Raw genomic sequence first — 56,189 nt, 5'->3', positions numbered from 1 at the left:
GCCGGTGTGCTCGACGAGCGCGAGCGCCTGGCCCGCGAGATCCACGACACGCTCGCGCAGGGCCTGTCCAGCATCGTCCTGCTGCTGCGCGCCGCCGAGAACGCCCTGCCCGAGGCGCCCGACCTGGCGACGGAGCGGATCACGGAGGCCCGCGAGAGCGCCTCGGCCAACCTCGCCGAGGCGCGGCGGTTCGTCCGCGACCTGGCCCCGCCGTCCCTCGCGGGCGGCGACCTGCCCGAGGCCCTGCGCCGCCTGTGCGACCGGGTCGGCCGGGCCGAGGGGATCGACTGCCGCCTCCGCCTGGACGGGACGCCGACCGCCCTGCCGTCCGGCTACGAGGTGGCGCTGCTGCGCGCGGCGCAGGCCAGCCTGGCCAACGTCGCCGCGCACGCCCGTGCGCGGACGGCCGTGGTCACGCTCGGCTACCTGGAGGGGGAGGTCACCCTGGACGTGTTCGACGACGGGGTCGGGTTCGACCCGGACTCCACACCGGGCAGGCGCGACGGTACGGGGTTCGGCCTCGTGGGGCTGCGGGAGCGGGTCGCGCTGCTCGGCGGGCGGCTCGACGTGGAGTCCGCCCCCGGCCAGGGGACCGCGGTCGCCGTCCGTCTGCCGCTGACCCGGGAGGAGTCCCCGTGACCGAGAGCCCGCTGCGCATCCTGCTCGTGGACGACCACCCGGTCGTGCGGCACGGGCTCACGGCGATGTTCGCCGACCGGCCCGACATGGAGGTGGTGGCCGAGGCCGCCGACGGGCGGGAGGCACTGGAGGCGCTGGCCGCCGGGACCGGCGTGGACGTGGTCCTCATGGACCTGCGGATGGGAGCGGGCATGGACGGGGTGACCGCGATCCGCCGGATCACCGCACTCGACGCTCCACCGCCCGTGCTCGTGCTGACCACCTACGACACCGACGCCGACATCCTGGCGGCGGTCGAGGCCGGGGCGACCGGGTACATGCTCAAGGACGCCCCGCCCGACCAGCTGTGCGACGCCGTGCACGCGGCGGCGCGCGGACAGACGGCGCTGGCGCCCGACGTCGCCAACCGGCTCATGGCCCGGCTGCGCTCGCCGAGTCCGGCGCTGAGCGCGCGCGAGCTGGAGATCCTGGGGCTGCTCGCGCGGGGGCTGTCCAACCGGGCGATATCGCGGGAGCTGTTCATCAGCGAGGCGACGGTCAAGACCCACCTGGTCCACGTGTTCGACAAGCTCGGGGTGGACAACCGGACCGCCGCGATCACCACCGCGATCCAGCGCGGACTGATCCGTGTGGAGTGATCCGCTCCGGTAGGGGCCCTCCTTCGTTACGATGGGTGACATGTCCATTGCGAATCGGTTCGGCGGCGGTGGGGACCGCAAGCGCGGTCTGCTCTCGCTGGCGGTGTTCGTCGGCGCGTCCTACCTGGTGGCGGTGGTCGGGTCCGCCGCCGCGTCGGGCTCCGGCGCGTTGTACGCCTCACTGGAACGGCCGCCGTGGGCCCCGCCGTCGTGGGTGTTCGGCCCGGTGTGGACGGTTCTCTACGGGCTGATCGGTGTTTCCGCCTGGCTGGTCTGGCGACGGGCGGGCTGGGACGCGCGCACCGCGCTGCTGTGGTGGTGGGTGCAACTGGCCCTGAACGCCGTGTGGACCCCGTTGTTCTTCGGCGCCCGGCAGTACGGCCTGGCCTTCCTCGACATCTGCCTGCTGCTCGTCGCCGCGGTGGCCACGATGGTCGCCTTCTGGCGTCTGCGCGGTTCGGCGGCCCTGCTGCTGGTCCCCTACGTCCTCTGGGTGGCGTTCGCCTCGGCGCTCAACCTGAACATCTGGCTGAACAACGCCTGAGTTTTTGCCCGGCCCGGTCGGCGATTCCGGAAAATGCCGGTCGAATTGCCGGTGACGTCGGAAATGGCGGTCATTCTTCCGATCCCTTTTCCCCGGCCATTGCCCTAGGGTGGATCCGATCGCCGAGGGCGGTCGTGACGGTGGAGCGTCGAACACGGGGGAGACGGCGATGAGGGTCCTGGTCACGGGAGGCGCCGGATACGTCGGCAGTGTCGTCACGGCTCGGCTCGTCGAGGCGGGCCACCGCGTCACCGTGCTCGACGACCTGTCGACCGGGCACGCCGACGCCGTCCACCCCGGGGCGCGCTTCGTGCGCGGTACCGTGCGCGACCGCGCGGCCGAGGTCCTCGCCGAGGGCCACGACGCGGTCCTGCACTTCGCGGCGCGCTCGATCGTCTCCGAGTCGGTCGCCCGCCCCGACCGCTACTGGAACGGCAACGTGGGCACCTCGTTCGCACTGCTGGAGGCGATGCGCGCGACCGGCACCGGACGTCTGGTGTTCTCCTCGACCGCCGCCGTCTACGGCGAACCGGAGACGACCCCGATCACCGAGGACGCTCCGGTCCGGCCCACCAACCCGTACGGCGCCACCAAGGCCGCCGTCGACGCCGCCCTGACCGAGCACGCCCGCCTGCACGGGACCGCGGCGGTGAGCCTGCGGTACTTCAACGTCGCGGGGGCCGACCGGGGGCGGGGCGAACGGCACGCGGTCGAGACCCACCTGATCCCGAACGTGCTGTCCGTGGCCTCGGGCGGGCGGGCCTCGGTGTCGGTGTTCGGCGACGACTACCCCACCCCCGACGGCACCTGCGTGCGCGACTACATCCACGTCGCCGACCTGGCGCGGGCGCACCTGCTGGCCCTGGAGCACGCCCGCCCGGGCGAGCACGAGGTCCTCAACCTGGGCAACGGCGCGGGCTTCTCCGTCCAGCGGGTGCTCGACGTCTGCCGCGAGGTCACCGGCCACCCGATCCCGGCCGTGCCCGCCGCCCGCCGCCCCGGCGACCCCGCGGTCCTGGTGGCCTCGGCCGAGCGGGCCGCGCGCGTGCTCGGCTGGCGCCCCGAACGCCCCGACCTGCGCGACATCGTCGCCGACGCCTGGGCCTTCGCCCGGACGGCCGCGCCCACCGCCGTCTGAGGGCCGCCCGCCCCGGTCAGGGGTGCCGGTCGAGGAACGCGCGTACGGCGGCGCGCCAGGCGTCGGGCGCCTCGACGGCCACCAGGTGGCCGGACTCGACCTCCGCGAACTCGGCTCCGGGGATCCCCTCGGCCAGTTCACGCGACAGCGCGGGAGGGGCGAGCCGGTCCAGGGTGGCGGCCACGACCAGGGTCGGCACCGCGATCCCGGCGAGGAGGGCGGTGTTGTCGGTCCGCTCGACCAGGTCGACGTGCTCGGGGGTGCCCTCGGGGATGGACCCGGCCAGGCCGGACACCGCCTGCTCCAGTTCCTCCGAGCTCAGCGCCTCCAGCGCGTGGTCGCCCGTCGCCACGAAGGTGAGGAACCGGGCGAGCAGGTCGCGGTCGCCCCTGAGCAGCTCCCGCCACACCTGGACGGCCAGCCGCACCCGGTGGTCGGGCCGGGCGAAACCTGCGGTGAGGATCAGCCCCGTGACCCGTTCGGGGTGCCGGGCGGCGGCCCGGACGGCGACCGCGGCCCCCATCGAGTAGCCGAGGACGGTGAACCGCTCGACCCCGGCCGCGACGGCGGTCGCCACCAGGGCGTCGGCCACGGAGTCCAGGTCCAGGCGGGTCGCGGAGCGCGGGGTGCCGCCGGTACCGGGCATGTCGGGGGCGACCACGGTGTGCGTGCTGGTGAGGTCGTCGAGGAGGGGGCCGAAGTTGGCCTCGATCCCGCCCCCGCCGCCGTGCGCGAGGACGAGACCGGGACCGGAGCCCTTGACCGTGTGGGCGAAATGTTCGATCATGCGGCGAGGTTAGGCACTGACACCGGTGTGAAGGTCAAGTGTGAGGCGGGGCACGGCGTGCTGATCGGGGAGTTGTCGGAGCGGACCGGGGTGAGCCGCCGCCTGTTGCGGTACTACGAGGAGCAGGGGCTGCTCGACTCCACGCGCTCACCGAACGGGTACCGGGTCTACGGTCCCGACGCCGTGCGCGTCGTCCACCACATCCGGGCGCTGCTGGACATGGGGCTGGGCACCGGGGTCATCGCCTCCGTCCTGCCGTGCGCCCGGGGCGGGGCGGACGGGCCGCTGGACCTGGAGATGTGCCCGGACCTGCTGGCCACCATCCGCCGCGAACTGGCCGAGCTGGACGCCCGGATCGAGCGCCTCCGGAGCCACCGCTGCGCCCTGGCCTCGCACGTGGCCTGACGCCAGGTCGCGCGCGGCACGCTCACCCGCCCGGGGGCGCGGGCCGCACCCGCACCAGCTGACTCAGCGCCGCCAGCACCGGCAGCTCCACCAGGGGCCCGGCCACCAGGGCGACCGCGATGAGCGGCCGGTCGGGGAAGGCGGCCACGGCCACCGCCAGGGCGACCGGCGAGTTCCGGGCGACCGTCGTCATGGTGAGCGTGACCCGCTGGTCGGCGGGCAGCCGGAGGGCGCGGGAGGCCGACAGCGCGGCCAGGGGAGCGACCGTGAAGAACACCGCCAGCGGGGGCAGCAGGGCGGCCAGCTCCCCGGCGTGTCCGACGACCGTGCGCGCCTGCCACGCGAACATCGCCAGCACCGCGGTGTACAGCAGCGGTAGGACCGAGCGGTTCGCCCAGCCCATGAGCACCCGGTCCCGCCAGAGCGGGCCCTTCGACCACCGCGCCGTCCGGCGCAGGAGCACCGCCGCGACCAGGGGGAGCAGCAGGACCAGGAGCACCGCCTCGACCAGGGTGCGGGTTTCCACCATCGCGGCCTCGCCGCCCAGCAGCACCACGTACACCGGCAGCAGGACGAGCTGGAGCACCAGGTTCACCGGCAGCAGCGCCGTGGCCGCCCCCATGTGCCCCCGGGCCAGGCCGGTGAACACCAGGTACCAGTCCGTGCAGGGCGTGACCAGCAGCAACAGCAGTCCGATCCGCAGGTCGGGATCGTCACCGAGCAGCCCGGCCCCCAGCGCCCACGCCAGGAGCGGGGTGAACACGAAGTTGAGCACCAGACTCGCCGCGACCACCCGCCCGGTCTCCCGGGCGGCACGGACCTGCCCCGCGTCCACCTGGGTGAACACCGCCACCAGCAGGAGGATCAGCGCGGGCAGGACCACGTGCCCCGCGGCGGCGCCGACGGGCCAGAGGGATCCGATCACCAGTCCGGCGAGCGCGGCGACGGCCACGAACAGGGACTGGAACCTCTCGGACGCGGACACGGGCCCCCAACTGCGCGGTCGGGCGGATGGTGTCCCCACGTTAGGCCACGTCATGACCGGTGCGCCGCCGGGCCTGACCGCGCACGCCCGGCCGGAACCCGGCCGGGCGTGCGCGGACGGGGCGTCAGGCCCAGATCCCGGTGCGCGCGGTACGGCGGGCGTAGTCGGCGAAGTCGCCCGCCGGACGGCCGAGCACCTGGCGCACGTCGTCGGTCGGTCGCGTGTTCCGGCCGTCCAGGATCTCCTGGAAGAGCTCCGCCAGCCCCCGGGCGAGCTCGGCCGGGACGCCGTCCGCCACCGCGCCCTCGACGTACTCCTCAGGCGTGACCGTCAGGTGTTCCACCGCCCGCCCGGACGCCTCGGACAGGACCGCGGCGGCCTCCGCGAAGGTCAGCGACCGGGGCCCGGTCAGGTCGTAGGTCCGCCCGGCGTGCCCGTCCTGGGTCAGCGCCGTCACGGCGACCTCGGCGAGGTCGTCCAGGTCGACGAACGGCTCGGCCGCGTCCGGGACCGGCAGGAGCGTGACCCCGGCGCGGACCTGGTCGGTGAAGAAGGACTCGGAGTAGTTCTGCGCGAACATCGAGCAGCGCGTCAGGGTCGCGGCCGGGAACACCTCGCGGACCGCCCGCTCGGCGGCCAGCGCGCCGTCCTCGCCGCGCCCGGAGAGCAGGACCGCCCTGCCCACGCCGTGCTCGGCGGCCCGGGCCGCGAAGGCGGCGACGGTCTCGGCCGCGCCGGGGAAGGCGAGGTCGGGGTGGTAGCAGAGGTAGACGCCCGTGACCCCCTCCAGCACCGCGTCCCAGGTGCCGGTGTCGTGCCACTCGAAGGGCGGGGTGCCCGACCGCGACCCGACGCGCGTGTCCACGCCGCGCCGTGTGAGGAGGTCGGTGACGCGGCGGCCGGTCATGCCGGTGCCGCCGGTGACAAGGATGCGTTCGTGTGTCGTCATGGATTCAGTACAGCAGCGCCAGTCCAGACGGAACATGGTTCAGATGCTGGATCACATAAGAGATCGTCTGATGCGGCGTAGGGTGGAGGCATGGATCCCCTCACACACCTCCTGGACGGACCCCGAGCACGGGGCGCCTGCACGCTGCGCACGGTGATGAGCCCGCCCTGGGCGATCGAGGTCCGCGACCGCGCCGCCCTGACCCTCGTGGTGGTGACCTCGGGCCGGGCGCGTGTGGCCGGTACCCACGGGCAGGCCGCACTGGTCCCCGGTGACGTGGTCCTGATGCGCGGGCCCGACCCGTACGTCGTCTCCGACTCCTCCGGCCGCTCCTCCGCGCCCGCCATCACCATCCTCCCCGGCCAGCGCTGCGTGTCCGCCGAGGGGGAGGAGGTCCACCTGACCATGAGCCACGGCATCGGCACCTGGGGCAACGACCCCGACGGCGAGGACACGATGGTCGTGGGCGCCTACGAGGACGACAGCGAGGTCGGCCGACTCGCCCTGACCGCGCTGCCGCCCATGACCGTCCTGCCGGGCGGCCGCGTCGACCCGGCGCTCGTGGACCTGTTGAGCCGTGAGATCACCTCCGGGCGGGTGGCCCAGGCCAGCCTCACCGACCGCCTCCTGGACTCGCTGCTCGTCATGGCCGTGCGCGCGTGGCTGGAGGAGGACCGCGACCGCCGCCCCACCTGGCTCCGGGGCGGGAGCGATCCGGTGGTCGCCCGGGCCCTCGAACTGATCCACGAACGCGCGGCCCAACCCTGGACCCTGGAGGGGCTCGCCCGGGCCTGCTCCGTCTCCCGCGCCACCCTGGCCGCGCGCTTCCAGCGGGCCGTGGGCACCCCGCCCATGACCTACCTGCGTACCTGGCGGCTGACCACCGCGTCCGACCTGCTCACCGCCGAACCGGGCCTGGGCCTGGAGTCGGTCGCGGCGCGGGTCGGCTACGGCAGCGCGTTCGCGTTCAGCACGGCCTTTCGCAGGCACACCGGGGTCAGTCCGTCCCGGTACCGGTCGCGGGCCGAGCCGGTGGCGCACTGAACCGCGACCGCAGGCGCCGCAGCATCCGGGCGTCCTGGAAACCGACCGCCCGCGCCGCCGCCTCCAGGGTCTCCCCGGTGCCGATCAGGTGTTCCGCGTGCTCCAGCCGCAGCGCCTGCTGGTACCGCAGCGGCGTGAGCCCGGTCGCCGACGTGAACGCGCGGGTCAGGGTGCGCTCGCTCACCCCCGCCCCCGCGGCCAGCTCCGTCAGCCGGAGCGGCGACCGGTAGCGCGCGTCGATGGCGTCCTGGACCCGGTGCACCACGTCCACCACATGCCCCCGGTGCCGCATCATGGCGCTGGCCTGCGGTTCGTCACCGTTGCGGCGCGCGTAGACCACCATCTGCCGCGCCACCGAGGCCGCCGCCGAGGGGCCGTGCCGCACGGTGACCAGGTGCAGCGCGAGGTCGATACCGCTGGCGATCCCCGCCGAGGTGACCACACCGCCGTCCGCCACGTACAGCACGTCGGGCACCACCCGCGCCCGGCGGTGGCGGCGGGCCAGCTCTTCCTGGAGCGTGTGGTGGGTGGTGCAGCGCCGACCGTCGAGCAGCCCCGCCTCGGCCAGGGCGAAGGCCCCCGAGCAGACACTCGCCACGGTGCCGCCCGCCGCGTGGTGGGCGGTCAGGGCCCCCGCCTGGTCGTCGGTGAGCACACGGCGCACGGCGGCGTCGCCGGTGCGCCAGCCCGGGACCAGCACGAGGTCGCGCGCTCCCAGTTCGGGCCAGGAGGTCTCGGCGCGCAGGGTCACGCCCTGGGCCGTGGGGACGTCCGGGTGTTCGGCCACGTACCGGGTCCGGTACGCCAGCCCCAGCAGGGACTCGGCGGTGGAGAACACCTGCGCCGGGCCCGCGAGGTCGAGCAGGTGCAGGCCCGGCGTGAGGAGGAAGACGACTGTGGTCACGATCCGGTCAGTGTAGCCTCCGCGGTGATCTCGGCGACCGTGCGCACCCTGGCGAACCGGCCCGAGAGCGCGTACACGGTCCGCTGGACGATGGCGTCGGGCAGCAGGGTGGCCGGGTCGGCGAGGATCTCCTCCAGGGGGCGGCCGGCGGGGGCGCCGGGCGCCTCGATCGGTTCGGTGGCGGTGGCGTCCACCGCGAACGTCACCCGGTAGCCGAGGTCGGAGGCGACCCTGGCGGTGGTCTCGCAGCACTGTTCGGTGCGCACGCCGCAGACGGTGACCTCGTCCACACCGCGTTCGGTCAGGTATCCGTGCAGGTCGGCACCGGTGATGGCGTTGTGCACGGTCTTGGTGCGCACCGGTTCGCCCTCGCGCGGGACGAGCCCGTCCATGAGCTCGACGAACCCGCGCCCGGGGTCGAAGACGGTGCCGCTGCCGGGTTCGGTGTGCAGGACCCAGATGACGAGGTCGCCCCGTCGGCGGGCGTGGTCGACCAGGGGGGCGATCCGGTCGGCGACGTCGGGGGCGGAGGACGCCGACCAGCTCTCGCGCTGGAGGAAGGACTTCTGGGCGTCGATGACGAGGAGTGCGTGTGCCATGCGTCGATCCTGGCAGTGCGGACCCGGGCCGGGACAGACACGATCGCGCCGATGGCCGGACCGATCCGGTCACCCGCGGTCGAGCCGGTCAGGCCAGGCGCTTCTTGAAGCCCACGTGCGAGGGCAGGTAGCCCAGCCGCTCGTAGAAGCGGTGCGCGTCCCCGCGCGTCGCGTCCGAGGTCAGCTGGAGCAGCGCGCACCCGCGTCGGCGCGCCTCCGCCTCGGCCCAGGCCATGAGGTCGGAGCCGACCCCGTTGCCGCGTTCGTCGGCGTGCACCCGCACCGCCTCGATCTGGGCGCGGCTCGCCCCGCCCCGGGACAGGCCGGGGATGAAGGAGAGCTGGAACGTGGCGACCACCCGGCCGCCGCGGCGGCCGACCACGAGCAGCTCGCTCGGATCCCCGTCGACGGCCTCGAACGCGGCGAGGTAGGGGGTGGGGTCGTCCGTGTTCTCGCGGTTCGCCCCCAGTTGGTCGTCGGCGATCAGCGCGACGATCGCCGGGACGTCCTCGGCGCGGGCGGGGGTGAAGGTGACGGGCTCGGTCACAGGATCTCCTCGGCTCGGATGCGGCAAACGTAGCGAACCATCCGCAACCACGCGGGCTGGGGGTGTCGGCGCCGCACCACGCGCCGGGGCCGTCCCCCGGCCGCGGCCCGCACCGGTGAGCATCCGGTCAGAGCAGCAGGTCGGCCACCTCGCGGAGGTCGGCGGCCACCGCGGTCGCCTCCGCCAGCTCCTCGGGTGTGTGGGTGGAGGCCACGGCGATGACCGGCATTCCCGCGCTCCGCCCCGCCCGCACACCCGCGGGCGAGTCCTCCACCACCACGCACCGCTCGGGCGCGGCCCCCATCCGCTCGGCCCCCAGCAGGTACGGAGCCGGGTGCGGCTTGCCCTGCGCCACGTGGTCGGCGGTCACCAGGACGTTGGGGAACGGCAGGCCCGCCGCCTCCAGGCGCGCGTGCGCGATCAGGTCGCCGCCGGAGGTCACGATCGCCCAGGGGCGGTGCCGCCCGTCGAGCGCGGCGATCAGCTCGCGGGCGTGCGGCATCGCCCTGACGTCCTCCGCCCGCGCCACCTCGTGTGCCTGGATCCGGTGCGCCTCCGCCTCCGGGTCCAGGTGCGGGGCGACCAGGCGGACGAGACCGAGGTCGGTGCGCCCCGCGTGGTACCGCAGCACCTCGTCCGCGTCCAGACCGCGCTCCCCGGCCCAGGCGGTGAGGCCCCGGGCGATGCTCTCCCCGGAGTCGACCAGGACGCCGTCCAGGTCGAACAGGACGGTCGCCTCGGTGTGGTCGCCCACGCGTGCCTCCGATCGGTCGGTGTGTTCCCGCCGCACGCTACCGCGCCGTGGGCAGCGTCACCTCGGTGAGGACGCCCCGGTGGTCCGTGCCGCCCACGTCGGGCACCTCGTACTCCCTGACCCCGACCTCCCCGGACCGCACCAGCACGTGGTCGATGGCCACCCGCGGCAGCGACCCGTCGGCGGGCCAGGTCCCGGTCAGTCCGTCTCCGTGGACCCGCCCTGCGCTGACGTAGCCCGAGTCCAGGACCGCGCGCATCGCGGCGTGGTCGAGGGTGGCGTTGAAGTCCCCGGCCAGGATCCCGAACCCGTCGATCTCGTCCGTGGCCGGGAGCGCGGCCAGGCCGGCCCGCCAGACGGGGAGGCTCTCCGCCGAGTACGGAGCCACCGGGTGCACCGACACCACCTCCAGCGCCTCCTCGGGGAACCCGCCCCCCTCCCTCCCCCCGGTCGCCGCGTAGCCGGGCACCTCGATCCCCGCGTGGGCCATGTGGAGCGCGCCGATCTCCCGGCCCGGGCCACCCCGGTCGGTCAGGGGGAAGACCGAGTGGACGCTGCTGCCGTACACGCCCGGGGCGGAGTGGTCGACCGTGTGCGGCAGCCACGTGCCCAGGCCCGCCGCCTCCAGGTCGTCCACCAGCTCGGGGGTGACCTCCTGGAGGGCCAGGACGTCCACCTCGCGGTCGCGGACGAGTTCCACCACGTCGGCCGCCGCCACGCCGCCGGCCAGCGTGTTGAGGCTCAGGAGCCGTACCGTCGTGTGACCCGACGAGGTGATCCCGAAGTCGACCGCGCGCGGCAGTACCGACACCGCCAGTACGAGCACGGCCGCGGCCAGCACCGCCAGCGGGGCCCACCGCCGGAGCAGGCCGACCGCGAGCCCGGCCGCGGTTCCGGCCGCCAGCGCGTACGGTGTGAGTGCCATCAGGGGGACCAACGGGTAACCGCGTTCCCAGCCGAACGCCCTGACGAGGGCGAACACGGCGAAGGCGACCGCCACCGCCCAGACGAGGACGGTCACGCCCGGACTCCGCCGCCGCCCCGTGCGCTCCTGCGCGCGGTACGGCTCCGCCCTCCGTACGACCACCGGCCCGACCCCCTCCGCGTCCCCGGAACGTTCTTTCGCCCATGGGACCACGGGGGCGGCCGACGGTGCGCGGTCACGCCGCGACGGCCCGCGCGGTGGCTCCCGTCACGTGGGCCGCGCCACGCGGCGGCCGTGTGCGCACGGTGGGCGCGGATCCCGTTCCCCGACCGACGCTCCCATAGAAAAATCTATGCTGACCTCAGGCATTTCTATTGGTAAAGCGATCAGCGCCAGGTCTACTGTGTGCGGGTGCGCGCGCCTGACCGCGCGCCACACACCACCCGGCCACAGGTAAGAGGAAGCACCATGTCCGTCACCAGCAGGGAAGTCCACCTCGTCGCCCGTCCGGTCGGCGAGCCCAAGCCCGGGGACTTCGCCCTGGTCGAGACCTCCGTCGCCGAGCCCGGCCCCGGACAGGTCCTCGTCCGCAACGACTGGATGTCCGTCGACCCGTACATGCGCGGCCGGATGAACGACACCGAGTCCTACGTGCCCCCGTTCCGCCTCGGCGAGGTGATGGAGGGCGGCGCCGTGGGCACCGTGACCGCCTCGGGCAGCGACGCCGTCCCGGTCGGCGCCACCGTCCTGCACATGGGGGGTTGGCGCGAGTACGCCCTACTGGACGCGGACACGGTACGCGTGGTCGACACCGACCAGGCACCCGCCGACGCCTACCTGGGTGTCCTGGGTATGGTCGGGCTCACCGCCTACGCGGGTCTGACCCGGATCGCCCCGGTCAAGGAGGGCGACGTCGTGTTCGTCTCGGGCGCGGCGGGCGCCGTCGGCAGCCTCGCCGGGCAGATCGCGCGCCAGCTCGGCGCCTCCCGCGTGATCGGATCGGCGGGCGGCCCGGAGAAGAAGCGCCGCCTGCTGGAGGAGTTCGGCTACGACGCGGCGATCGACTACCGTGAGGGCGACCTGGAGGGCCAGCTCGCCGAGGCCGCCCCGGACGGGGTCGACGTGTACTTCGACAACGTCGGCGGGGACCACCTGCGCGCGGCGATCGGCGCCATGCGCACCCACGGGCGGCTCGCGCTGTGCGGGGCCATCTCCATGTACAACGCGACCGAGCCGGTGCCCGGCCCGGACAACCTCTTCCTCGCGGTGGGCAAGCGCCTCACCCTGCGCGGGTTCATCGTCGGCGACCACTTCGACCTGTTCGGGGAGTACGCCCAGCGCGCCGGGGGCTGGCTGGCCGAGGGCTCGCTGAAGGCGGAGCGCACCGTCGTCGACGGCATCGACCACGCGGTCGACGGCTTCCTCGACATGATGCGCGGAGCCAACACCGGCAAGATGCTGGTGCGCCTGGGCGCCTGAGCGCCCGGCCGGGGCCCGCGCCGCCGGAGTCCCCGGCGCGCGGGCCCGTTCCCGTGTCCGCGCCCGGCCGCCCCGCCCTCCGGTTCCGGGGCCGGATCCAGACCGTCGTCCTCGTCCTGGCCGAACAGCCCGGGCGCCGTCAGCGCGCACGTACCCGATCCGACGCACCTGTTCCGGTCCGCCGTGATCCTCATGCCGCGCCCTTCCGGGAGACCGGGAGGGCGCGCACGCCGTACAGCGCGCCCCCGTCGGTGAAGGGAAGTCCGCGACGTCGGTGGATGCGGTGTCGTGGGTCATGGCTGTGTCCCCCGCGCCCGGTTCGGTCGTGGCCCCCGACGACATCATGGCGGGCGGGGCCGGTGCAGGGGCGGCCGTGCGGAACCCGGGGAAGGGCGCGAAGAACATCGCGCCGCCTATGGCATGAGATGTCACGAGATTTCATCTCAGAAAAGTGTGGCTGATCCTGAAAAATCCCCCCTGGGAACATCGGCGGAGATTCCACCGTGTGTCTTTCGGGGATTTCGGGGAGAAAGCACGAGACGCCCGGGGGTGATCGGGGCGGTGCCCTTCTCCCCGCCCCCGTCCGTTGTATCGTGCGAGGCCGGAGCGGGTATCAGAGGCCGCCCCGGCGCGGTGGAGCGGGCCACGGATACCAGAAAGCACACGGAATGCTCGACAGAATCACGCAGTGGCTGGGGCTCCGGACGGATCCGGTCATCTTCTTCGTCGCCGCGGCGCTGGCCGTCGCCTTCGTGGTGAGCGCGATCGTCTTCACCGAGGCCGTCGACGCCGCTTTCGGCGCGGTGTCCGGGTGGATTCTCACCCACCTCGGATGGCTCTACATCCTTGGTGTCACCACGTTCCTCGTCTTTCTCATCGGAATCGCCTTCAGCAGGTACGGCCACGTCCGCCTCGGCCCCCAGGACGGCAGACCGGAGTACAACGACTTCATCTGGTTCTGCATGCTGTTCGCGGCGGGGATCGGCAGCATCCTCATGTTCTGGGGGGTGGCCGAGCCGATCAGCCACTACGCGGACCCGCCCCGGGCGGACGTGGAGCCGGAGTCGGTGGACGCGGCCCGGCAGGCCATGGGGTTCACGCTCTACCACTTCGGCCTGCACACCTGGACGATCTTCTGCCTGCCCGCGCTCGCCTTCGCCTACTTCGTGTACCGCAGGGGGCTGCCGTTCCGGGTCAGCTCCGTCCTCCACCCCTTCATCGGCGACAGGATCAGCGGCCCCATCGGGCGGAGCGTCGACATCGTCGCCGTCCTGGGCACCCTGTTCGGGGTGGCGGTCACCATCGGCCTGGGCACGATGCAGATCAACAGCGGCCTCAACGAACTGTTCGGGGTCTCCGAGAACCGGGTGACCCAGCTCGCGCTCATCGCCATCGTCACCTGCATCGCGGTGGCCTCGGTCGCCTCCGGGCTGGACGTCGGCATCAAGTGGCTGTCGACCATCAACATCGTCATGGCCGTGGGCCTGCTCGCCTACGTGTTCGTGCTGGGCTCGCCGGTCTTCCTCGCCCGCGGGGTCATCGAGACCACGGGCGTGTACCTGGAGGCGCTCGTCCCGCTGTCGTTCTGGAACGACACCTTCGGCGACACCGGCTGGCAGGGCTCGTGGACCGTCTTCTACTGGGCCTGGACGATCACGTGGTCGCCGTTCGTGGGCATCTTCATCGCCCGCGTCTCCAAGGGGCGCACCATCCGCGAGTTCGTGGTCGGGGTCCTGTTCATCCCGACGGCGTTCAGCATCGTGTGGTTCAGCGTGTTCGGGCTGTCGGCCTTCGACATCGAGATGTACGGCGGGGGAGGACTCGTCGAGGCGGTCGTGGTGGAGCAGGACCTGCCCGGCGCGCTCTTCTCGTTCCTGGAGCACTATCCGCTGACGACCCTCGTGTCGGGGCTCTCGATCCTCATCGTCGTCATCTTCTTCACCACCTCCTCGGACTCGGCGTCCCTGGTGGTGGACATGCTGTGTTCGGGTGAGGCCAGGAACCCCACGCGGCAGCGCGTCTTCTGGGGCGTGGCCGAGGGGGCGGTCGCCGCCACCGTGCTCACCGCCTCCGGCGTCGGCGGGCTGGACGCCCTCCAACAGACGATCATCGTCTTCGGCCTGCCGTTCTTCGCCATCGCCTTCGTCATGATGGCGGCCCTCCTGCGCTCCCTGAGGCGGGAGACGGTGGCCGAACCGGCCCGCGTGCGCCCGTTGTCGGTGCGGCGGCGGGGAGGCTCCGAGGGCAGGGGCAGGTAGCCGTCGGCGTCCGAGGACGTGCGGTCGCCCTGCGCCCCGAACACGTGGGCGGACCAGCGGACCGAGGGGCGGGCAGCGGGTGGCGGCCGGGAGAGGGTCGCTGCAACCGATCGCGGCGGGTGCGTGGGTAACAAACACCCGCAACCGTTCGGGGTGCCCGCGGTGACCAGGTGCGGGTACGGGGCCCACCCCCGCCCACCGATGGGCAGCGGTGGGCCATGATGGCCCCATGACCACCGACACCACCGACGAACGCTTCCTGTCCTCGGTCGCCGACCGGCTCGCCGCCCTCCCCGCCGTCAGCGCGGTGAGCCTCGGCGGGGCCCGGGACCTGGCGGTCTACCACCGGGGCGCCTTCGGCCCCGGGGCCCTGCGCGACGCCGGGTGGGAGGGCGAGGCGTCCGAGAGCGGCGGCCGGGGAGGCGGTGCGTTCGACGGCGGCACCCGGTTGCGGATCGACGGGCGCCGCGTGGACGTGCACCACCGGGACCTGGCCGACGTGGAGTATTGGTGGGCCGAGGCGCGGGAGGGGCGGTTCGGGATCGAGCCCCACGTGTTCCACCTCGCCGGGAGCCCGACCTACCTGGTCGTGGCCGAGCTCGCCCTCGGCCGGGTCCTGGCCGGCGACCTGCCCCGCCCCGACTACCCCGAGGCGCTGCGGGTGGGCGCGCCCCCGGTGTGGCGGGGCCTGGCCGCCGCGACGCTCTCCCACGCCGAGCACGTCCACGCGCCGCACGGCCGGGTGGCGCAGTGCGCCGGGCTCGTCGCCCGGGCCGCGTCGCAGGCCGCGCACGCCGTTCTCGCCGTCCGGGGCGAGTGGGTCGCCGACGACAGGACGCTCCTGCCCCGGGCGGGTCTGGAGGAGGTCGACCTCGTCGTCGCCGGGATGACCGCCGACCCCCAGGACCTGACGGCCGCGGTGGCCGAGGTCGGTCGGATCATCGCGACCGCCTGACGTTCGGCCCTGGCGGACGCGACCGGGGTGACGGGCGGTACCTGACCGGGCCGCTGACCTCGCGTCACGCGGCGGGGCGGTTTATCCGGCGCGTATCGCTGGAATGAAGCGAACGTGAGGGTAACTCGGTTCGATTCATGAACCTGGAGGTCGCCATGATGCTCATGCGTACGGACCCGTTCCAGGAGTTCGAGCGGATCACCCAGCGGCTCCTCGGCGACGCGACCCACCCGGTCGTCATGCCGATCGACGCCTACCGCGAGGGTGACGAGTTCGTCGTGCAGTTCGACCTGCCCGGGGTCCGGGCCGACTCCATCGACCTGGAGATCGAGCGGAACGTTCTCACCTGCAGGGCGGAGCGCCGGCTGACCGTTCCCGAGGGGAGCGACGCGGTCGTGGCCGAGCGGCCCTCGGGGAGGTTCTCCCGGCAGCTGTACCTGGGGGAGGAGTTGGACACCGACCACCTGTCCGCCGAGTACGCCGACGGCGTGCTCACGGTGACCATCCCCGTGGCCGAGAGGGCCAAGCCGCGCAGGATCAGCATCACCGGCGGAGGAGGCCGCAAGCAGGAGATCAAGGGCTGAGCACCGGCCCGTCCGGGGCCGGACCCGACCGGGGTCCGGCCCCGGACACGTGCCGGAGCCCCGTGTCACGCCCCGCCGGAGACCCGCTGGACCACCTCGAAGCCCCACAGCTCACTGCCGGTCGCGGCGGGCTTGGCCCCCTCCGCGCCGCCGTGCCCGTGCCCGTGGCCGTGCCCGTGCCCGGTCTGTCCGGACTCCTGCGCGGCCTGGGCGTGCCCGTGCCTGAACTCCTGGCTGTTCACCCAGTTCTGGAAGTCCTCCTCCGACCGCCACCGGGTGTAGACCAGGTACCGGTCGGTGCCCTCGACCGGACGGAGCAGCTGGAACTCCTCGAACCCCGGCTGGTTCTCCACCAGCCCCGCCCGCTTGGCGAAGCGCTCCTCCAGGGTGGCTCCCGCGCCCTCAGGGACGGTCAGGACGTTGAACTTGACGACGCTCATACGCATCCTCCACGTTGTTCGGTACGGCCCCCAACCTAGGACAGTCCACCGGCGGACGCCCTCGTACCCCCGCCCGGGTCAGCCGAAGACCACGTCGCCGTTCTCGTCGATGCGCCACCCCGGGTTGTGCGCGATCTCCCACACCACCCCGTTCGGATCCTTGACGTGGGCGTGGAAGATCCCGCCGAACTCGCCCGGCTGCGGGCGCTTGAGCACCGACCCGCCCGCCGCGACCATCAGCGCCACCGTCTCCTCGACCTCCTCGGGGCTGTCGACGTTGTGCGCCAGCGTCACCCCGGACGCGCCGGTCGTGCCGATGACGCCCGCCGCGCCACCGAGGTCGCGGTCGAACTTCTCGGCGTCGAACAACCCCAGGACCACGCCCGGAGCGACCTGGAAGAAGACGATCTCGCCGGGCACGTCCAGCAGCCGCTGCCAGCCGAGCCCGTCGCAGTAGAAGGAACGGGCGGCGGCGAGGTCGGCGGTGGCGAGGGTGATGAAGTGGACCTGCTGCTTCACGGTGGACTCCCCGGGTCGGTGTGGGTCGGCCACCACATCCTGCCGGAGGGCGCCGGCACCGCCGCGCACCCCCGACGCCGTGTCACAGCCCGTGTCTGCGCGAGACCAGCCGCAGCACGACCGAACGCGGGAACAGCCGCCGCAGGGCGAACACCAGCGGCGCGTTGCTGCCCACCGCGTACAGCGGGCGCGGCCGGTCCGCCTCGATCGCGCGCACGATGGTCCGCGCCACCGCGTCCGCGGAGATCCCCCGCGCCTCGTTGGCGTTGAGCGCGCTCAGCATCCTCCGGTACTCGTCGGCGAACGGCGAGTCCACCGCCAGGTACTGTGTGCGCCGCTCGCTGATACCCGTGTTGATCGACCCCGGCTCCACCGTCGCCACGCCGATCCCGTACGGCGACACCTCGCGGCGCAGCGCGTCGGCGAACCCCTTGAGCGCCGCCTTGGACGCCACGTACGACGACCGGAAGGCCAGCGGGAAGCTCGCCAGCATCGACCCCACCATCACCACGCGCCCGCGGCGCCGCTCCCGCATCCCCGGCAGCACGAGCTGGGTCAGGCGCACCGCCCCGAACACGTTGATCCGGAACAACCGCTCCAGTGCGTCGGCCGGCAACTCCTCCAGGGGGCCGTTCTGGCTCTCCCCGGCATTGTTGACCAGCACGTCCACCGGGCCCGCAGCGGCGGCACACGCCTCGATCGACGCGTGGTCGGTCAGGTCCAGGGCCAGGTACTCCACCCCCGGGACCGGATCGGTGACCGCCTCGGGCCTGCGGCTGGTGCCGTACACGCGGTAGCCGCGCCCGACCAGGGCGGCGGCGACGGCCGCGCCGATACCGGAGGACGCTCCCGTCACGAGCGCGGTGGGGGTGGTGGTCATGGGGAGTCTCCTCGGGGAAGGACCAGGTGCGGACAGCCTCCATTCCTACCGCCCGGTAGGTGTGCCGCGGCACCCGGGAGGGCCGTTTCCCGTCCGCCCGGGAGGGCACGGCAACACCACGGACCTTCATCACCGAGAGGAGTCGGGTCATGACCGAAGGTGCGAGCGTGCTCGTCGTCGGCGCGGGCGTCGCCGGACTCAACGTCGCCCACCAGCTGCGCCGACGGGGGGTCGACGTCGCCGTCGTGGAGTCCCGCCACCCGGGCGCGGGCGCCTCCCACGGCAACGCGGGCTGGGTCAACCCGGCCCAGGCCGGGCCGGTTCCCGACCCCGTCCTGCTCGGGGACGCCCTCCGCGCCTTCCGCGACCCCGACGCCCCGCTGCGGATCGCCCCCGACGCCCTGCCCCTGCTCACCCCCTGGTTCCTGCGGTTCCTGCGCAACTGCACCCCCGCCCGCCACGCGCGCGGGGCCCGCGCGCTCGCCGCGCTGGGTACCCGCACCTTCCCCCTCATGGACCAGCTCGCCGAGGACGGGGTCGAGTTCACCCGCACCCGGACCGACTTCCTCGCCGTCGCCCGGGAGCCGGACGCGGTCGAGGCCTACCTCGGCTCGCTCCGTCCCCTGCGCGAGGCGGGCTTCGACCTGCCCACCACCGCCCTGGACGGGGACGGGCTGCGCGAGATCGAACCGGCGCTGTCCGACCGCGTGCGTGCGGGCGCCCTCCTGCGCGACCACGTCCAGACCGAACCGGACAGCCTCGTCGCCGGGCTGACCGCGCACCTGCGGGCGGGCGGCGTCCCGGTCGAGGAGGGTGTGGCCGTGACCGACGTCAGGGCGCGCGGCGGGGTGGTCGACGCGGTGCGCACGACGGCGGGGGAGCGCCCGGTGGGCGCGCTCGTGATCGCGACCGGGGCCAAGGCCGCCGCGCTCACCACCCGGTTGGGGCGGCGCGTCCCGGTCGTCGGCGGCCGGGGGTACAGCTTCGACGTGCCCGTCGAGCGGCTGCCCCGGGCGTCCACCCTGCTGCTCGACGCGCACGTGGCGTGCGCTCCCATGGGCGGACGGCTGCGCGTGTCGGGCGGCATGGACTTCGGCCGCGGACCCACCCGGCCCGACCCCGTCCGGATCGACGCCATCACGCGCGGAGCGGCGCCGATGATCGTCGGCGCGGACTGGACGGACCGGAGGCACCCCTGGGCGGGGGAGCGCCCCCTCACACCCGACGGCCTGCCCGTCGTCGACCGGCTCCCCAGGTACGCCAACGCCTACGTGGCCACCGGGTACTCCATGCTCGGGCTGACCCTGTCCGCTCCGGCGGCCGAGGCGCTGGCCGCCTTCCTGGTCGAGGGGGTCCGCCCCGGTGTCCTGGAGCCCTTCCGCGCCGACCGGTTCGGCCTGCGGCGGCACTGACGGGGCGCGCCGGTCAGTCGCCGATGTAGCGCAGCACGGCGAGGACCCGGCGGCCCAGGAACACGGGACGGGCCGCCCGGGGGAGTCCCCCGGGCGGCCCGCGGTCGTACACGGTGCGGCCGGTCAGTGCCCGCCGCTGAGTGTGCCGGTCAGCTCGGTGTGCAGCCGCTCGCTGGGCTGGTTCAGGCCGGTGATCTCGACCTCGACGCCGTGCCTGCGGAAGTGCTCGGCCACGTGGTCCAGCGCCGCGACGGCCGAGGAGTCCCACACGTGGGCCTCGGACATGTCCACGACCACCTTGGTCAGGTCCTTCTCCTGGTAGTCGAAGTGGCCCACCAGCTGGTTGGTCGAGGCGAAGAACAGCTCGCCGTGCACGGTGTACACGCGTGTGCCGCCCTCGGGGTCCAGCACGCTGGTCACGTCGGCCTGGGTGGCGGCCTTCTGGGCGAAGAGCACCATGGACACGATCACCCCGATGATCACCCCGAGTGCGAGGTTGTGGGTGTAGACCACCACGGCGACGGTGACGACCATGACCAGGGTCTCGGTCCAGGGCATGCGCCGGATCGTCCTGGGGGCGATGCTGTGCCAGTCGAAGGTGACGATCGACACGAAGACCATCACGGCGACCAGGGCGGCCATCGGGATCATGCCGACGACGTCGCCGAGCCCCACGCACAGGATGAGCAGGAAGAGCCCGGCCAGGAAGGTGGAGATGCGGGTGCGGGCGCCGGAGGAGACGTTGATCATCGTCTGTCCGATCATCGCGCATCCGGCCATGCCGCCGAAGAACCCGACGATGACGTTGGCGATGCCCTGCCCGCGGGCCTCGCGCGCGTGGTTGGACGTGGTCTCGGTCTGCTCGTCGACGACCTTGGCGGTCATGAGCGACTCCATCAGTCCCACCAGCGCCAGGGTCAGGGCGTAGGGGGCGATCAGCGTGAGGGTGTCCAGTGTGAGGGGCACGTCGGGCAGGAAGGGGACCGGGACGCTGTCGGGCAGCTCGCCCATGTCGCCGACGGTCCGGGCGTTCACGCCCAGCGCGATCGAGGCGACGGTCAACACCACGATCGCCACCAGCGGAGCGGGTACCGCCCTGGTCAGGTACGGCAGGCCGAAGATGATGGCCAGCCCGACGGCGACCATGGCGTAGATCGGCACCCCGACCCCGACCAGGTGCGGCATCTGGGCCAGGAAGATGAGGATGGCCAGGGCGTTGATGAACCCGGTCATCACGCTGGGCGGGACGAACCGCATCAGCTTGGCCACGCCGCACAGGCCCAGCACGACCTGGAACAGGCCGGCCAGGATCGTGGCGGCCAGCAGGTAGTCGACCCCGTACTCCTTGGACAGGGGGGCGGCGACCAGGGCCATGGCGCCGGTGGCCGCCGAGATCATGGCGGGGCGTCCGCCCAGGAACGCGATGGACACGGCCATGACGAAGGACGCGTACAGCCCGACGCGGGGGTCGACCCCGGCGATGATGGAGAACGCGATGGCCTCGGGGATCAGGGCCAACGCCACGACCAGCCCGGCGAGCACGTCCGCGCGGATCTGGGCCGCGGCGGGGATACGGGACTTCCACGTCCGTGGGGAGGTCTTCAGCGGCAGATTCATGGAACCCATCTGGGGTCGGGCAGCCCGGCGGGTGGGGCCGCGGTGTGCGGTCTGGTGGTCGGCGACGGCGCGCGGCGGCCCGCACCGTGCGGGGTGTGGGGTGGCGCCTGGGTTTCCGGTGCGGCACCGCGGGTGCCCCGGAGCGCGGCCGCGTCGCCGCGCGCCCGGCCGCGCCGACGGGGACGTGTCGCCCCGCGGGACGCGCCGGGAAGAAGAGGAGGGTGGGACGGGGGCCACGGAGAGTGGGCCCGACCGGACAGACCCTACCGTTACGTGAGGGTTGGTGTCACTGTGTGCGACTGAGACAACTCTCACAGGGGGTGGTCGCCGGCGCCGTTCCGCCTGACGACGGCCGCGAACGCGGACCACTCCCGCACCTGGCCCCGATGACCCTGCGTGATGATCGGTGAGGCGACCCCGGGGTGTGCACATCTTCCGGTCACCCGCGCGGAGGGGCGGCAGGGCGCGGGCGGCGTCAGGCGGACGTGGTGCGACCGCCCCGCTGCCGGCGCAGGCGCTCGGCGAACTCCTCGGCCATCTCCAGCTGCCGCCGCAGGGTGAGGCAGCGGTCGGCGATGGCCGCCTCGAAGGAGTCGAGCCGCTCGGCCAGAGCGGCGCGCTCGTCCTCGTCGGTCTCGTCCGAGCCGAGCCCGTCGACGGCGGTCAGGAGCTCACGGGTCTCCTCCAGGCTGAACCCGAGCGGTTTCATCCGCTTGATCAGCTGGAGGCGGTCGACGTCGGTCTCGGTGTAGAGCCGGTACCCGCCGCGTGAGCGCGCGGAGGGCACGACGAGGTCGACCTCGCCGTAGTAGCGGATCGTGCGCAGGGACAGTCCCGTGCGCTCCGCCACCTCGCCGATCCGCATGTGGTGCGCCTGCGCCACGGTGTCCCCCTCCTGACGGTGTTCACCCCACGTTAGACCCGGATTCGCCCGGCCCGCCCGCCCGGGCGGCGCAGGAGTGGGAGGTCACACGCCGTCGGAGGCGCGTGGTCACCCCGCGGTGGCCTCCGCCAGGGCGAGCGCGGCCCCGGTGCCGTCCTCGGCGCGCACGCGCTCGCCCAGGGCACGCGCCCGGTCGGCCAGCCGCGGGTCGCGAACCGCGTGCGCCAGGGCCCCGGCCAGCGCGTCCGCCGTCAACCGCGGGCCGCGCAGCGGAACGGTTCCGGCACCGGACTCGTGGACGCGCCGCGCCCAGAACGGCTGGTCGCCCCAGAAGGGGCACACGACCTGCGGGCGTCCCGCCGCCAGCGCCGCTCCCGCGGTACCCGCCCCGCCGTGGTGGACGACCGCCGCGCACCGCGGCAGGAGCAACGGGTGCGGGGCCCGGTCGATCACCAGGACACCGTCCTCCCCGGCCGCCGCGGTGATGCCGCCCCAGCCCGACGCCACGACGGCGCGCACCCCCGCACGCCGGGCGGCGCCGACCACGAGGCGGCCCAGGGCTTGGGGGTCCGCGCTGGGCATGCTGCTGAATCCGACGAACACCGGTGGGTCGCCCGCGTCGAGGAAGGCGTCGAGTTCGGGGGAGAGCGCCTCGTCCGGTGCGGGCGGCAGGTACCAGAAGCCGGTGGTGTGGACGTGGGACGGGTAGCCGGTGCCCGGCGGCAGCAGGTGGCGGCTGAACGGCTGGAGGAGGGGGGACCGGCCGCCGTCCGGGCGGAGCAGGAGGTCGTGCGGCAGGGCGCCGGAGGGCAGGCGCAGCCGTCGCTCGCGGAAGTCGTCGACGACCGAGCGCTGGCCGCGCAGGGCGAGGGCGGCCAACCGGTAGGAGAGGGGGTTGAGCGCGTCGGGCGCCCAGGCGGGCCAGGGGACGCCGGGCGCGGGGAAGGCGCGGGTGGGGATCCAGGAGGGCTGGAGGGCGACGGGCAGGCTGGGCGCGCCCAGCGTCGCGGCGATGTCGCGGCCCGGCATACCCGCGTGGTGGATGACGAGGTCGGCTCCGCCCTCGGCGGCGTCGGCCATGTCGTCGAACACCCGGCGCATGAGCGGTCTGATCCGCCGGATCAGCGACGCCGCCCGGGTGAGGGCGCGCGGCCCCCGCAGCTCCGGGATCTGCCCGCCCGGGGTCCGCACGTCCTCCAGGAGGCGGTTGGGGCCCTCGTCGACGGGGTGGTAGGCGATCCCGGCCGCCTCGGCCAGGGGCGCGGAGGAGGAGGGCCCGGCGAGCAGGGCCCCGTGCCCGGCCCCCTCCAGGGCCAGCGCCAGGGCGACGAAGGGCTGGACGTCGCCCCGGGTTCCGTGGCTGAGGAGGAGGACGCGCACGACGGTCAGTCCCTCCGGGGGGTGAGGGCGGTGGTCACCGCGTCGACGAGGAGGTCGAGCACCGCGTCGGCCCGACCGGGGTCGACCAGGCGGTGGCGGTAGGTGGGCAGCATCAGGACCGACTGGAGGACGCCGACGATCACGGGCACGTCCGCGTCCACGACCGCGCCCTCGTCCCGGCGGGCCGCGAGGAACTCGGTCAGCGCCGTGGCGGGGTTGTCGTCCGAGGTGGCGGACACCGCCTCCGGGGTGACCTTGCGCGTGACCATCTCCATCTCCTCCGGATGCGACATGAGCCTTCCGTAGAGGGGGTTGTCGGCCAGCTCGCGCAGGGTCGCCCAGAGGAAGCGGCGCAGGGCCTCACGGGTGTCGTCCGGGCTGGTCAGCAGGGCCTCGTCGACCACGCGCCGCCGGACGTCGGCCATCTGCCGCCGCATGAGCTCCAGGTAGAGCGCCTCCTTGGAGCCGAAGAAGGCGTAGAAGCTGCTCTTGGCGATCCCGGCGGGCGCGACGAGGTCCTCCAGCGAGGTCTTGCGCAGGCCGCGCGTGGTGAACAGGTCACGGCCGGACTCCAGCAGGATCCCGGTGATCCGGGCCCTCTCCTCGGCCGAGAACGCGGGCGGCATACGGGGCCTCTCTCGTCGTCGGGGACGCTGAAAACATAAGAACACAAAGTTCATATGTTCTCAAGGTGTGGGTCGCGCAGGTGTGCGGGCGGCCGGGACGCGGGGTCCGGCCGCCCGCCGACGGTGGATCAGCGGCCGTCCAGCAGCGGGCGGGCGGGGTCCCAGCCCCGTCCCTTCCGACGGGCGGCGATCCCCGACAGCGCCTCCAGCACGACGCGGTTGCCCAGCATCGCGGTGACGTCCGCGTGGTCGTGGTCCGGGGACACCTCCACGATGTCCACGCCGACCACGGGCAGCTCCACGCAGATGCGGCGGACGGCGTCGAGCAGTTGGCGCGAGGTGAGGCCGCCCGGCTCCGGGGTGCCGGTGCCCGGGGCCATCCCGGGGTCGACGACGTCCACGTCCACCGACAGGAAAACGCCGTCGCACTCGTCGGTGGCCAGGGCGAACGCCTCGTCCAGGCAGGTGTTGAGGCCCCGCGCGTCCATCTCGCTCATCTCGTAGCACCGCATGCCCTGCCGGGCCATCCAGGACAGCGTCTCCTCCTCGGGCCAGTACCCGCGCAGGCCCATCTGGATGAACCGGTCGCCGCGCACGGCACCCGACTCGATCAGTCTGCGCATGGGCAGCCCGTGGCCGAGCAGCGACCCGAAGTCGATGTTCCCGGTGTCGGCGTGCGCGTCGAAGTGGATCACCGACACGCGTCCCCACCCGTGGTGGCTGGCCACGCCCTGGACGTCGGGCAGGGCGATGGTGTGGTCGCCGCCGAGCATGACGGGGATCTTCCCCGCCGCGGCCACCGTGGTCACGGCCCGGCGGACGCTGGCGACCATTCCCTCGATGTCGCCGTTGAAGCAGTCCACGTCACCCGCGTCCCTGACGTTGAGCTCGACCAGGCCGTCGGAGCGCACCGCCAGGTGCGGGCGTCGGCCGTCGTGCGGCAGGTAGTCGGTGCCCCGGAGCGCCCGCGGGCCGAACCGCGTGCCCGCGCGGTAGGAGGTGCCCCCGTCGAACGGCACCCCCATGATGACCGCCTCGGAGTCGGCCCAGGTGGAAGGCTCGTCGAGGTCACACCGGTCGATGCCGAGGAAGGTGATGTCGGGGCCGAACAGCGGTGCGAAGCGTGTCATGGACGGTCTCCTTCGATGGTGGTTGCGGTGGTGCTCGGCCCCGGGTCGGCGGGCGGCCCCACCCGGCCCCGGACGAGCAGGTAGTAGACGGCCGCGGCGACCGGTCCGCCCAGCAGGGACAGGTCCGCGCCGACGGCCGCGGCCAGCGGGCCGAGCCACAGTTCGGAGTCGGCGGCCAGCACCGAGAACGCGGTGCCCGCGGCCAGCGCGACCAGGCCCGAGCGGTGGAACCCGCGGGTGTAGCGGTAGGGGCCGCCGTGGAGGTCGTGCAGCCCGGCGGCGTCGTAGCGGGCGCGGCGCAGGGCGGTGTCGGTGAGGAACACCCCGGCCCAGGGCGTGAAGACCACGACCATGACCGACAGCAGGGACAGCACGGCCGCGGTGAAGTCGACGACGAACAGCGCGACCGCCGAGCCCGCGGTGACCAGGACGACCTGGATCAGCACGGTCCGGGCCCGCTTCAACGGCACGCCCAGGACCTGGAGGTTCAGTCCCGAGGAGTACAGGGTCATGATCGTGTTGGTGACCGAACCACCCACGACGACCAGCAGGAACGGGATCTGGAACCACACCGGCAGCAGACCAGCGACGGCCTCGACGGGGTCGGTGTCCGCGCCGATCCCGACCCTGGTGGCCGCGGCGATGCCGATGACGCCCAACGCGACCGAGGGCAGCATCGCGCCCAGCCCGGTGGCCAGGGTGATCCCGCGCGCGCGGCTGTCGGCGGGCAGGTACCGGGTGAAGTCGGCGCAGATCGCGATGTAGGAGAGGGCCCCGCCGGAGACGGCGACGACCAGGCCCAGGCTCCACGCCCACAGGCGGGGCTCGGCCGGGGCGGTGGCGGACAGGTCGGCCTGGGGCAGCACGAGGGCGCCCAGGACGACCGTGCACACGACCAGGCCCACACCCAGCCAGCGCTGCATGACCTCGACGGTGGCGTGTCCCCAGACGGCGACGCTGGCGGTGCACACGATCATCAGGACCAGAGCGGTGACACGGACCGCCGCGCCGTCGCCCAGCCCGACGGTGTCGGCCAGGACGGTCAGGGCCAGGACCCCGACGACCGTGTTGAGGATGATGTAGCCGATGCTGACGAGCCAGTTGAGCACGGCGACCGGGTAGTTGCCCCAACGGCCGAACGAGGCGCGGGCGACGACGAGGGTGGGCGAACCGGTGCGGGCGCCGGTGGTCGAGGCGGCCCCGACCGCGAAGAAGGCCAGGTTGCCGACGAGGAAGATCGCGGTCGCCTCCCAGAAGGAGAGGCCGAAGCCGACGACCAGGGCGCCGTTGATGACGAACGTGAAGGTCAGGTTGGCGCCGAACCACACCCAGAAGAGTTCGCGCGGGCCGCCGTGGCGGTCGCCGTGCGGGATGCGGTCGGCGCCGTGCGTCTCGACCTGGAAGACCTCGTCCGTGGCCACTCCCGTGCTCGGCGGACGGATGCCGTGGGGGTCGGGCATGTGTGCTCCTCGGTTCCTGACTTTAAAATCAATGTGACTGATCTTAAAGTCAGGGTGAGCTGTGACACAAGCGGCTGATGGTAAAGAATGGCGCCATGACCTCCAGCGACAGCCGAACCCGCATCCTGGACGCCGCCGTGGAACTCATCGCCAGGGACGGGTACGACGGTGTCCGCCTGGCCGAGATCGCCCGGCACGCCAGATCGTCCACGGCCCTGATCCACTACCACTTCGCCACCCGCACCCAGCTGTTGGCCGCGGCCATCACCCACTCGCTGGACCGCGAACACGCGCGGCTGTCCGGCCTGGCCGACGACGTCGGGCGTACCTCACCGCCCGAGCGCGTGGCCGACCTGGTCGACTTCTGGCTGCCGCTCACCCCGGACGACGTGCGCGAATGGATGCTGTGGTCGGAACTGGAGGGCCGCTCCGTGCGCTCCGCCGACCTTGCCGCGGCGCTGACCGGCCTGTACGCGCGGATGCGCGAGCCCTTCGCCGCGGCGGTCCGCGACGGTGTCGCGGCGGGGGACTTCGGCCCCTGCGACCCGGAGGAGGCCGCCACCGCCGCCCACGCGCTGCTGGGCGGGCTGGCCGTGCGCCTCCTCGCCCGGGACCCGGCACTCACCGTCCCGGCGGCCCGGGACCTGGCGGGGCGGCACGTGGCGCTGGCCGTCGGCTACGCGGCCCCCCTGCCCTTCGCCGACCGCGAGGTTCCCGAGTACGTGCCCGACCTGGGCATCGCGCCGGCACCGCCCCGCCGCAGGGCCACCCGCTCCTGAGGCGTCGGCCGGGGGAGGGCCGACTGTCGGAGTCCGCGCGTAGCCTGTCGGCCATGAATCCTCTCTGGCAGGCGGCACACGACGAACGGGCGGCCCTGGCGGCGGACCTGTCCGGACTCACCGACGACCAGTGGCGGAGCCCGTCGCTGTGCGCCGGGCTGAGCGTGCGTGAGGTGCTCGCCCACATGACCGCGGCCGCGAGTCTGAACCCCGTGCGCTGGATGGCGGGTGTGATCCGCTGCCGGTTCGACTTCGACCGGCAGGTGGCGATGCGTCTGGCCGAACACCTGGGCCGGACCCCGCAGGAGACCCTGGAGGGTTTCCGTGCGGTGGTCACGAGCACGACCTCGCCGCCGGGGCCGACCGCGGCCTGGCTCGGCGAGGTCGTCGTGCACTCCGAGGACATTCGGCGGCCCCTGGGGATCAGTCGATCCCATCCGATCGACGTCCTCACCCGCGTGGCCGAGTACTACCGGGGCACCGACATGGTGGTCGTGGCCGGGACGCGCGTCCGCGGACTGCGTCTGGCCGCGACGGACGGCCCCTTCGCCGCTGGTGAGGGACCGCTGGTGTCAGGTCCGACCCTGGCCCTCATCATGGCCATGACCGGGCGCGGGACGTTCTGCGACGACCTCACCGGCGACGGGGTCGAGCTGCTGCGGGAACGCTGCTGACCCCGTCGCCGGTGAGGTGTCGGCGGCCGCTCAGGGCAGGCGGCGCGGGTTGCTCGGCTGGCTCTCGTGGTGCAGGCGGTCGAGCGCGGTCACGAGATAGGTGTGCTCGCCGCCACCGCCCGGCACGGTCAGCACCGTCTCCCGGCCGGCGGAGGCGCGCACGGTGGTGACCATCGAGCGCGGATCGGCCAGTCGGCACAGGTCCGGCCGGAGGCCGTCGTGCCCGTCGAGGGCGTAGACCGCGAAGTAGGCGGGATCCTGGCCGCGTCCGGCGCGGACGGTCAGGCGGACGGTTCCGTCGGCCTCCCGTGCCCCGACCAGTACCGGCCGTCCGGGAGCCTGGCCGCCCCGGCCCGGCGTCACCGGAACGAGGGCCGGATGGGCGTAGTGCTCCCGGGCGAGGACGGCCATGGCGTCGGCCGCGTTGGTACGCAGTGAGGTGGCGCTGAAGTAGACGTCGCCGTGCACCCCGGAGCGCCCCCGGTTCAGCTCCACGTGCCGGGCGAGCTCGCGCGGATCGGACCACGAGCCGTCGTTGCCGGCCTTGTAGGCGGCCTGGCCGATGTACAGGTGGGTGCCGGTGCCCGCGGTGACCTCCTCCCACCAGGGGACCAGCACCGCGTAGTCGGCGACCGGCAGTCCGATCTCCCAGTAGACCTGCGGGTTGACGTAGTCGAGCCACCCCTGGCGGACCCATCTGCGGCTGTCGGCGTAGATGGCGTCGTAGGACTGAAACCCCCGGGTGGCGGAGCCGTCCGGGTCGCTGGAGGAGTTGCGCCAGATCCCGAACGGGCTGATGCCGAACCGCACGTGCGGCTTGACGGCGTGCACCGCCTCGCCCATCTCCCGCACCAGGCGGTTGACGTTGTCGCGCCGCCAGTCGCCGACGTCGTCGAAGGCGCCGCCGTACTCGGCGAAGGTGTCCTGGTCCGGGATGGCCTCGCCGGACACCGGATAGGGGTAGAAGTAGTCGTCGAAGTGCACGCCGTCCAGGTCGTAGTTCTCGACCGCGTGCGTCATCGCCTCGATCACGAACGCGCGCACCTCGGGGATGCCGGGATCGTAGTAGAGGCGACCGCCGTAGGGGAACACCCAGTCCGGGTTGCGCCGGGCCGGGTGGTCCTCGACCAGGCGGCCCGGATCGTCGTGCATGGCCACGCGGTAGGGGTTGAACCACCCGTGGAACTCCAGGTTCCGGGCGTGGGCCTGCTCGACCGCGAACTCCAGGGGGTCGTAGCCGGGGTCCCGGCCCTGCTCGCCGGTGAGCCACTCCGACCACGGCTCGTGGGGGGAGGGCCAGAAGGCGTCGGCGGTCGGGCGGATCTGCACGAACACGGCGTTGAGCCCGTTGGACCGGGCCTCGTCGTAGAGGTCGACGAGCTCCGCCCGCTGCTCCTGGGCGGTGAGCCCCGGCGCGCTGGGCCAGTCGATGTTGACCACGCTCGCGATCCACTCGGCGCGCATCTCGCGCTTGGGCGGGGCGAGCGGGTCGACCGCGCACTCCGCGGGACCCCGCCGGTGGCCGTCGCCCGGGCTTGCGGCGGCGGGTGGCGCGTGGAGCGGCAGGGCGGTGAGGGCGGCGGCGAGCGCGCCGCTCAGCAGGGCGGTGCGGGGGCCGCGGGTTCGTCCCGCGGTGACCCCGGGGGCGGGTCGGTTCCGTTTCGGTCGCGTCAACGTGGCTCCTTCCGGCTTCCTCTCGGGAAGCTGTGCGTGGGCCAGACACCGAGTGGGATCTCATCGTAGCTTTCCGGACACGGAGGGTGACGAAGTCCGGAGGTTCTGTGGAAAACCTTCACGAGCCGTACGGAAAGCGCAAGAGATCTTCGCGATGTGGGTGACGGTGTGACGCACGGGGCGGCGGAGTTCCCCGCGGGTGCGCCAAACGCGCCCCGGCGGAGTGCTCCCGGCCCGCCCCCGGCGGGTGCGCGCGTCCTTCGGTCTCAGCGCACGGCGTAGTCCCCGAGGGAGCCCGCCAGGAACGCGAAGGCCCGTTCGGCGGAGGCGGCCACCGCCTCGGAGATCCGGGCGTCGTCCCACCCGCGGAGGGTCAGCTCCTGGACCCGTCGGAACAGGATCCGGTCCGCGGCGGCCAGTTGGGCGGCCGCGACCCGCGGGGTGAGGTCGTCGGGGGCGGCTCCCGTCTCGGCCGCGAGCGCCTCGGCCAGCGCGGCCTCGCGCTGGTCGTGCAGGTCGCGCAGGCGGGCCACCAGGGTGGGGCTGTCGGCGACCATCCGGGCGAAGCCCGGCCCGGAGAACCCGATCACCGGGTCGTGCCCGCCGATCCCGGCGAGGAGCCCCCGGTGCAGGGCCGACAGTGCCGACTCGCCCCCCTCCCGCCGTGCGACCAGGAGGGCGAGACCGCTGACGAACTCCTCCTGCCGGTCGAAGGCCATGTCCTCCTTGCGCGCGAAGTAGTTGGTGACCGTCTTCTTGGCCACCCGGGCGGCCGCGGCGATGTCGGCGATCGTCGTCGCCTCGAAGCCGTGGGCCAGGAACAGCCTGGTGGCGTGGTCGGAGATGAGTTGCCGGGTCTCCTGCTTCTTGGACTCCCGGAGCCCTGCGGGTTCGTTGCTCATAGGGGAATCTTACACTCGATATAAATTTACGTTTGACAAATTATGAGTGTGGGCATAAGTCTGCATCCGTCATAAATTTTCCGTGCAGGAGGTCCTCCGCCGTCCACCGCCACGCGCCGTCCGCCCCACTCCGACCAGAAGGGCCAGAGCATGACCGAGTTCGACGCCGGAGCCGAGTTCGCCCGGCAGACCGCCACCCTGGTCGACCTGGGCTACCCCGCCCGGGCGGGGATGACCGAGGAGGCGTTCCGCGCGCTCCTGGAGCCGCTGCGCGAGCCGGTCCTCGCCAGGGCGGAGGCGATGGCCCCGCCGACCGGGGGGAGGATCCCGTTCCTGGTGGTGGTGACCAGGGAACTGGTGCCCCTCGCGGAGTCGGTACCGCTGACCAGGCTCGCCGGGAAGACCCGGCCCGGGTTCATCGACCGCTCCTACGCTCCGGGAGAGCTGGAGAGGTTCGTCCCGACCGACGGTCTGGGCCTGCCCGAGGGGCGGGCGTACGTGGTGTTCGACGTCGACCGGGGCGAGGAGTTCTGCGGCGCCGTCCCGCTGGACGCCCTGGCCGCCATCGCCGGGCGCGACCGCACCCCGCTCACCATCGAGGAGGGGGTGGCGATCGTGACGCAGTACCCGCAGGCCCTGGCCAAGAACGCGTGCTTCTCCCTGGGCGGCACGCGTATGGGCGACCGGCGGGTCCCGGCGCTGTGGATCAGCGGGGTCGCGCCCAAACTCGGGTGGTGCTGGCAGCGCAACCCGCACACCTGGCTGGGCATGGCCTCGGCCGGGTCCCGGGTCGGCTGAGCGCCGCGGCCCCGGCCCGGGACGGCCGCTCCGGGCCCGGGGCCCCGGCCCTCGTCGGTCACCCTCCACGTGTGCGCCCGGCCCGGCGGGCGGCTACCGTGCTTGTCGACCCCGGCGGGCCCGACCGTGCCGCGGGGTCCTCCGCTTCGACCGACGAGACCCGGCCCGTGCGCTCCCGAGACCGGGCAGAGAACAGGACACCCGTGAACCACAACCGAGCCCAGGACCTGCGTCTGATCGTGACCGGCGGGGGAACGGGCGGGCACACCTATCCCGCCCTGACGGCCGTCAACACCCTGCGAGAGCGCCTGGAGGCCGAGGGCGGCACCCTGGACGTCCTGTGGGTGGGCGCCGCGGACAGCCTGGAGGAGCGCGTGGCCACGTCCAACGGGATCGCGTTCGAGTCGGTGGAGGTCGGCAAGATCCGCCGTGCGGCCAACCCGCTGCGGATGCTGTCCAGGGAGAACCTGCGCGACATGGCCAACGTGCCGCGCGGCGTGGTCCAGGCGCGTCGCCTCATCACGGACTTCGCCCCGAACGTGGTGCTGGCCACCGGCGGGTACGTCGCGGTCCCCGTCGGCCTGGGTGCCGCGATGTGCCGCCGTCCGCTGGTGGTCCACGAGCAGACCGTGCGCCTCGGGCTGGCGAACAAGGTGCTCGCGCGGCGGGCCGCCCGGGTGGCGGTGTCCTCGCCGTCGAGCACGGAGCTGCTGCCCGACGACGTGCGCGACCGGGCGGTGATCACGGGCAACCCGGTCCGCCCCGAGGTGCTGCGCGGCCGGGCGGACCGGGCCGCCGCGGCGCTCGGGTTCGACGGCCACGATCCCTCCCTGCCCACCGTCTACGTGACCGGAGGGGCGCAGGGCTCGGTCCAGATCAACGGGACCGTCCGCGACCTGCTTCCGTGGCTGCTCACCCGCGCCAACGTCGTCCACCAGTGCGGCGCCGCCAACCTGGAGGCCCTGCGCGAGGCGTCGCGGGACCTGGCCCCCGAACTGCGCGGCCGCTACCACGTGACCGACTTCGTCGGCCCGGAACTGCCCGACCTGCTGGCACTGGCCGACGTGGTGATCTCCCGGAGCGGCGCGGGAACGATCGCGGAGCTGACCGCGCTCGGCAAGGCCGCCGCGCTGATCCCGCTGGCCACCTCCGCGGGCGACGAGCAGCGGCACAACGCCCGCCACCTCCAGGACTCGGGCGCGGCGGTCGCCCTGCTCGACGAGGTCGACGCCGAACGGCTCCGGCAGGCGGTGGAGCCGCTGCTGACCGACCCCGAACGCCGTCGGCGCATGGCCGACAGCGCCCGCGGGCTCGGCCGTCCGGACGCCGCCGACCGGCTGACGGACGTGGTCCTGGCCGCGGCCCGCCCCTGACCCCCGGGAGGCCGGGCGCCGACACGGCGGTCCGGCCTCCGGTGCCGCCCGGCTCCGGTGGGCGGGAGGCGGCCACCGGAGCCGGCCGACGTCCGCCTTGCATGATCATTCATTTTCACGCATACTTATTGCCATGTCCAAGGTACTCACCTCTCTCCCTGTCGGTGAACGGGTCGGGATCGCCTTCTCCGGCGGCCTCGACACCTCGGTGGCGGTCGCGTGGATGCGCGAGAAGGGCGCCGTCCCGTGCGCCTACACCGCCGACATCGGCCAGTACGACGAACCCGACATCGCCTCGGTGCCGGGGCGTGCCGCCGACTACGGGGCGGAGGTCGCCCGCCTGGTCGACGGTCGCGCCGCCCTGGTGGAGGAGGGGCTCGCCGCCCTGGCCTGCGGGGCGTTCCACATCCGCTCCGGTGGCCGCGTCTACTTCAACACCACGCCGCTCGGGCGGGCGGTCACGGGCACCCTGCTGGTGCGCGCCATGCTCGAGGACGGTGTGCAGATCTGGGGCGACGGCTCCACGTTCAAGGGCAACGACATCGAGCGGTTCTACCGCTACGGCCTGCTCGCCAACCCCGCCCTGCGCATCTACAAGCCCTGGCTGGACGCCGACTTCGTCAACGAGCTCGGCGGCCGCAAGGAGATGTCCGAGTGGCTGACCGAGCGGGGCCTGCCCTACCGGGACAGCACGGAGAAGGCCTACTCCACCGACGCCAACATCTGGGGTGCCACGCACGAGGCCAAGTCCCTCGAACACCTCGACACCGGTGTCGAGATCGTCGAACCCATCATGGGCGTGCGGTTCTGGGACACCGGGGTCGAGGTCCCGGCCGAGGACGTCACGATCGGCTTCGAGCAGGGGCGGCCGGTGAGCCTCAACGGCAAGACCTTCCCCTCCGCCGTCGACCTCGTGCTGGAGGCCAACGCCATCGGCGGCCGCCACGGCCTGGGCATGTCCGACCAGATCGAGAACCGCATCATCGAGGCCAAGAGCCGCGGCATCTACGAGGCCCCGGGGATGGCGCTCCTGCACGCGGCCTACGAGCGGCTGGTCAACGCGATCCACAACGAGGACACCATCGCCGCCTACCACAGCGAGGGGCGCCGGCTCGGCCGACTCATGTACGAGGGGCGCTGGCTGGAGCCGCAGGCCCTCATGCTGCGCGAGTCGCTGCAGCGCTGGGTGGGCACCGCGGTCACCGGCGAGGTGACCCTGCGGCTGCGGCGGGGCGAGGACTACTCGATCCTCGACACCAGCGGTCCCGCGTTCAGCTACCACCCGGACAAGCTGTCCATGGAGCGCACGGAGGACTCCGCCTTCGGCCCGGTCGACCGCATCGGCCAGCTGACCATGCGCAACCTCGACATCGCCGACTCCCGCGCCAAGCTGGAGGAGTACTCCAGCATCGGCATGGTCGGCGAGGGCGCCCACCCGACGACCATCGGCGCGGCCCAGGCCGCCTCGACCGGGCTGATCGGCGCGATGCCCGAGGGCGGCGCCGAGGCGATCGCCTCCCGGGGCGAGGGCTCTGGTGACGGCGACCTGCTCGACCACGCCGCGATCGAGTCCGGCAACGACTGAGCCCCGCCGTTGCGCGCACCGCGGCCCGCTCCGCCCGGACCCCTCCGGGAGGGAGCGGGCCGCGGCGGCGTCACCGGGCCCCGGAGCTCTGCGGGGTCCTGGCGTCGTCGGCCGTGCGCGGTGCCCCTCCGTCGGCCGCGTACCGGTCGCTCCGGATGAAGGCCACGCAGAGCACCGTGAAGACGGTGAGCGTGGTCAGGCTGAGCGTCGTCAGCAGGGGTGTGAAGGGAACGAACAGCAGCGTGCTCACCAACTCGCTCCCGATCAGCACGAACAGGATCATCCGGATCGTGAACGGCGTGAGCCGCGTACAGATCCACGCGCCCAGCGGCGCACCGACCGCGACGACGGGTGAGGCCGCCACCCAGTAGCCGACCACGGCCCCGGTGAAGTCCCCGATGACGAACACGTGCGTGGTGAACGCGGCGATCGAGACCACGGTCATCATGATCACGGTGGTGGGTGTGCTCACCTTCTCCGAGACACGGAACAGCAGCACCAGGAGAAGGAACATCACGCAGTTCTCGCCCACGCCCGCCACGCCGCTGAGCAGCCCGCCCGCGAACCCGGCACCGACGACCAGGGCCCGCTCCCGGGCGGTCCACTCGGGGATGGCCGGATTCCGCCGGTATCCGCGCTGGAACAGCTGGAGGAGGAGCGCGACGGCGAGTGCCACGAGCAGCATCGTGAACAGGACGCGGACCATCGGAAGCGGTACCAGGGGCGCCAGGTACACGGCGCTGACGACCACGCCGGCCACGCCCGCGGCCGAACCGTAGACCACCACCCGCCTCTCGACGGGCACGCGGCACGCCAGGATGGAGATCGAGGCCGCGGTCATGCCGACCGACTGGATCGCGAACGTGAAGACGCGGGCCTCGTCGGCGGGGACCTCGAGCAGCTTGGTCATGACGGGGAAGGAGACGGCGCCACCGCCCTCACTGGTCCCACCGCCGATGAGCGAGCCGAACACCATGGTGAGCGCCACCTGCCAGTGGGCCTGGAGGATGTCGAGGAAGCGCGGTCCCCACACGAGCGCCCACACCAGCCACACGCAGGCGGCCAGTGCGGCGTTGACGACCACGACCTTCGGAACTCTCGTTCTCGGCTGATTCCCTGGGACGCGCATGGACCGTTCCCACCATTCCTGGGGTGTCGTCTCGTTCGGGAGCGGGGAGGCGCTGGCGACTCTACCGACGTGACCGCGGGCCCCGATTCTCCTCACGTGCGCAGGTCCGTGCCGGGCCCGCGCAGCCGTGGAGCGGCCAGCGCCCCGCCGACGGCCGCCGCGCAGCCCGCCGGGTACAGGGGCCGGGCGCGGGCCACCACAGGGGCTGGACCCGCGGGTCGGTCAGGTCGAGGAAGGCGCGCAGCGCGTCGGGGCGGGAGTGCGTGTCGTCCGCGGGGGAGGGCCTGCGGACATGAGAACATCCGCCCCGCGCGTGCCCCGTCGGGGGCGGGACGGACAGCGGGGAGCGCGCGTCACCAGGTCCGCCGCGCCAGGTCGGACTCGCCACATTATTTGACTTACTCCAGAAAACGGGCCAGACTACGAGGCATGCCAACCCCTTCGGATTTCGAGCGAATGCTGCGCGAGTCCTCTCTGCGGGTGACAAGCCCTCGGCTGGCCGTGCTCTCGGCCGTGCACGACAACCCGCACGCGGACACCGAGTCGATCATCGGTGTCGTGCGCGGGAACCTCGGCGCGGTGTCCGACCAGGCCGTCTACGACGTGCTCAAAGCACTGACCAGCGTGGGTCTGGTGCGCCGCATCCAGCCGCAGGGCTCCGTGGCCCGTTACGAGACCCGGGTCGGGGACAACCATCACCACATCGTGTGCCGGTCATGCGGTGCCATAGCCGACGTCGACTGCGCCGTCGGCCACGCGCCGTGCCTGACCGCCTCCGACGACCACGGTTTCTCGGTCGACGAGGCCGAGGTCGTCTACTGGGGCGTGTGCCCCGACTGCTCGAACACACACGGTTCGTGAACACCCTGTTCGTTTCCTCCCAACGCCGGAAGGATCTCCATGTCCGACAACAACGAAGCCGCCCAGGCCGGCGGCTGCCCGGTCGCGCACGGCCGGGCCCCGCACCCGACCGCGGGCGGCGGTAACCGCGGCTGGTGGCCGAACCAGCTCAACCTGAAGATCCTGGCCAAGAACCCGGCCGTGGCGAACCCGCTCGGCGAGGGTTTCGACTACGCCGAGGCGTTCGAGGCGCTGGACCTGGACGCCGTGAAGGCCGACATCACCGAGGTCCTGACGACCTCCCAGGACTGGTGGCCGGCCGACTTCGGGCACTACGGCCCGCTCATCATCCGCATGGCGTGGCACAGCGCGGGCACCTACCGCTCCCACGACGGCCGCGGCGGCGGCAGCGCCGGTCAGCAGCGCTTCGCGCCGCTGAACAGCTGGCCGGACAACGTCAACCTGGACAAGGCCCGCCGCCTGCTCTGGCCGGTCAAGAAGAAGTACGGCCAGAACATCTCCTGGGCCGACCTCATGATCCTCGCGGGCAACGTCGCGCTCGAGTCGATGGGCTTCGAGACCTTCGGCTTCGGCGGCGGCCGCGAGGACGTCTGGGAGCCCGACGAGGACGTCTACTGGGGCCCCGAGACCACCTGGCTCGACGACCAGCGCTACACGGGCGACCGTGACCTGGAGAAGCCGCTGGCCGCCGTCCAGATGGGTCTGATCTACGTCAACCCGGAGGGCCCCAACGGCAACCCGGACCCGCTGCTCGCCGCCCGCGACATCCGCGAGACCTTCGGCCGCATGGGCATGAACGACGAGGAGACCGTCGCCCTCATCGCCGGCGGCCACACCTTCGGCAAGACGCACGGCGCGGCCCCGGACAGCAACCTGGAGGCCGACCCCGAGGCCGCCGGTCTGGAGATGCAGGGCCTGGGTTGGAAGAACAACCACGGCACCGGCAAGGGCAACGACACGATCACCTCGGGTCTGGAGGTCACCTGGACGACCACGCCCGCGCAGTGGAGCCACGGGTTCTTCAAGAACCTCTTCGAGTTCGAGTACGAGCTCACCGAGAGCCCGGCCGGCGCGAAGCAGTGGATCGCCAAGGACGCCGGGGAGATCATCCCCGACGCCCACGAGGCCGGCAGGAAGCACAAGCCGACGATGCTCACGACGGACCTGTCGCTGCGCGTCGACCCGGTGTACGAGGAGATCTCGCGCCGCTTCTACCAGGACCCCGACCAGTTCGCGGACGCGTTCGCCCGCGCCTGGTTCAAGCTGACCCACCGCGACATGGGCCCGAAGGCGCGCTACCTCGGCTCGGAGGTCCCGGAGGAGACGCTCATCTGGCAGGACCCGCTGCCCGCGCGCGAGGGCGGGGTCATCGGCGAGGCGGAGATCGCCGCGCTGAAGGCCAAGGTCGCCGAGTCCGGCCTGACGGTCGCCCAGCTCGTGTCCACGGCGTGGGCCTCGGCCTCGACCTACCGCGACAGCGACAAGCGCGGCGGCGCCAACGGTGCGCGCATCCGCCTGGAGCCGCAGATCGACTGGAAGGTCAACAACCCGGCCGAGCTGCGCGAGGTGCTGGGCACGCTCGAGGGCGTGGCCAAGGAGTTCAACGCCTCCTCCGACACGAAGGTCTCGCTCGCGGACCTGATCGTGCTCGCCGGCGGTGTCGGCGTCGAGCAGGCCGCCAAGGCGGCCGGCCAGGACGTCGTCGTGCCGTTCACCCCGGGGCGTGTCGACGCCACGGCCGAGGAGACGGACGCCGGATCGTTCGCCTTCCTCGAGCCGGTCGCCGACGGCTTCCGCAACTACTACGGCGAGGGCAACCGCCTCCCGGCCGAGTACCTGCTGCTCGACAGGGCCAACCTGCTCAACGTGAGCGCGCCCGAGATGACCGTCCTGGTGGGTGGCCTGCGTGTGCTGGGCGCCAACTACGACAACTCCGACCTGGGTGTCCTCACCGACAGGCCGGGTGCGCTGACGAACGACTTCTTCGTCAACCTGCTCGACCTGGGCACGAACTGGCGCCCGACCGGTGAGACCTCCCAGACGTCGCAGACGTTCGAGGCCACCGACGAGTCCGGTGCGGTCAAGTGGACCGGCAGCCGTGTGGACCTGGTGTTCGGCTCCAACTCCGAGCTGCGCGCGCTGGCCGAGGTGTACGCCTCCGACGACGCCAGGGAGAAGTTCGTGACGGACTTCGTCGCGGCGTGGAACAAGGTGATGAACGCGGACCGGTTCGACCTGGTCTGATCCTCACCGCCGGGCGTCGAACGCCCGGTGACGGAGCCGGTCCGGCCGCCTTGGCCGGGCCGGCTCCCGGCGTTCGCCGGGGTGCCGGCCTCGCGGAGCGCCGACGGGGCCTTCCGTCCGCGGTCCCCGCGGTCCGTCGCCCGCACGGACCGACCCGGGGCTCACGGCGCCAGGTCCAGGGCACGGGAGAGCGCCGCGGTGACGGGACCGGCGTGTTCGGGCAGGGTCCGCCCGGCCCAGGCCGCGGCCAGCCGGTGGAAGTCGGCCAGGTCCCGTTCCACCCCGGCGAGCAGCGCCCGGAGCTGCGCCGCGGTCAGCTCGATCACCGGACTGTCGTCCCGCTCGGTGTCGACGGTCAGCCGGACCCGCTCGCCCACGAGTTCGGCGAGCGGCCAGGGGTCGTGGCCCAGACAGAGGGGTACGCGGTCGTCGAGGAGCCGGTACCAGTCCCGCCACTCCTCCAGTCCGTTGCAGCACCCGGGGACCAGAGTGGTGCCACTCGCGGTGTCGGTGACCCGCAGTCCACCGGACGCGAAGAGGTCGTCCATGGTGAGCAGCCCGTGCAGGAAGCCGCCGAACGGGTCGTCGGGGCGGGATGGCCGGTCCTGGTCGAGACCGGCGTTGTTGCAGGCGGCGACACTCATCACGGCCGTGCCGACCCCGGCCGGTCCGAGCGTGCCGTCGAGGGGGAGGAAGCCGTACGGTGCGGAGCCGTCCACGGGCCACAGGGTGAAGCCGTCGGACGGCTCGACCTCCAGTACGGGCTGTATGGCGATCATGCGGTGATCCTGGCGCACGGCCCGGTGCCCGGTCCAGTCCCTCCACGTCCGGCTCCACCGGGAACCCGCACCGCGCGAACCCCGCCCGCGGCGGGAAATCCCGCCGAACCCGCGCGCGGAGGGAAACCCTCTCCAGCGTCCCCGCGTCCTAGAACACGGCGCCGGTCCCCCATCCCTTCGTGTACCGGTCCACCCCCCCTTCCCCGGCGCCCGGGGAGGCGGAACCGAGGAGAGAGACGCCGTGATCTTCAAACGCATGCTCGCCAGTGTCGGCATCGGCGGCGCCACCGTGGAGACCACGCTGGACGAGGAGACCGTCACCCCCGGCGGCACCGTCACCGGCACGATCAGGGTCACCGGGGGCAACGTCGCCCAGACGGTCCAGGGCATCAGCGTGGGGCTGCGCGCCACCGTGGAGAAGGAGTACGAGTACGAGGACTCCGAGGGCGAGGAGCAGTCGGGCGAGTACACCATCGACGTGGTCGTCGCCGAGCAGGTCGTCAGCGACGAGGAGTTCGAACTGGAGCCCGAGCAGGAGTTCGAGGTCGCCTTCGAGCTGACCGTCCCCATGGAGGCGCCCGTCACCGGGGTGGAGGGCGAGTACATCCTGGAGGGGGTGGGGCTCAACACCCGCCTGCACGTGGACAACGCCCTGGACCGCAAGGACGTGGATCCGCTGCTCATCGAGCCGCTCCCGGCCCAGGTCGCCGTCCTGCAGGCACTGCACGCGCTGGGCTTCGAGCTCAGGGGCGTGGACCTGGAGAAGGCCGAGATCCCCGGAACCCGGCAGAAGCTGCCCTTCTACCAGGAGTTCGAGTACACCGGCGGCGGGCAGTACGAGGGCCTGGAGTCGCTGGAGCTGACCTTCCTGACCGACGAGGAGGGGATGGACGTGGTGCTGGAGTTGGACAAGAAGCCCGGCATCCTGTTCAGCGAGGGCGGCGACACCCTCCTGCGACTGAGCGTCGGGCACGAGTCCACCGACCCCGAGGAGATCGCGGGCACGCTGCACGAGTGGATCCACGCGATCGCCGGTGAGCGCAGCCTGCTCTGACCGGTACGGCTGCGGCCGGGATCCGCTCCGGGCGGGTCCCGGACCGGTGCACCGGCGCCGTTGGTCTGCGCCGCCCGTCGGCCAGGGGTGGCCGCGCCGGGAGGTGGGGCTAGGGTCGCGGGTGTGCGACACGACCCTCCCGGACCGGCCCTGGCCGCGTTGGCCGCCCTGCTGGACCGGTCCCTCGCCCAGATCGCCGACGCCGCCTGCGACACCCGCGCGTTCGACCGGCGGACCGTCAGGACCGCGGCCGACGTGTGGGACAACACCACCTTCCCGCTGTTCCGGGCGGCGACGGGCCGCTCCCGGAACGAGCGGGAGCGGCGTGCCCGGGCGGCCCTGGAGTGGATGGCCGAGCCGGGTCCCGAGCGCCGCGCCTGGATGGTGGAGCAGGGTGCGGCCGCCGGGCACCGGATCGGCGCGTTGCTCGGCTCGGAGCATCCGCCGGACCCCGGGCACCGGATCGGCGCGCTGTTCCCGCTCCGCCGCGCCGGGATCCGCGCTGACGGCCCGCCGTCGGAGGGGAACCTGACGGGTTCCACCCGGGGAGCGGCGGTCTTCGTGGTCTGGGCCATGATCCGGATGCGCTCGGCCCGCCGCCCCCGGGAGACCGCGGGGGTCCCCCTGACGGCGTACTGCCGTGCCCTGGAGGGGGCCGGGCGGGACATCCTGACGGCGGGCGCACTCCCGCGGCCGCGACGGGAGGCCGCCTTCCGTTCCCTGGTGGTGCAGTGGCTCCGCCGCGGCGGGAGCGATCTGGAACCCGACCGGGGGCGGCTCCTCCGGGGCGTTCCGAACGCCGGGGAGCTGGTGCGCGGGGTGGGCGACCACACGTGAACGGACGCCCCGGCGGGCGCACCCGCCCGGACGCGGTCAGGGGACCTGGTTCCAGCCGCCGCCCCCCGCGAGGAAGGCGTCCGTCTCCTCCCGGGTGGGACAGGTGGCGGGGCCGCGACGCGTCACGGACAGGGCGGAGGCCGCGTTGGCCCGGCGGGCGGCCGCCGCCGGGGCCAGACCGGCGGCCAGCGCGGCGGTGAACACGCCCACGTGCGCGTCGCCCGCTCCGTTGGTGTCGACGGCACGGACGGGGAAACCGGGCACCCGCCGCGGTACGCCGCCGCCCTCGGCCACCACGCAGCCGTCCGCGGAGTCGCGCACGACCACCACGGCGTCCGGGCGCACCCGGCTGACCAGCAGCGAGGCGGCCCGCTCCGGGTCGGTACCGCCGGTCATGGTCGCCGCCTCGGCCGCGCTGAGGCTGAGCAGGTCGACACGGGGCAGGGCCCGGTCCAGGGTCCGTTCGGGAAGGTCGCCCACCACGGGTGCCGGGTCCAGGACCAGCCGCACCCCTTCCGGGAGGTCGCCGATCCAGGTGAGGAGCTCGTCGGCGCGCGGTCCGGGGAGCAGCGAGTACCCCACGGTGTAGACGAAGTCGCCCGGTCCGGGCCGCAGCGTGCGCAGTTCGGCCAGGGATAGGTCCGTCTCGGCGCCCAGCCGCGTGACGAAGGTCCGTTCGGCGTCACCGTCGACCAGGGCCACGCAGAAGCCGGTGTCCGCGTCCGAACGGGGGGCGTGCGCGACCTCCACCCCTTCGGAGCGCAGCGCGGCGCGCGCCAGGTCGCCGTTGGGTCCGCTGCCGTGCGCTCCCCCGTAGACCACCTCCATCCCCGCGCGCGCCGCCGCGGAGACGACGTTGAAACCGCCCCCGGCCAGGGTGTGAGCGGAGGACGCCAGCACGTCCCCACCGGCCCGGGGGAGTGCGTCGACCGTCATCACGACGTCGACGATCACCGGCCCCACGTGCAGCAGGCGTCCGGTCATGGTGGGGTTCCCTTCGGTTGTCCGCCCGTACGGTACGGCCCCTGGCCGTCGGCCGATCGGGCGGGGGTCCGCGGCCCCGGGTCAGAGGCTCTCGCGCCGTTGCCGCAGTCCGTCCAGGATCAGGTCGAGTCCGATGCCGAACTCGTCGGAGTACGCGTAGCCGGGTGTGAGGGCGCGGTCGACGATCATCTCACTGAGGTGGGGGAACTCGTCGCGGGGGAGCTGTTCCAGCATCGATCCCGCCACGTCCTCCAGACCCCCGGAGGAGGTGAAGGGCAGGCTGAGCTCCTGGAGCGTGAACCCGTAGACGTAGCTGTCCAGCAGTGAGAGCGCGTGCGCCGCACCGGCGACGGAGAAGCCGCCCGCCCGCAGGCAGCCGATGACCGCGTCGTGGTGGCGCAGGGTCGCGTGGCCGGGATCGGTCCGTGAGTCCATCAGGCTGATCGCCCACGGGTGGCGGGTCAGCGCGCCGCGCATCGAGCAGGCGCGCCGCCGCATCGCGCTCCGCCAGTCGACGTCCTCCGACGGGAGTTCGATCTCACCGAAGACGAAGTCGACCATGCCGTCGAGGATCGCCTCCTTGTTGCGGAAGTGGTGGTACAGCGACATGGCCTCGACGCCGAGCCGCTTGGCCAGGCCGCGCATGCTCGGCGCGCCGGTGCCGGACTCGTCCGCCAGCGCGACCGCGGTGCGGATCACGGCCTCCCTGCTGAGCGGGTCGCGGCGGGGCGTGTCGGTGGGCTCCGTGGTCACGGGTCTCTCCTGTCTGGCAACGCGGACACTTGACAACCTTACACCGCAAGGCTTATACCTTACGGCGTAAGTCGAGCTGCTGGTGTGAGGAGAGGGTCATGGAACCGATCGGTGGGGGCGGAACCGGGCAACCGGGCGCGGGGAAGAGGATGTGCGTCGTCGGCGCGTCCGGGAAACTCGGGCGGCACATGGTGCGGCAGGCGCTGGAGCGCGGGTACGAGGTCGTGGCGGTCTGCCGCGAACAGAGCGTGGACAAGCTCGCCGAGTTCGAGGGGCGGATCACGGTGGTCCCCGGCATGACCGACGACCGCACGGTCATCGCGCGGGCGGTGGACGGCTGCGACGCCGTGCTCACGGTGCTGGTGCCGTGGGGGGTGCACCACTACGCCTCCGGCACCGCCCAGGCCGTGCTCGACCACGCGCGCCCGGACGCCCGGTTGGTCTTCTCCTGCGGATGGCACATCACCCGCGACGGCAAGGACGTCTACAGCCGCAGCTTCAGGGTGTACGCGGCCGTGTTCGGGAAGCTCGCCAAACTCGCGCGCGTCGTCGACGTGGACGACCAGGTGGAGGCCTGCCGGCGGATCTTCGCCAGTCGGACGCGGTGGACCGTCGTGCGCGGCAGCGACCTGGAGGAGGGCGAGAGCCAGGGCCTGCCGGTGTGGAGCCGGCACGTGGGCGACCCCGTCCTCGCCAGCAACATGACCCGCCGCGTGGACTACGCCCGCTTCATGGTCGAGGCGGTGGACGACGACGCCCTCGTCCACGAGGCCCCGGCCATCGTCGGCCGGCTGACCCCCTCGGCCCTCGCCCACGCCGGAGGTGCGGCGTGAGCGTCCAGCACCCGCCGCCGCGGGACCCGACCGACCGCCTTCGCGCACAGGGAGAGGACCACAGCGTGACCGGACCCAGGAGGCTCGCCCGGATCGCGGGCCTGCTGTACCTGCTCGTCGCCGTGTTCACCATCTTCGCCGGAGTGGTGAACACGCGGATCGCCGTGCCGGGGGACGCCGGGGCCACCGCCGACAACATCGAGGCCTCGGCCACCCTGTTCCGCGTCGGCCTGGTCAGCGAACTGGTGGGGGCCATCGCCTTCCTGATGACGGCCATGACCCTGTACCTGCTGCTCAGGCACGTCAGCCAGCCGGCCGCCGCCGCGATGGTCACCGTCGTCGCGGTCAGCGTCGCGATGCAGACCCTCAACCTGCTCCACCAGAACGCGGCGCTGCGGGTCGTCACCGACCAGGACCACGCCGACGCCCTGGGCGCGGCGGCCTCCGACCAGCTCGCCCTGCTGCTCACCGGGATGCAGCAGGACGGCTACCTCATCGCCCAGACCTACTTCGGCCTGTGGCTGCTGCCGCTGGGCTACCTGGTCTTCAGGTCGGACCACTTCCCCAAGGCGCTGGGCGTCCTGCTGGTGATCGGATGCTGCGGCCACCTCACGGACGTGTTCTCGCGCCTGCTCGCACCCGAGTTCGGCGCGGGCATCTCGGCCTTCGCCATGACCCCGGCGGCGATCGCGGAGATCTCGTTCATCCTGTGGCTGCTGATCAGGGCCGTGCCGGAGGCCGCCGCCTCTCCCGTCGCGGCCCGTTCCGGTACCTGAACGCCGCACGGCGCCCGCGCTCCGGGAGGGTTCGCGGAGCGCGGGCGCCGTCAGGGCCGGACTCGCGCCGGAGGGCGAATCGGGCTACCCTCGCGGTCATGATGACTCGCATCGCACGGAAGGGCGGCCTCCGCCCGGGCCGTTGAGCGCCCCCCGGTGGAGCCTCGGCGAGCCCGCCGACGGACGGACCACCTTTCTCCAGCACATCACCTCCCTCCTCGCCGAGCACGGCGATCCCCCGTGGCCGGACGACGGCCGACCGTTCCCCGACGACCCTCCCGGCTGGGCCGACGACACCATGCGCAGCGTCGTCCTCGACGGGATCCGCACCCACCACTTCGGGGTCGCCTCGGACCCGGAGCGGGCCGACACCCTGGCCGAGGCCGTCGCCCGAACCGTGGAGGGCCCGCCCGACACCGCAGCGGCCCGGCGCGTCCACGACACCTTCGCCGAGACCGACGCCCTGACGGTCGCCGACCACCTCGTCCAACCGCTCGCCGCACGCCGGGTGCCCCGCCGCCGCGCACGCGTGCTCGCCCGGTGGATCGCCGAGCACGGCACCCACCGCGACGCGGTCAAGACCGCCCTGGTGCTCCTGGGGCTGTGCGGAGACGAGCGCGAACGCGAGCTGTTGGTCCTGCTGGGGTCGCTGGACGAGTTCACGCTCTACGCGGCGGTCGCGCTGCGGCGCGCGGTACCCGACCCCGAACCGGACCTGTTCCGGCTCGCCCGCCGGGCCACCGGGTGGGGCCGGATCCACGCGGTGCGGCGGCTGCGCGGCACCACCGATCCCGACGTCCGCGCCTGGCTGCTGCGTGAGGGGTTCCGCAACGGCGTCATGGACGAGTACCTCGGCCACTTCGCCGCCGTGCACGGCGGACTGTTGGAGGCTCTCACCGCTGCCGGACCGGACGGGAAGGCGGACGAGGGACTGCTCGACGGAGCGGGCGGGGTCCTGGGCGCCATGGCCCTGGCCGAGGGCGGCCCCGCCGAGGGACTGGTGGACTACCCCGACGCGTTCGCCGCACTCGACCGCTACGCCGAGCTGATCGAGGACGCGCCCGCCACCCCGAGACGGCTCGCCGATCTCGCGGACATCCGGAGCTACCTGCTCGGCGAGCCCGGAGACCTGGGACACCCGGCCGACGAGGTGAACCGGCTCGGCCGACGGTTCGCACGGATCCTGGAGCGCCCGGAGTGGGCGGCGACGGTCCGTGCGCACCTGGCCGACCCCGAGGGGGAGGACTTCGGCGCCGCGATGAGCGCGGCCCACCGGCTGGGGCTGCGGCCGTTCCACGACGTCCTCCGGCGCCTGCGCGTCGCACCTGGGGACACCTTCGCCTGGTACTGGGCCTTCCGCTGGGTTTCCAGGGAACGTGTGGACGACCTGCTGGAACTCGCCGAGACGCTGCTGCCGCTCGACGCACTGGCCACCGGGCCCTCCGAGACGTCGTCGGTGGGGCCCGGGCGTGAGGACGACCGGGCCCTGGAGTGGGTCCTGCGCTCGATCGCCCGGTTCCCGGGCTCGGGCTGGCCGATCGTCCGCACCGGCCTGCGCAACCGGTGCGTCGGGGCACGGGCTGAGGCGGTCGCGGCCCTGGAGGCGTGGCGGGACCGTCCGCTCCCCGAGGAGGCCCCGTCCCTGCTCCGCCTGGCCGAGCGCGAGGAACCGCACGCCGCCACCAGGGAGCGGATGGCGGCCCTCCTGGATCGGCTCGCCTCCGGCTCCGGTCCCGACCCGGTCTGAGCCCGCGCGGCAACGGCCCGGACCCGTGTCCACCGCCGGTCCGGGCCGCTGCCCGCGCACACGGTCGCGGGGCGTGCCAGGTGTGCGGCCCGTCCTGTCCGTACGCTTTCCAGGGCACCGGCGACGAGGATCCGGGGATGCCGACCAGGCGGTGTTCCCCGAAGTCGCCGACTTGTTCGAGGCCCGAGGGCCGACCCGGCATGCCCGGCTCGGGTGGACCCGCGGGCAAAGATCGGCACGGCGCACCGTCCCGGTGCCGGACAGGTCGAGACGCGCGGCGGTCTTCCCGGATGTCGCGCTCCCGCCGGTCACCTTCCGCGGTCCCACCGCTTTTCGCCCAAAACCCCGCCCGACGGTGCGGTGGTCAGCCCGGTCCCGACCCTGCGATGGTGCGGGCGGGGCGGGACCGAGGCGTTACCTAACGCCGCCGGAGGCGAGGACGACGAGGCACTGGACGTGCCGGACCGGCCGGGCCCCGAACGGGCCTTGGCGACCCGCGGACCCCGCAAGCGGGTCAGGACATGCCGCGGAAGAAGGCGCGGATGTCATCCGCGAGCAGCTCCGCCTCCTCCATCGCGGGGAAGTGGCCCCCCTCGGTGAACTCGTTCCAGTGGCCGACCGCCTTCCACGGGTCCATCGCGCGGCGCATGACCGGGTGGGTGTCGAACACGGCCCATCCGGACGGCACCCCGGTCCCCATGACCACGTCGACCCCGGAGTGCTCGGACTCGTAGTAGAACTGCGCGCTCGACGCGCCGCTGCGCGTGAACCAGTACAGGCTGATGTTCGTGAGGAGCTGGTCGCGGTCGACCGTCTCGTCCGGTGTTCGGTCGACGCCGTCGGCCCTGGTCCTGAACTTCTCGGCGATCCACGCGAGCTGGCCGACCGGCGAGTCGGTGAGAGCCGCGCCGATCGTGTCGGGACGGTGGCTCTGCATCAGCAGATACCCGCGATCGGCCGCGTCCTCGGCGCGCACCGCCTCGATCTGGGCGATCTCGTCATCGGACAGACCGTCGGGGAAGGGGAACTTGTCGCCGACCAACCCGAGCCACCGGGGATCGGCGCCCAGGTGCGTGCCGATGAGGCGCTCCGGGTAGAGCGCGGCGAGACGGCCGGTGGTGCCCGCACCCATGTCGGTGCCGTGGGCCGCGAACCTCTCGTAGCCCAGACGCGTCATGATCTCGGCGTAGGCGTCCGTCGTCCGCGCCAGCTCCCAGCCGGTCCCTGACAGCGGCGTGGAGAACCCGAACCCGGGCGGCGACGGGATGACCACGTGGAAATCATCGGTCAGCAGCGGGACGAGTCGCTGGTACTCGACGAACGACCCCGGCCAGCCGTGGTTCAGGATCAGCGGGGTGGCCTCCGGGTTCGTCGACCGCACGTGGACGACGTGGAACGTCTGGCCGTCGACGACCGTCGTGAACTGTGGGTACCCGTTGAGCTTCTCCTCCTGCGCACGCCAGTCGAACCCCGCACGCCAGTACTCGGCGAGCTCCTTCAGGTACACCAGCGGGATGCCGCGGCTGAAGTCGGTGCGATCGTCTCGGCCCGGCACGGGGATCGGCCAGCGCGTGTGTGCCAGCCGGTGACGCAGGTCGTCGATGTCGGCCTGCGGGATGTCGATGCGAAACGGTGCGAGTGCGTTGTCCTCGTTCATGACACCGACGGTTCCAGGCAATGCGGCAGGTGAGCTTCCGCGATCGCTGCCATGATGCAGAACATGTTGGAGACCTCGGCCCGCCTGCTCGAACTGCTGTCATTGCTCCAGCTCAAGCGCGACTGGACGGGCTCCGAGCTCGCCGGTCGGCTCGAGGTGAGCACGAGGACCGTGCGCGCCGACATCGGCAAGCTGCGGTCGCTCGGCTATCCCGTGGACGCGCGCCCCGGTGTCGCGGGCGGGTACCGGCTGGCCGCCGGGACGGCGATGCCCCCACTGCTGCTCGACGACGACGAGGCCGTCGCCGTCGCGGTCGGACTGGGTGCGGTCGCGACCCAGGGGCTCGGCGTCGAGGAGACATCGCTCACCGCGCTCGCCAAGCTGGAGCAGGTGCTGCCCTCGCGCCTGCGCCGGCGCGTCGAGGCGGTACGCGAGGCGACGAGCGTCGTTCCAGGGGCGCGACCGCCGCTCGACCTCGCGGTTCTCGGCGCGGTCGCCGCCGCGATCCGCGGCCGCGAACGGCTTCGGTTCGGATACACCAAGCCCGGGGGCAGCGAAGGGGCCCGCCACACCGAACCGCAACGGCTGGTGAGCTGGGGGCCGCTCTGGTACCTGCTCGCGTGGGACCTCGACCGTGGCGACTGGCGGGTCTTCCGTGTCGACCGCATGGTCGCGCACGCACCGACGGGTGCGCGGTTCCAGCCGCGCCCGATCCCGGAGGGCAACGCCGTCGAGTACGTCGTCGGACGCGTCAGCAAGGCGGCCTGGAGGTACCGCGCCCGGGTACTCGTGCATGCCCCCGCCGCCAGGGTCGCCGCCAAGATCCCGGTCCCGGTCGATATCGAGGCGGTCGACGAGTCCACGTGCCATGTCGAACTGGGTTCCGACGATCCGGACCGGCTCGCGCTGTGGATGACCCAGCTCGACGTCGACATCGAGGTGATCGACGGAGACGCGCTCGCGGCGGCGTTCGATCGCCTCGCGACGAGGTTGCGCCGCGCCGCGGGTGGCGCATCCACGACGTGAGTCTCGGCCCCGTTCCCGCGCTGGGCGAGGGCCCGCCCACCAGGTGAGCGGAGCACGGCGTGCCCGGAGTCGGCCGCCTTCTCTGTGACCTTGGGTTTTAGGTGGTGTGGAACCTCCAGCGCTCGGTGGCGTACTACAGCACGCCGATGACCAGGGACTCCCGGGCGGTCTCGACGACCTCCTTGGTGATGGTGGCCATCTGGTTGATCTCCAAGATCCGCTCGATCTGGGCCACCAGGCGGCTGGTCAGCCGGAAGTTCCCACCGGTGATCCGGGTGATCGCGGCGACCGCCTCGGCGGTGGTGAAGTCCTCGCTCTCCCCCAGGCCCAGGTGGGGCCAGTGCCGGGCCAGGACGAACGCCTGCTCCTGAGCCGACAGCGGCCGGTAGTGGTGGACGAACCCGACCCGGCTGTAGAGCTGGGGGCAGCGGGCCAGGCGTTTCTCGATGCCGGGCATGCCGATGAGGATCAGCCCCATCCGACTGCGGTCGTAGTGGTCGCGCAACTGTTCGAGAGCGGCCATCCGCAACCGGTCGACCTCGTCCACGATCAGCAGTTCGACGTAGGGCACGCTGCCGTGCGGTTTGCCGAAGGTGCGCCGGTCGTAGGAGTCCTCAGCGCGCACGATCGACGGGTGCGTGCTCAGCTCGCCCAGCTCCTTGTCGATGGTGCGCGGGCTGGCCTGCACGGTCGGGGTGTAGAGCAGCGTGTGCCACTCGGGGCGGTCCCGGCCCATCGACAGGTTCCGCCGCCAGCGCAGCAGGTGGGGCTCCAGCTCGTCCCAGTGGGCGTAGCGGCGGGCCGAGAGGGTCTTGCCGACTCCGGGCGGGCCGTAGCACAGGCCGATGTAGCGGTTGCGGCGGCAGGCGTCGGCGAACTCGGTGAAGCGGCGGTGCTCCTTGGTCACCACGAAGGGGGTGGGCTCGGGGACGATGTCGGGCTGGGGATCGGGGAGGGCTTCCTCGACCGCGCGGACCTTCTCCTCCCAGCGGTCGTCGTCGGGGACCTGGTCCACGCCACGCACTCCTCTCGGTAGCGCTTGAGCCGCGGTTGCGGGGCAACGTCGTCGGCGGGCGGGGGTGCGGGCTTCTCGAAGGCGGGTTCGGTGTGGACGGCCAGGAGCCGGTCCACAACGTTGGTCCGGTCGCGCAGGGTGGTGCGGAGTTCGCGGCGGCGGGCGTTGCGGGCCGCGACGATGTCCTTGATCCCCACGGTGCGTCCGGCCAGGTCGGGACAGATCGCCCGGCACAGGAACGCCTCGCGGTGGAAGATGCGGATCTCAGCCAGGTCGCGGGGGTCGTAGCGGATGGTGACCTGCTCGCCGACGTAGGCGGCCAGCACCGGATCCAGGTAGCGCAGGGACTGTAGTGGATGCCGTCGGGGTGGACCTTGCGCGGGGTGGCCACGGTGAGCAGCAGCAGGTCGAGCTGCTCCAGGTGCTCGGGCATGTGCGGGAGGAAACCGTCGGCCTCCCAGCGCTGCTGGGGCATCTGTCCGGTCTCGCTGTGGGGCCGGTGGTTGTAGGTGCCGGTGATAAAGGCGCCGATCGCCTCGTCGAGTTCGCGCAGACTCAGCCGGGCCCGATCCGCGCGGCCGGTGGTCCCGGGCAGGGCGTATCCGGGTAGCTCCGGCAGGCACATCTGGTCCAGGGTGCGAAAGCACCGCTCGATCTTGCCGCGGCTGCGGGGCTGGCCGGGCAGGGAGAACACCAGGCGCATGCGCAGGTCGGCGGAGACCTGCTCCAGGTGGCGGGAGGTGAAGTCGCTGCCGTGGTCGGTGTAGAAGACCTCCGGGATGCCGCACACGCTCCAGCCGGGCACTTCCTTGCGCCAGATGGCCTGGCGCAGCGCCAGGGCGGTGTTCAGCGCCGAGGGCGCTCCGAGGTTGAGGGCGTATCCGGCGATCGCGCGGGAGCGATCGTCCTCGATGACGGTCAGCCAGGGGCGGGCCGGTTGGCCCGAGGGGGTGCGCACCCACACATCCAGGCGGGTGTGGTCGGCCTGCCAGATCTGGTTGGGGCGTTCGGCCTCGCGGCGGTGGATCAGGTCGAACGCCTGCCGGTAGCGCTTGGTGCCCTGGTGGGCCAGCGCCGTCAGGGCCGGGTCCAGGTGGGCGATGACGTCGTGGACGGTGGCGTAGGAGGGGACGGGCCATCCCTGCTCGTCGGCGACCTGGCGGATCCGGCGGTGGACGGTGGCCGCGCTCGGTGCCGGGCGCTGGAGGGCGAGCCCTTCGATCAGAGTGATGAGTTCGGCGGGGAAGCGGCGCCTGCCCCGGTCCCGGCGCGAGGCGGGTGCCAGGCCCGCCAGCCCGCAGGCGCGGTAGCGGGACAGCCACCGCTGGGCGGTGCGGTAGGCCACCTGGGCCTGCGCGGCCGCCGTTGTCAAAGGCACGCCTTCTTCCAGGTGCGGGCGCAGCACCGCGAAGCGGCGCATCGCCTCCTCCCGTTGGCCCCTGCCGATCCCGGACAAGTGGGGTGGGGGTTCGTCCACGCCTTCACAGCTCCTCGGCCCATCCGGCCGCCACGTCCTCGGGCGGGTTGGTGTACAGCTTCAGGTACCGGTCATTGGCGTGCCCCAGGCGGCGTTCCAGCTCGGGCCGGTTGTGCCCGGAGGCGGCCGAGAGCCGGTAGGCGAAGGTGTGCCGCGCGTCGTGCGGCCGCAGCGTGCCGAGCCGCCGCTCGCCGTCGACTTCCGCGTCGTGCAGGCGCCCGACCTCGCCAACCACCGTGTTGACCGTGCGCGGCGACAGCCGCCCGCCCACTCGCCGGGAGGCGATCGAGCCAGCGGCCAGGAACAGCGCCGCCGACTCGCCGTCGACGTCCCCGGGGCGTTCGTGTTCGAGGTAGTCGGCCAGCGCGGTGCGGGCATCCTTGCCCAGGAACACGGTGCGCTGGGTGCGGCCCTTGCCGCGCACGTCGACCAGGCGAGCCTTCTTCACCCGCCGCAGCTCGCCGACCTCGTGCGGCACCAGCTGGTCCAGATCAAGGCCAACGAGTTCGGCCCGGCGCAGCCCCGCGCCCAACAGCACGTGGACGATCGCCCGGTCACGCAGCGGCCGGGCGTGCCGGTGCCGGGCCGGAACCGCCTCCCGGCCCTGGTAGCGTCGCCCCTTGAGCCGGTGGAAATTCTCCAGCCGGTCGAGCACGCTCTTGACCGTGCGCACCTGCGCCTCCGACAGCGCCCGCACTTGCGGAGCGGGTAGCGGCAGCGCGTCCACTCCCTTGGTCGGGTCGGTCAGGTGCCAGCCGGTGGGGGTGTGTACGCAGGTCCAGGTGAAGAACGCCGACAGGTGCGCCAGGTGGTTGTTGACCGTGGCCGCAGCCATCGGCGCCGCTTCCCCATCCGGCCGCACAATCCCTTCGGCCGCCAGGTGGTCGCGCCAAGCGGCCACCTCCCGGGCCGTCACCGCGGTGAGCCGGTCGTGGCCGAACCCGTCGACCATCCACGCGCGGAACCGCTCCAGGTGCCGGGCGACCTTGGCGGCGACCTCCGCCGAACGCACCCCGCGCACCGCGGCCGCGAGGTAGGCCTCGGTCCAGGAGGCGAGCGTGCCGTCGCCTTTCGTGGGGGCGCCGAGGACGGTCACCACCTTTCGTGAAGAGAACTCGCCGCGATCCTGGGCGGTGTTCCCCGGGGTGGTGGACGCGGTCATGCGTGGTTCCCTTCACAGAAGAGCCGTTTCCTGAAGCGACCCTAACCGACCCGGCACGACCGGTGAAGGTCGCGCAGGGGCCCGGGCGGGCACAACTCCAGTGACCGGCCGAGGAGCGCCGAAGCCGCCACCCCCGCGCGCGGGCCACCGCGCCTGCGACCAAGCGCGACCACACGGCAACCCGATCGGCACTTGGCCCGTCTGATCAGATGACCGGCCCGGCCCTGAGCGAGGAGGAGCCCTGCCGTGCCCCCACACACCTGCCACCACCCCCCGCCCCTGCACGGTGTGCGATGAGCGCGCGCGCCTGGGCCCCGTGGGCGGCCGCAACCGCTACCGCCGTGTTGACCGTCGCGGTGGGCATCTCCATCAACCAGGTCCACCCCACCGACTTCGACCGCACGGGCCTGGCCTGGCTGATCGCCGCACTGCTCTGCGCCGGCGCCGCGGGAGCCCTCACCCACTGGGCCGCCCCCGCCCTGCCCACGGCGCCCGTGCCCCGGCTGTGGCCCTCGGTGACCACCCGCGAGGGCCGCCCCCGCCTGCTGGGCGAGCTGTCCGCCCGCGACCTGGGCACCCACCCCTGCCGGTTCGCCGCCGACGCCCAGAACCCCTACCTGGAGCGCGACGCCGACCCCGACCTCGCCCGGGCCCTGGCCGATGCGGACCAGCGGCTGGTCATCGTGTCCGGGCCCCGCCTGGCCGGGGCCACCCGCACCCTGGCCCACGCCGCCCAGCGTCTGCTCGCCGACCACACCGTGGCAGCCTTCCTCGAGGACCCGGCCATCTCCCTGCAGGCCATGGTCGAGACCGCGGGCACCCACACCCGCGACGACCGGGGGGCCGTGCTCTGGCTGGACGCCCTGACCGCCGACCGCTACACCGAACTGGCCCGCCTCGACCCCGCCACCCTTCCCGAAGGGCTACGGATCCTGGCCACCCTGGACACCGCCGTCATGGCCGGGCACCGCATCCCCGCAACCCTGCGCGACCACGTCCAGGCACACGCCGCCGTGATCGACCTGCCCACCCTGACCGGCACCGAGCGCGACCGGATCCGCGCCGAGGACGCCTACGCCGACTTGCACCCGGTCCTGGACGAAGGCGGCGACCTGCTGCTGGGCCGCCTGCTGGTGTCCTGGAACCAGGTCCGCACCGCCCTGACCCGCGGAACAGGGGAAGAGGCCACCGACCGCATCGCGCTACTGCGGGCGGTAACCGACTGGGCCCGCCTCGACCCGCCCCGCCGCCTGAACCGCGCCATCCTCCCGCACCTGTACCGGGCCTACCGCAACGCCCTGACCGGCCGTCCGCCGGGTGCGGACTTCTCCCAGTACCGCTACAAGCAGGCCCTGGCCTGGGCCACCACCCCCACCAGGGACCGGCCGCTGCTGGTCGATGAGCGCACCGACGGCAGCGGCACCTACTACACCCCCCACCCCCTGCTGAGCGCCCTCGCCGACCAGGAGGGCGAGAGCGTCGCCTGGCCGGTCGCCGACCAGATGTGGACCTACGCCGACACCTTCTTCGACGGACACCAACGCCGCGACCTCGGGTACACCGCCCTGCGCCTGGGCGCCCACACCACCGCCGACCGGCTCCTCGGCCACGGCGACGCCGACATCGACCCCTACGCCATGAACGGGCTGGCCACCTGGTTCAAGAACAACGACCATCCCGCAACCGCCCGCAAGTGGTACACCCGCGCTGTCGACACCGGCCACCCCGAGGCCGCACCGAAGGCGATGAACCACCTCGGGAACCTGGAGTCCGGGCAGGGGCGGATCGCCCAGGCCCGCGCCTGGTACACCCGCGCCGCCGACACCCACCACCCCGACGTCGTACCGAAGGCGATGAACCACCTCGGGAACCTGGAGTCCGGGCAGGGGCGGGTGGAGGCGGCCCGCACCTGGTACATGCGCGCCATCGACACCGGCCACCCCGACGTTGCACCGCAAACGATGCGCAACCTCGGGATCCTGGAGTCCGGGCAGGGGCGGGTGGGGGAGGCCCGTGCCTGGTACATGCGCGCCATCGACACCGGCCATTCCGACGCCGCACCGAACGCGATGAACAACCTCGGGCTTATGGAGCGGAAGCTGGATCGTGTGGGGGAGGCGCGCGCCTGGTACATGCGCGCCATCGACACCGGCCATTCCGACGCCGCACCGAACGCGATGAACAACCTCGGTTTTCTGGAGGAGAGGCTGGGTTGTGTGGGGGAGGCGCGCGCCTGGTACACCCGTGCCATCGACACCGGCCATTCCGACACTGCACCGAACGCGATGTGCAACCTCGGTGCACTAGAGGCCGGGCAGGGGCGGGTGGAGGAAGCTCGTGCCTGGTACATGCACGCCATCGACACCAACCACCCCGACTACACGCCGAGCTCGATGTACAACCTCGGGAACCTGGAGCGCGAGCGAGGGCGGGTGGAGGCGGCCCGCACCTGGTACACCCGTGTCATCGACACCAACCACCCCAAGGTTGCACCGCAAACGATGTGCAACCTCGGGATCCTGGAGGCCGGGCAGGGGCGGGTGGGGGAGGCCCGTGCCTGGTACACGCGCGCCATCGACACCGACCATTCCGACGCCGCACCGAACGCGATGAACAACCTCGGTGCCCTGGAGGCCGGGCAGGGGCGGGTGGAGGAGGCCCGTACCTGGTACATGCGCGCCATCGACACCAACCACCCCGACGCCGCACCGAAGGCGTCCCAAACGCTGCGCAGACTGGGCGAGCAAGAGCAGGAACGGCAGCAAGCTGACCACTACTCGAAGCACGGGTGGATGGCGCACGCCGACCTGGAGCTGATACGGCGCGCCAACGAACGCCCCCACGGTGAACCGGACGGCGGTGCAAACGACCGGGCGGATACGGAGGAACTGGCGGACGATGCGGCTTCCAGCGGCGAAGGCACAGAGACCTCGCTGTAACCGTCATCGAGACCGCCCGAGAGTCCCTGGTCATCGGCGTGCTGTAGGACGCCAGCGAGCACTGGAGATTCCGCGCTGTTCAAAACCCAAGGTCACAGCCTTCTCCCACCGCGGCTGGCCCCGCCCCTCGAACGGGCGGAGCACCACCGCGCGCAGGCCGACGCAGCCCCGGTCAGCCAGCCGAGCAGACCAGGGACGGTGATGCGCCCGGCGGTCGTCCGCACCCAGGCGTCCATGACCACGCACCCCCGGCCCTTCCGGCGTGCGCGGCGTAGACCCTGATCGTGGTGCTGGTTCGGGGCTGTGAGACTGACGGTCTGTGGCCTGCACTTTCAGTATGAACGGGCTCCGGCCGGCAGTGCTGGCACCCATCGGGTCAGTCGCCGGGAATCGTGTCCGCGCAGCACCGCGATGCTCCCGTGAACCGGGTCGTTGGTGCCCTCGGCAACCGGGCGCACGTTGAAGTGAGACAGCCGGCCCTGGTCCGTGCCGGCATCGTGCTGACCGCGGACACCTGCGCCGGTGTCCTGCCGCAGGCGGATCTGCCGGGGGTCGAGGCCTCGTACAGTGGGAACTCCACCTCGGGCGTGGGGGGCGACCCCCGTCGACCCGTGACCGAACACCCGCCCCGCTCAGGCGGGGACACCCTG

General features: G+C 72.9%; 52 protein-coding genes and 1 pseudogene (1 of these 53 running past the window's edge). 25 read left to right on the top strand and 28 right to left on the bottom strand.

Going from position 1 to position 56,189, the window contains the following annotated elements:
• From ACTVAJ_RS18350 to galE, 4 genes are all read left to right on the top strand, one after another.
• Window positions 1–639, top strand: the 3' portion of a protein-coding gene (locus ACTVAJ_RS18350) for a sensor histidine kinase (protein WP_470389411.1). 606 nt of this gene lie to the left of the window's left edge; only the last 639 of its 1,245 coding nucleotides appear in the window; its start codon lies off the left edge, out of view; it ends in the stop codon at window positions 637–639.
• Window positions 636–1,277 carry a response regulator gene (locus ACTVAJ_RS18345; RefSeq protein ID WP_470389410.1) on the top strand — a complete coding sequence of 214 codons (642 nt, stop codon included), beginning with the start codon at window positions 636–638 and terminating at the stop codon, window positions 1,275–1,277. The genes ACTVAJ_RS18350 and ACTVAJ_RS18345 overlap by 4 nt, the downstream gene beginning before the upstream one ends.
• A gap of 40 nt (window positions 1,278–1,317) precedes the next feature.
• Window positions 1,318–1,821 (top strand): TspO/MBR family protein, encoded by a 504-nt coding sequence (locus ACTVAJ_RS18340; RefSeq protein ID WP_470389409.1) that lies wholly within the window; start codon window positions 1,318–1,320, stop codon window positions 1,819–1,821.
• A 169-nt stretch (window positions 1,822–1,990) separates the two neighbouring features.
• A complete protein-coding gene (gene galE, locus ACTVAJ_RS18335) occupies window positions 1,991–2,959 on the top strand; it encodes a UDP-glucose 4-epimerase GalE (protein ID WP_470389408.1) in 969 nt (322 codons plus the stop codon).
• 16 nt (window positions 2,960–2,975) lie between these two features.
• Here the strand turns inward: galE and ACTVAJ_RS18330 are convergent, their stop codons facing one another.
• Entirely contained in the window at window positions 2,976–3,746 is a 771-nt protein-coding gene (locus ACTVAJ_RS18330; protein ID WP_470389407.1) for an alpha/beta fold hydrolase, read from the bottom strand.
• Between the two features lie 57 nt (window positions 3,747–3,803).
• On the opposite strand from ACTVAJ_RS18330, the gene ACTVAJ_RS18325 reads away from it, so the two are divergent.
• Window positions 3,804–4,151 (top strand): MerR family transcriptional regulator, encoded by a 348-nt coding sequence (locus tag ACTVAJ_RS18325; RefSeq protein WP_470389609.1) that lies wholly within the window; start codon window positions 3,804–3,806, stop codon window positions 4,149–4,151.
• A 22-nt stretch (window positions 4,152–4,173) separates the two neighbouring features.
• Here ACTVAJ_RS18325 and ACTVAJ_RS18320 read toward each other — a convergent pair whose 3' ends face one another.
• Window positions 4,174–5,136 (bottom strand): arsenic resistance protein, encoded by a 963-nt coding sequence (locus ACTVAJ_RS18320; protein WP_470389406.1) that lies wholly within the window; start codon window positions 5,134–5,136, stop codon window positions 4,174–4,176.
• Window positions 5,137–5,260: 124 nt separating this feature from the next.
• Complete coding sequence (locus ACTVAJ_RS18315) at window positions 5,261–6,085, bottom strand: Rossmann-fold NAD(P)-binding domain-containing protein (RefSeq protein ID WP_470389405.1); 825 nt, start codon at window positions 6,083–6,085, stop codon at window positions 5,261–5,263.
• 90 nt (window positions 6,086–6,175) lie between these two features.
• Here ACTVAJ_RS18315 and ACTVAJ_RS18310 point away from each other — a divergent pair, with 90 nt between their 5' ends.
• On the top strand, window positions 6,176–7,129 hold the full coding sequence (locus ACTVAJ_RS18310) for an AraC family transcriptional regulator (protein ID WP_470389404.1): 954 nt from the start codon (window positions 6,176–6,178) through the stop codon (window positions 7,127–7,129).
• Here the strand turns inward: ACTVAJ_RS18310 and ACTVAJ_RS18305 are convergent.
• From ACTVAJ_RS18305 to ACTVAJ_RS18285, 5 genes are all read right to left on the bottom strand, one after another.
• Window positions 7,083–8,033, bottom strand: a complete 951-nt coding sequence (locus tag ACTVAJ_RS18305) for a GlxA family transcriptional regulator (RefSeq protein ID WP_470389403.1) — start codon at window positions 8,031–8,033, stop codon at window positions 7,083–7,085. The two genes, ACTVAJ_RS18310 and ACTVAJ_RS18305, sit on opposite strands and share 47 nt — an antisense overlap.
• Window positions 8,030–8,632, bottom strand: a complete 603-nt coding sequence (locus tag ACTVAJ_RS18300) for an isochorismatase family protein (protein WP_470389402.1) — start codon at window positions 8,630–8,632, stop codon at window positions 8,030–8,032. The genes ACTVAJ_RS18305 and ACTVAJ_RS18300 overlap by 4 nt, the downstream gene beginning before the upstream one ends.
• Window positions 8,633–8,720: 88 nt before the next feature.
• Complete coding sequence (locus tag ACTVAJ_RS18295) at window positions 8,721–9,179, bottom strand: GNAT family N-acetyltransferase (protein WP_470389401.1); 459 nt, start codon at window positions 9,177–9,179, stop codon at window positions 8,721–8,723.
• 127 nt (window positions 9,180–9,306) lie between these two features.
• On the bottom strand, window positions 9,307–9,933 hold the full coding sequence (locus ACTVAJ_RS18290) for an HAD-IA family hydrolase (RefSeq protein ID WP_470389400.1): 627 nt from the start codon (window positions 9,931–9,933) through the stop codon (window positions 9,307–9,309).
• Window positions 9,934–9,970: 37 nt separating this feature from the next.
• Window positions 9,971–10,954, bottom strand: a complete 984-nt coding sequence (locus tag ACTVAJ_RS18285; protein WP_470389399.1) for an endonuclease/exonuclease/phosphatase family protein — start codon at window positions 10,952–10,954, stop codon at window positions 9,971–9,973.
• A gap of 372 nt (window positions 10,955–11,326) precedes the next feature.
• Here ACTVAJ_RS18285 and ACTVAJ_RS18280 point away from each other — a divergent pair, with 372 nt between their 5' ends.
• From ACTVAJ_RS18280 to ACTVAJ_RS18265, 4 genes are all read left to right on the top strand, one after another.
• A complete protein-coding gene (locus ACTVAJ_RS18280) occupies window positions 11,327–12,337 on the top strand; it encodes an NADP-dependent oxidoreductase (protein ID WP_470389398.1) in 1,011 nt (336 codons plus the stop codon).
• Between the two features lie 668 nt (window positions 12,338–13,005).
• Window positions 13,006–14,595 carry a BCCT family transporter gene (locus ACTVAJ_RS18275; protein ID WP_470389397.1) on the top strand — a complete coding sequence of 530 codons (1,590 nt, stop codon included), beginning with the start codon at window positions 13,006–13,008 and terminating at the stop codon, window positions 14,593–14,595.
• A gap of 229 nt (window positions 14,596–14,824) precedes the next feature.
• Window positions 14,825–15,550 (top strand): nucleotidyltransferase domain-containing protein, encoded by a 726-nt coding sequence (locus ACTVAJ_RS18270; RefSeq protein WP_470389396.1) that lies wholly within the window; start codon window positions 14,825–14,827, stop codon window positions 15,548–15,550.
• Between the two features lie 137 nt (window positions 15,551–15,687).
• Window positions 15,688–16,134 carry an Hsp20/alpha crystallin family protein gene (locus ACTVAJ_RS18265; protein WP_470389395.1) on the top strand — a complete coding sequence of 149 codons (447 nt, stop codon included), beginning with the start codon at window positions 15,688–15,690 and terminating at the stop codon, window positions 16,132–16,134.
• A 65-nt stretch (window positions 16,135–16,199) separates the two neighbouring features.
• Here the strand turns inward: ACTVAJ_RS18265 and ACTVAJ_RS18260 are convergent, their stop codons facing one another.
• The 3 genes from ACTVAJ_RS18260 to ACTVAJ_RS18250 form a co-directional block, all read right to left on the bottom strand.
• Window positions 16,200–16,574 carry an antibiotic biosynthesis monooxygenase family protein gene (locus ACTVAJ_RS18260; RefSeq protein WP_470389394.1) on the bottom strand — a complete coding sequence of 125 codons (375 nt, stop codon included), beginning with the start codon at window positions 16,572–16,574 and terminating at the stop codon, window positions 16,200–16,202.
• A 78-nt stretch (window positions 16,575–16,652) separates the two neighbouring features.
• Complete coding sequence (locus ACTVAJ_RS18255) at window positions 16,653–17,093, bottom strand: VOC family protein (protein WP_470389393.1); 441 nt, start codon at window positions 17,091–17,093, stop codon at window positions 16,653–16,655.
• Between the two features lie 82 nt (window positions 17,094–17,175).
• On the bottom strand, window positions 17,176–17,973 hold the full coding sequence (locus tag ACTVAJ_RS18250) for an SDR family oxidoreductase (RefSeq protein WP_470389392.1): 798 nt from the start codon (window positions 17,971–17,973) through the stop codon (window positions 17,176–17,178).
• Window positions 17,974–18,122: 149 nt separating this feature from the next.
• On the opposite strand from ACTVAJ_RS18250, the gene ACTVAJ_RS18245 reads away from it, so the two are divergent.
• Window positions 18,123–19,385, top strand: a complete 1,263-nt coding sequence (locus tag ACTVAJ_RS18245) for an NAD(P)/FAD-dependent oxidoreductase (protein WP_470389391.1) — start codon at window positions 18,123–18,125, stop codon at window positions 19,383–19,385.
• A gap of 123 nt (window positions 19,386–19,508) precedes the next feature.
• On the opposite strand, the gene ACTVAJ_RS18240 is transcribed toward ACTVAJ_RS18245, so the two are convergent.
• The 6 genes from ACTVAJ_RS18240 to ACTVAJ_RS18215 all read right to left on the bottom strand — a co-directional run bounded on the left by ACTVAJ_RS18240 (window position 19,509) and on the right by ACTVAJ_RS18215 (window position 26,481).
• The gene (locus ACTVAJ_RS18240; RefSeq protein ID WP_470389390.1) at window positions 19,509–21,011 is read right to left on the bottom strand and encodes a SulP family inorganic anion transporter; all 1,503 of its coding nucleotides are present in this window, start codon (window positions 21,009–21,011) and stop codon (window positions 19,509–19,511) included.
• A 466-nt stretch (window positions 21,012–21,477) separates the two neighbouring features.
• On the bottom strand, window positions 21,478–21,885 hold the full coding sequence (locus ACTVAJ_RS18235; RefSeq protein WP_470389389.1) for a MerR family transcriptional regulator: 408 nt from the start codon (window positions 21,883–21,885) through the stop codon (window positions 21,478–21,480).
• A gap of 108 nt (window positions 21,886–21,993) precedes the next feature.
• Window positions 21,994–23,265: a glycosyltransferase gene (locus ACTVAJ_RS18230; RefSeq protein ID WP_470389388.1), complete on the bottom strand. Its 1,272-nt coding sequence runs from the start codon at window positions 23,263–23,265 to the stop codon at window positions 21,994–21,996.
• A 5-nt stretch (window positions 23,266–23,270) separates the two neighbouring features.
• Window positions 23,271–23,891: a TetR/AcrR family transcriptional regulator gene (locus tag ACTVAJ_RS18225; RefSeq protein WP_470389387.1), complete on the bottom strand. Its 621-nt coding sequence runs from the start codon at window positions 23,889–23,891 to the stop codon at window positions 23,271–23,273.
• A 128-nt stretch (window positions 23,892–24,019) separates the two neighbouring features.
• The gene (gene speB, locus ACTVAJ_RS18220) at window positions 24,020–25,021 is read right to left on the bottom strand and encodes an agmatinase (RefSeq protein ID WP_470389386.1); all 1,002 of its coding nucleotides are present in this window, start codon (window positions 25,019–25,021) and stop codon (window positions 24,020–24,022) included.
• Window positions 25,018–26,481: a purine-cytosine permease family protein gene (locus ACTVAJ_RS18215; RefSeq protein ID WP_470389385.1), complete on the bottom strand. Its 1,464-nt coding sequence runs from the start codon at window positions 26,479–26,481 to the stop codon at window positions 25,018–25,020. The genes speB and ACTVAJ_RS18215 overlap by 4 nt, the downstream gene beginning before the upstream one ends.
• 95 nt (window positions 26,482–26,576) lie before the next feature.
• Between ACTVAJ_RS18215 and ACTVAJ_RS18210 the strand changes: the two genes are divergently transcribed.
• Both ACTVAJ_RS18210 and ACTVAJ_RS18205 read left to right on the top strand, forming a co-directional pair.
• Window positions 26,577–27,260 (top strand): TetR/AcrR family transcriptional regulator, encoded by a 684-nt coding sequence (locus ACTVAJ_RS18210; protein ID WP_470389384.1) that lies wholly within the window; start codon window positions 26,577–26,579, stop codon window positions 27,258–27,260.
• A 53-nt stretch (window positions 27,261–27,313) separates the two neighbouring features.
• Window positions 27,314–27,934, top strand: a complete 621-nt coding sequence (locus ACTVAJ_RS18205; protein WP_470389383.1) for a maleylpyruvate isomerase family mycothiol-dependent enzyme — start codon at window positions 27,314–27,316, stop codon at window positions 27,932–27,934.
• 30 nt (window positions 27,935–27,964) lie between these two features.
• Here ACTVAJ_RS18205 and ACTVAJ_RS18200 read toward each other — a convergent pair whose 3' ends face one another.
• Together ACTVAJ_RS18200 and ACTVAJ_RS18195 are read right to left on the bottom strand one after the other, a co-directional pair.
• Window positions 27,965–29,608, bottom strand: a complete 1,644-nt coding sequence (locus ACTVAJ_RS18200; RefSeq protein ID WP_470389382.1) for a glycoside hydrolase family 10-like protein — start codon at window positions 29,606–29,608, stop codon at window positions 27,965–27,967.
• A 266-nt stretch (window positions 29,609–29,874) separates the two neighbouring features.
• Entirely contained in the window at window positions 29,875–30,510 is a 636-nt protein-coding gene (locus ACTVAJ_RS18195; protein WP_470389381.1) for a TetR family transcriptional regulator, read from the bottom strand.
• Window positions 30,511–30,660: 150 nt separating this feature from the next.
• Between ACTVAJ_RS18195 and ACTVAJ_RS18190 the strand changes: the two genes are divergently transcribed.
• The 3 genes from ACTVAJ_RS18190 to argG all read left to right on the top strand — a co-directional run bounded on the left by ACTVAJ_RS18190 (window position 30,661) and on the right by argG (window position 34,266).
• A complete protein-coding gene (locus ACTVAJ_RS18190; protein ID WP_470389380.1) occupies window positions 30,661–31,308 on the top strand; it encodes a DUF5701 family protein in 648 nt (215 codons plus the stop codon).
• A 203-nt stretch (window positions 31,309–31,511) separates the two neighbouring features.
• The gene (locus ACTVAJ_RS18185) at window positions 31,512–32,681 is read left to right on the top strand and encodes a UDP-N-acetylglucosamine--N-acetylmuramyl-(pentapeptide) pyrophosphoryl-undecaprenol N-acetylglucosamine transferase (protein ID WP_470389379.1); all 1,170 of its coding nucleotides are present in this window, start codon (window positions 31,512–31,514) and stop codon (window positions 32,679–32,681) included.
• Window positions 32,682–32,814: 133 nt separating this feature from the next.
• Window positions 32,815–34,266 carry an argininosuccinate synthase gene (gene argG, locus ACTVAJ_RS18180; protein ID WP_470389378.1) on the top strand — a complete coding sequence of 484 codons (1,452 nt, stop codon included), beginning with the start codon at window positions 32,815–32,817 and terminating at the stop codon, window positions 34,264–34,266.
• 70 nt (window positions 34,267–34,336) lie between these two features.
• On the opposite strand, the gene ACTVAJ_RS18175 is transcribed toward argG, so the two are convergent.
• Window positions 34,337–35,350 (bottom strand): TSUP family transporter, encoded by a 1,014-nt coding sequence (locus ACTVAJ_RS18175; protein WP_470389377.1) that lies wholly within the window; start codon window positions 35,348–35,350, stop codon window positions 34,337–34,339.
• Between the two features lie 474 nt (window positions 35,351–35,824).
• Between ACTVAJ_RS18175 and ACTVAJ_RS18170 the strand changes: the two genes are divergently transcribed.
• Window positions 35,825–36,256, top strand: coding sequence for a Fur family transcriptional regulator (locus tag ACTVAJ_RS18170; protein WP_470389376.1), 432 nt, complete (start codon window positions 35,825–35,827; stop codon window positions 36,254–36,256).
• A 39-nt stretch (window positions 36,257–36,295) separates the two neighbouring features.
• Window positions 36,296–38,500, top strand: coding sequence for a catalase/peroxidase HPI (gene katG, locus ACTVAJ_RS18165; RefSeq protein WP_470389375.1), 2,205 nt, complete (start codon window positions 36,296–36,298; stop codon window positions 38,498–38,500).
• A 161-nt stretch (window positions 38,501–38,661) separates the two neighbouring features.
• Here katG and ACTVAJ_RS18160 read toward each other — a convergent pair whose 3' ends face one another.
• Entirely contained in the window at window positions 38,662–39,279 is a 618-nt protein-coding gene (locus ACTVAJ_RS18160) for a hypothetical protein (RefSeq protein ID WP_470389374.1), read from the bottom strand.
• 241 nt (window positions 39,280–39,520) lie between these two features.
• Between ACTVAJ_RS18160 and ACTVAJ_RS18155 the strand changes: the two genes are divergently transcribed.
• Window positions 39,521–40,333 (top strand): sporulation protein, encoded by an 813-nt coding sequence (locus ACTVAJ_RS18155; RefSeq protein WP_470389373.1) that lies wholly within the window; start codon window positions 39,521–39,523, stop codon window positions 40,331–40,333.
• Between the two features lie 123 nt (window positions 40,334–40,456).
• A complete protein-coding gene (locus tag ACTVAJ_RS18150) occupies window positions 40,457–41,170 on the top strand; it encodes a hypothetical protein (protein ID WP_470389372.1) in 714 nt (237 codons plus the stop codon).
• Between the two features lie 36 nt (window positions 41,171–41,206).
• Here ACTVAJ_RS18150 and ACTVAJ_RS18145 read toward each other — a convergent pair whose 3' ends face one another.
• Both ACTVAJ_RS18145 and ACTVAJ_RS18140 read right to left on the bottom strand, forming a co-directional pair.
• Window positions 41,207–42,154 carry a PfkB family carbohydrate kinase gene (locus ACTVAJ_RS18145; protein WP_470389371.1) on the bottom strand — a complete coding sequence of 316 codons (948 nt, stop codon included), beginning with the start codon at window positions 42,152–42,154 and terminating at the stop codon, window positions 41,207–41,209.
• An 81-nt stretch (window positions 42,155–42,235) separates the two neighbouring features.
• Complete coding sequence (locus ACTVAJ_RS18140) at window positions 42,236–42,907, bottom strand: TetR/AcrR family transcriptional regulator (RefSeq protein ID WP_470389370.1); 672 nt, start codon at window positions 42,905–42,907, stop codon at window positions 42,236–42,238.
• Between the two features lie 98 nt (window positions 42,908–43,005).
• Here ACTVAJ_RS18140 and ACTVAJ_RS18135 point away from each other — a divergent pair, with 98 nt between their 5' ends.
• The 3 genes from ACTVAJ_RS18135 to ACTVAJ_RS18125 all read left to right on the top strand — a co-directional run bounded on the left by ACTVAJ_RS18135 (window position 43,006) and on the right by ACTVAJ_RS18125 (window position 46,263).
• Entirely contained in the window at window positions 43,006–43,740 is a 735-nt protein-coding gene (locus ACTVAJ_RS18135; protein ID WP_470389369.1) for an NAD(P)-dependent oxidoreductase, read from the top strand.
• A gap of 65 nt (window positions 43,741–43,805) precedes the next feature.
• The gene (locus ACTVAJ_RS18130; protein WP_470389368.1) at window positions 43,806–44,516 is read left to right on the top strand and encodes a DUF4386 domain-containing protein; all 711 of its coding nucleotides are present in this window, start codon (window positions 43,806–43,808) and stop codon (window positions 44,514–44,516) included.
• Window positions 44,517–44,658: 142 nt separating this feature from the next.
• Window positions 44,659–46,263, top strand: a complete 1,605-nt coding sequence (locus tag ACTVAJ_RS18125) for a hypothetical protein (protein WP_470389367.1) — start codon at window positions 44,659–44,661, stop codon at window positions 46,261–46,263.
• Between the two features lie 514 nt (window positions 46,264–46,777).
• Here the strand turns inward: ACTVAJ_RS18125 and ACTVAJ_RS18120 are convergent.
• A complete protein-coding gene (locus ACTVAJ_RS18120) occupies window positions 46,778–47,920 on the bottom strand; it encodes an epoxide hydrolase family protein (protein WP_470389366.1) in 1,143 nt (380 codons plus the stop codon).
• Window positions 47,921–47,983: 63 nt separating this feature from the next.
• Here ACTVAJ_RS18120 and ACTVAJ_RS18115 point away from each other — a divergent pair, with 63 nt between their 5' ends.
• Window positions 47,984–48,946 carry a helix-turn-helix transcriptional regulator gene (locus ACTVAJ_RS18115; protein ID WP_470389365.1) on the top strand — a complete coding sequence of 321 codons (963 nt, stop codon included), beginning with the start codon at window positions 47,984–47,986 and terminating at the stop codon, window positions 48,944–48,946.
• A 133-nt stretch (window positions 48,947–49,079) separates the two neighbouring features.
• Here the strand turns inward: ACTVAJ_RS18115 and ACTVAJ_RS18110 are convergent, their stop codons facing one another.
• From ACTVAJ_RS18110 to ACTVAJ_RS18095, 4 genes and pseudogenes are all read right to left on the bottom strand, one after another.
• Entirely contained in the window at window positions 49,080–49,961 is an 882-nt protein-coding gene (locus ACTVAJ_RS18110; protein ID WP_470389364.1) for an AAA family ATPase, read from the bottom strand.
• Window positions 49,850–50,584 carry a Mu transposase C-terminal domain-containing protein gene (locus tag ACTVAJ_RS18105; protein ID WP_470389363.1) on the bottom strand — a complete coding sequence of 245 codons (735 nt, stop codon included), beginning with the start codon at window positions 50,582–50,584 and terminating at the stop codon, window positions 49,850–49,852. Before ACTVAJ_RS18105 ends, ACTVAJ_RS18110 begins: the two co-directional genes overlap by 112 nt.
• A gap of 59 nt (window positions 50,585–50,643) precedes the next feature.
• Window positions 50,644–51,381: pseudogene (locus ACTVAJ_RS18100) on the bottom strand (DDE-type integrase/transposase/recombinase); the annotation flags it as partial.
• A gap of 61 nt (window positions 51,382–51,442) precedes the next feature.
• Window positions 51,443–52,600, bottom strand: a complete 1,158-nt coding sequence (locus ACTVAJ_RS18095; RefSeq protein WP_470389362.1) for a tyrosine-type recombinase/integrase — start codon at window positions 52,598–52,600, stop codon at window positions 51,443–51,445.
• Between the two features lie 293 nt (window positions 52,601–52,893).
• Here ACTVAJ_RS18095 and ACTVAJ_RS18090 point away from each other — a divergent pair, with 293 nt between their 5' ends.
• Complete coding sequence (locus ACTVAJ_RS18090; protein ID WP_470389361.1) at window positions 52,894–55,539, top strand: SEL1-like repeat protein; 2,646 nt, start codon at window positions 52,894–52,896, stop codon at window positions 55,537–55,539.
• Window positions 55,540–56,189 lie beyond the last annotated feature (650 nt).

Source organism: Nocardiopsis sp. KDC1DS13DA1 (genome assembly GCF_055632325.1).
Note: the sequence above shows the minus strand (reverse complement) of the source record. Positions and strands in the feature narration are given on the sequence as shown.

What these genes read in the sequence shown, in the direction of transcription:
- ACTVAJ_RS18120 (WP_470389366.1), bottom strand. Translation starts at nt 47,920, where the DNA reads ATGAACGAGGACAACGCACTCGCACCGTTTCGCATCGACATCCCGCAG.
- ACTVAJ_RS18095 (WP_470389362.1), bottom strand. Translation starts at nt 52,600, where the DNA reads ATGACCGCGTCCACCACCCCGGGGAACACCGCCCAGGATCGCGGCGAG.
- ACTVAJ_RS18145 (WP_470389371.1), bottom strand. Translation starts at nt 42,154, where the DNA reads ATGACCGGACGCCTGCTGCACGTGGGGCCGGTGATCGTCGACGTCGTG.
- ACTVAJ_RS18215 (WP_470389385.1), bottom strand. Translation starts at nt 26,481, where the DNA reads ATGCCCGACCCCCACGGCATCCGTCCGCCGAGCACGGGAGTGGCCACG.
- ACTVAJ_RS18190 (WP_470389380.1), top strand. Translation starts at nt 30,661, where the DNA reads ATGACCGAGTTCGACGCCGGAGCCGAGTTCGCCCGGCAGACCGCCACC.
- ACTVAJ_RS18330 (WP_470389407.1), bottom strand. Translation starts at nt 3,746, where the DNA reads ATGATCGAACATTTCGCCCACACGGTCAAGGGCTCCGGTCCCGGTCTC.
- ACTVAJ_RS18315 (WP_470389405.1), bottom strand. Translation starts at nt 6,085, where the DNA reads ATGACGACACACGAACGCATCCTTGTCACCGGCGGCACCGGCATGACC.
- ACTVAJ_RS18210 (WP_470389384.1), top strand. Translation starts at nt 26,577, where the DNA reads ATGACCTCCAGCGACAGCCGAACCCGCATCCTGGACGCCGCCGTGGAA.
- ACTVAJ_RS18115 (WP_470389365.1), top strand. Translation starts at nt 47,984, where the DNA reads ATGTTGGAGACCTCGGCCCGCCTGCTCGAACTGCTGTCATTGCTCCAG.
- ACTVAJ_RS18280 (WP_470389398.1), top strand. Translation starts at nt 11,327, where the DNA reads ATGTCCGTCACCAGCAGGGAAGTCCACCTCGTCGCCCGTCCGGTCGGC.
- ACTVAJ_RS18300 (WP_470389402.1), bottom strand. Translation starts at nt 8,632, where the DNA reads ATGGCACACGCACTCCTCGTCATCGACGCCCAGAAGTCCTTCCTCCAG.
- ACTVAJ_RS18225 (WP_470389387.1), bottom strand. Translation starts at nt 23,891, where the DNA reads ATGCCGCCCGCGTTCTCGGCCGAGGAGAGGGCCCGGATCACCGGGATC.
- ACTVAJ_RS18170 (WP_470389376.1), top strand. Translation starts at nt 35,825, where the DNA reads ATGCCAACCCCTTCGGATTTCGAGCGAATGCTGCGCGAGTCCTCTCTG.
- ACTVAJ_RS18160 (WP_470389374.1), bottom strand. Translation starts at nt 39,279, where the DNA reads ATGATCGCCATACAGCCCGTACTGGAGGTCGAGCCGTCCGACGGCTTC.
- ACTVAJ_RS18270 (WP_470389396.1), top strand. Translation starts at nt 14,825, where the DNA reads ATGACCACCGACACCACCGACGAACGCTTCCTGTCCTCGGTCGCCGAC.
- ACTVAJ_RS18310 (WP_470389404.1), top strand. Translation starts at nt 6,176, where the DNA reads ATGGATCCCCTCACACACCTCCTGGACGGACCCCGAGCACGGGGCGCC.
- ACTVAJ_RS18260 (WP_470389394.1), bottom strand. Translation starts at nt 16,574, where the DNA reads ATGAGCGTCGTCAAGTTCAACGTCCTGACCGTCCCTGAGGGCGCGGGA.
- katG (WP_470389375.1), top strand. Translation starts at nt 36,296, where the DNA reads ATGTCCGACAACAACGAAGCCGCCCAGGCCGGCGGCTGCCCGGTCGCG.
- argG (WP_470389378.1), top strand. Translation starts at nt 32,815, where the DNA reads ATGTCCAAGGTACTCACCTCTCTCCCTGTCGGTGAACGGGTCGGGATC.
- ACTVAJ_RS18240 (WP_470389390.1), bottom strand. Translation starts at nt 21,011, where the DNA reads ATGGGTTCCATGAATCTGCCGCTGAAGACCTCCCCACGGACGTGGAAG.
- ACTVAJ_RS18205 (WP_470389383.1), top strand. Translation starts at nt 27,314, where the DNA reads ATGAATCCTCTCTGGCAGGCGGCACACGACGAACGGGCGGCCCTGGCG.
- ACTVAJ_RS18250 (WP_470389392.1), bottom strand. Translation starts at nt 17,973, where the DNA reads ATGACCACCACCCCCACCGCGCTCGTGACGGGAGCGTCCTCCGGTATC.
- galE (WP_470389408.1), top strand. Translation starts at nt 1,991, where the DNA reads ATGAGGGTCCTGGTCACGGGAGGCGCCGGATACGTCGGCAGTGTCGTC.
- ACTVAJ_RS18275 (WP_470389397.1), top strand. Translation starts at nt 13,006, where the DNA reads ATGCTCGACAGAATCACGCAGTGGCTGGGGCTCCGGACGGATCCGGTC.
- ACTVAJ_RS18245 (WP_470389391.1), top strand. Translation starts at nt 18,123, where the DNA reads ATGACCGAAGGTGCGAGCGTGCTCGTCGTCGGCGCGGGCGTCGCCGGA.
- ACTVAJ_RS18340 (WP_470389409.1), top strand. Translation starts at nt 1,318, where the DNA reads ATGTCCATTGCGAATCGGTTCGGCGGCGGTGGGGACCGCAAGCGCGGT.
- ACTVAJ_RS18265 (WP_470389395.1), top strand. Translation starts at nt 15,688, where the DNA reads ATGAACCTGGAGGTCGCCATGATGCTCATGCGTACGGACCCGTTCCAG.
- ACTVAJ_RS18090 (WP_470389361.1), top strand. Translation starts at nt 52,894, where the DNA reads ATGAGCGCGCGCGCCTGGGCCCCGTGGGCGGCCGCAACCGCTACCGCC.
- ACTVAJ_RS18195 (WP_470389381.1), bottom strand. Translation starts at nt 30,510, where the DNA reads ATGAGCAACGAACCCGCAGGGCTCCGGGAGTCCAAGAAGCAGGAGACC.
- speB (WP_470389386.1), bottom strand. Translation starts at nt 25,021, where the DNA reads ATGACACGCTTCGCACCGCTGTTCGGCCCCGACATCACCTTCCTCGGC.
- ACTVAJ_RS18135 (WP_470389369.1), top strand. Translation starts at nt 43,006, where the DNA reads ATGGAACCGATCGGTGGGGGCGGAACCGGGCAACCGGGCGCGGGGAAG.